A 56,600-nucleotide genomic window follows, 5' to 3' on the forward strand; every position below is an offset into this window, starting at 1 on the left:
CCCCCTCGCACCAAAGAGGGCAATATCACGATAAGATTTCTGTGCGAAGGTGGCGGAATTGGTAGACGCGCTAGCTTCAGGTGTTAGTGTCCTTAGGATGTGGGGGTTCGAGTCCCCCCCCTCGCACCAGCATTCTTATCTCCTCTCCCTGTATTCCTGCTATCCCATCAGCTTCAAATTCATCATCACCAGCATCATTCCACCGATCAAAGCAAACGCCGACGGCAGTAAAACAAAGTGCCTCAACTGACGATGCCAGATCATGATGCAGGAAAGCAGCAGACCTGAAGCAATCAGGCCTCGCCAGGTATCAGCCGACAGACCCGCAAAACCTAACCCGGCCAAAACAACGCCCGGAATCATTACGCCCCACCCACTGCCTAACGTTCGTTGCAACATGGTTTACGCTCTCAATTTGATAATGATAACCAATATCATATGATAATTTTTATCATTTGCAAGTTTGTGTCAGAAAACGCAGCCTCTCTTTACTTTCACGCTGATGACAGTGTTGCCGGAAGGTGATAAATTGTGCGAAAAATCCGAATAGATGAATGATCCTGATATATTCTCGCGATTCGTTCCCGCGTGAAATATGCCATTCCTGATGATTGTTTTTTCTCTGAGCACATAATAAATAACGATTTCCTGACATGACATCACAATCCTGGCGTGCCCTCCGCATAAAAAAATATCAATTCTCTTTGCGGCTGTTTTTATTTCTTAATTTAACTTCTTCACTGTTTTCCATGCTGAGCCCGGTGTATCACGTCGCCGCAATAACCTTACCGCTGGCATTGATAACCCTGACCAGCAGCGGATTACTGCTGGGCCATTGGGCCTGGACGGAGAAAAAAATCAATCTCCCCGTCATCTCCGTTCTGTTTGGTTGCTTGTGGGCCTGGCACGTTGCGATTAAATCGCCATTAATGCACCAGCCGCAATTTAACTATCTGGTTATCGCTTTATTAAGCGTACTCTTCGTGGGCGCAATTGCTTTTTCTAATAATATCATTGCCTTTACTTTTCATTCGTTGCCGGTGCTTATCACCTGCCTGGTGCTCGGTGACGGTGACCAGTGGCTGCGAATGGTTTACTGTTTCGCCCTGCCGGTGATCGGCATCGCCATCCAGAGCGTCATTCAGAAACGTAACGATAACTTCGCCCAGGGGTTGATGTATAAGCTGCTCGAGGAACGCCAGACGCTGACCGATCTCAGCATGCTCGATCCCCTCACGGGCCTCTATAACCGCCGTGGTTTGCAAAATCGGCTGGAGACATTGATGACGCTAGATACCAGCGATCATTATGTGCTGCTGCTCGATATCGATCACTTCAAGGCCTACAACGACCATTATGGCCATATGATGGGCGATCAGGCGCTGATTCAGGTCTCAGCGGCCATTCGAAATGCCGTTCGTTCGAGAGATATTGTGACCCGCTTCGGCGGTGAAGAATTTATGGTGCTGCTGACCTCGGCAACTGCCGAAGGCGCAATACAAACCGCTGAGCGCATTCGTCAGCGGGTTTACGACCTGAAAATTCCTCATATGTTTAACCACAGCGTAGCGACTAATGTCACCGTTAGCATCGGGCTTGCCCCGCTGGTCGACGAAGATATTGAAACCGCACTGTCACTCGCCGACAAGGCGCTCTATGAAGCTAAGCATCTGGGGCGCAATAACATTCTGACCAGCGCCGCGTTAGAGGATGCGTAACGCCAGGTTTTGAGCGGTAAAAAGCATGAAATGTGTTGCGATTGCTTCCGCCTGTGGCTAGGATTGGCAATCATTATCATTTAGATTTGTATCCCGTTCACATCCATGGCTTATCGTTCCGCACCGATTACTGAAGATCTTATCTGGCGAGCCCCGCTCTTCAGTGGCCAGCCTGTACTGGCGGAATCGCTGCGCAACAGCCTTGCGGAGCATCGCCCGCACCTGCTGGATTTCATTCATCTGGACGAGCCTCGCCCACATCACGCCATGACGCTGGCAGAGTGGTCCCGCAGCAGCGAACTGACGTCTCTGCTGGCACGCTATTCCAATCATATCTATCGTAATAAGCCTGAACAGCCTCGTGAGAATAAGCCGCTGCTCTCCCTTTGGGCACAGTGGTATATCGGTTTACAGGTGCCGCCGCTGATGCTGGCGCTGCTCACTGAAACGCGCGCGCTGAGTTTGTCACCTGAACATTTCCATGTGGAGTTTCATGAAACGGGCCGCGCCGCCAGTTTCTGGGTCGACGTCCTTCAGGATCACACCCTGACGCAGCACTCTTCCTTGCTAAGAATGGAAACCCTGGTCACGCAGCTGCTGATGCCTGTCATCGATGCGCTGGAAGCCACGGGTGAGATCAACGGCAAACTTATCTGGAGCAACACGGGCTACCTCATTAACTGGTATCTCGGTGAGATGAAGCCGCTGTTGGGGGACGAGCAAGTCAACGATTTGCGTCAGCACCTTTTCTTTGCCAGACAGTTCTCTGACGGGCGTGACAACCCTCTGTGGCGCACCGTTGTGCTCCGTGACGGCCTGCTGGTACGCCGCACCTGCTGCCAGCGCTATCGCCTGCCCGACGTACAGCAGTGCGGTGACTGCACGCTGAAATAACCGTCTGCCATAAGCAAAAAGCCCCGGTAACTTCACGCTACCGGGGCTTTTTCGTTTCAGAGCAAATTACGCTGCCTGTTCAGCCTCTTCGGCTGCACGCTGCGCTTCTTCCTGCTCCTGCGCCAACAGCTGCTTCTCATAGACTTTGAAGAACGGGAAGTAAATGACGGCAGAGACGCAGGCCAGCACCACCACCAGAATCACCGCGCGGAAATCCCAGCCCAGCGCCCAGGCTGCACCCACAGGCGCAGGCGCCGTCCACGGCACAACGGAAATAACGCGGCCAATCAGATCAAGCTTCATTGCCGCCCAGGCCAGGGTGGCATTGACCATCGGTGCCAGCAGGAACGGAATGAAGAAGACCGGGTTCATTACGATCGGCGTACCGAAAATAACAGGTTCGTTGATGTTGAAGATGCTCGGTACCACGCCCAGACGGCCGATGGAGCGCAGGTGCGCGGACTTACTGCGCAGGTAACAGAACACCAGGCCCATCGTCGCACCGGAACCGCCGATAACGATAAAGAAGGTCCAAAACGCTTCCATAAAGATGTGCGGCAGCGGAGCACCCTGCGCCAGCGCGGTCTGGTTCAGACCAAGGTTGGTCAGCCAGAACATCTGCAGCATACCGGAGACGATAGCCGCCCCGTGGATGCCTGCGAACCACAGCAGGTGACCAATCAGCACTGCCAGCAGAATGGCCGGCAGGGAGTCTGCGGCGGACACCAGCGGTTTAAAGATGGACATGATTGCCTGAGGGATAAGCATGTCGAACTGGCTCTGAATAAACAGGCTCAGCGGATAGAGCGTCAGCACCACGACCAGCACCGGGATCAGCAGGTCGAAGGAGTTTTTGATCATCGGTGGCACCTGATCCGGCAGGCGAATACCGATATTGCGCACTTTCAGGAAGCGCATCATTTCGACGCAGTACACGGCAACCAGAATGGCGGTGAAAATACCGGTTCCGCCGAGGCTGTGAACCGGCAGCGTGCCATCAGTCTTCGGCGCCGCAACCAGCAGGAACGCCATGATCGACAGCATAGAAGCCATAAACGGATCGAGCTGAGCGCTCTTTTCGTAATGCTTGCCGAGGTTATAGGCAATGGCGGCACAGATATAGATGGACATAATGCCCATGGTCATGTCGAACGGCGTCAGTATGCGGCCTTCAAACTGTTTCGCCATGTCCAGCCACGCGCGGGCGAAGCCCCAAGTGGTATCCGGCGAGAACGGCGGATAGGCAAAGACCAGCAGGAAGGAGCCGACAATCATAAATGGCATCGCGGAGATAAAGCCATCGCGGATTGCCATCACGTGGCGCTGGGACGAGATTCGCCCGGCAACAGGACTGACGTAGTTTTCTACAAAGCGGAATATCAGATTAAACGCAGCATGGTTAGCAGACATAACAGCTCTCCTGACGGGCTATAGACGTAAGCACAGCGACGGTTAGTGTGCCGTGATGTGCAATCCTGAACTGTGAGTTCACTACCACGCCGGGGGGTTGGCCCGATTTACAGCAGATAACATTACATTTCATACACGGCTCTTATTTTTTTTGGTGATACAGAGGAAGTTACGCTTGCAGTATGAATCGGCTTCAGTCGATCCTGCAACCGGTTACTGTAACCGGTTGCAGTGAATGTGAGGAGGATCGTGAAATCTATGAAATGAAGGGATTACGCATACTCTTATTTACAGCGTAATTCGCCTGTGCCAGATTGATTTGGTTTATGTCAGGAGAGAACAATGAGTCTGCAAAGCGTGCGGGAATTTTTCGCTGACCGTGCCCCCGATATTGAGATTATAGAGCTAAATCAGAGTACTGCGACCGTGGCACTGGCCGCAGCCGCCCATAACGTTGCCCCTGGGCAAATTGCCAAAACGCTCTCATTAAAGGTCAAAGAGGAAGTCATTCTGGTGGTCGCCAGAGGTGACGCCCGTCTGGACAATAAAAAGCTGAAGTCAGTGTTTGGCGCAAAAGCGCGGATGCTGAGCTGCGATGAAGTCGTCACCTGGACGGGTCATCCGGTCGGCGGCGTCTGCCCTTTCGGTCTTGAAAACCCACTCACAGTATACTGCGACGTCTCGCTACGGGGCTTTGATGAAGTCCTCCCCGCTGCGGGCGCTATTCACAGCGCGGTTCGCCTCTCCCCCAGCAGGCTTGCCGAACTGACTGACGCCACCTGGATTGACGTTTGCCTTTAGCCTCACTCCGCCGCCGGTAACGGCAGATAGCCCAATATATCTGCCGCATCAATCAGCCAGGCGTCACTTTTCACATCCAACTTTTTCATAAGATTAAATTTGTGCGCGCGAATGGTTTTGATATTGCGCGCCATTTTGGCCGCGATTTCAGGCGTGGAAAATCCCCTGCCAATATACTGAAGGATCTTGCGCTCGGTGGGACTCAGGCCATACCCGCTCCCAGGTTGTGCCAGAATCGGCTGGCGCTCCCAATTCATCAAAGCATGAATCTGTTCGCTAAGCTGTTCAATTGGCGTGGATTTACAGATGACGGCGTGCAGCGCCACAGGCAAAAGATGCCGGATGAAACGGGCTTGCCTCTCGTCATCCGCCAGCAGCACCCTTTTTGCATCAGGCAGTGTCCCTGCCAGACGGGACAGAAAATAAGCGCTTTGTTGGCGTGAATAACGGCTCCCTGCAATAGAATAGATGACAATATCGTATTGGGGATGCTCGCATTTCGAAAACCATGCCTTGTCGTTCGTGAAACATTTAAGCGTACAGGCCGCCTCCCCGGAGAGAGAAAGCAGGTGCTGTAAACCCAGCGTCGTCATGACACAACTCTCAACCACGGCAACACGCCTGTTATTGGCGTAGCTCTTCATATATCAGCCTCTCTCCATGGCGCAAGGTGACTCAGCGACTTCCCTCTGAACGCTGCCGCAGATACCGTTTCGTCGATCTTTTTTGGCAATATAGCGGACTTATAAAGATTGATTTAAACATTCCCGGAATATTTTCTGGAATGATTAAACACCTTGAAGAACATATTTTGAATTTTATTCAAAAAGCACTTAAAAATATAAAACCGAATAAAGCAGATAAATAACGGGAAAACCAGAAACAGATTAGCACAGCAAAAATATATATTTCAACAACCTGATATTCATTGCCACCGACGGGTCATCATTAAATAAAGATCATTGTTATATATTTCCTTTATTCATTTTTTCTCTGAATGTTTTTGGCGATACTTCGGCATAGCGACGGAAAAACCGCGAAAAGTAAGTGGCGTCGCTAAAGCCTAAATAATCAGAGAGTTGTGTTATCGACATGCTGGTATATTGCAAACTACGTCTTGCTTCAAGCATTAATCGGTGATGTAACACGCCCAACGCATTGCAGTTGTGAAATTCGCGACATAAATAATTTAACTGCGTCACGGAAATACCGACCTCGCGCGCATATTCAGACACGGAAAGATGTTCACGGTAATGCCCCTCAATGTGCCGGGCAAAGTGCTGCATCACCTTCCGCCTGCGCTCTGCGCGATCTTCCGTCAGAGAGGCGTCCTGACGCTGGCGATTCAGCCACACCAGTAATGCGCCAAGCATGGCATGAAGCATTAACTCACGGGCATCGTTGTCCTGCTGATACTCCTCAAGCAATGTGGCAAACAGCGTACGGATATGCGGCCGGGAATGCCTGACGCTGATGCAGCAAGGCTTGCTGAGCACGACAAGCTGACGGCCAAACTGGCTTTCAAACTGGCTCAGCAGCGGCAGGGCCAATGACAGCACGTAACCCTGAGTACCTGGAGAAAAACGAAATCCGTGAACGCACAGGGAAGGCACGACCTGAATACTCGCCTCCTTGATCACCTGCCGCTCGCCTTCAATCTCAATCTCCGCCTGCCCTTTGTGCAGATAGAGCAGCTGTACTAACTCCGCATGCTGATGTACGCGGATATGCCACTCGTAGAGGCTGCTGCGCTGATGGATGGATTCACAATGCAGCAGCTCCGGCGTCGGCCAGCCGCGCTGCTCGCCGTAAAGTTTGAAGACCGGGACCGGGCTGGGCTGCATCATGGTTTCTCCTGTTAAATGTCGGTCAGCGGACGGCCTCATACGGCAGGCCGACGTAGTTCTCAGCAATTGTCGTCAGGCCAGCCCGCGACCCCAGATAGTAGCGGCGATCGGCCTCCTGCATTTTTCGATCAAACGGACTCTTGTCGTGAAAATCATGCAGCAGATGCGTCATAAACCAGCTGAAGCGTTCGCCTTTCCACACCCGATTCAGCGCAAACGCGGAATAGCTGGCGAGTAAATCCTCTCGGCCGTGATGGTAGAACTGGCAAAGAATGCGCCATAAGTAGTTCACGTCAGACGCGGCAAGGTTGAGCCCTTTTGCCCCCGTTGGCGGCACGATATGCGCGGCATCACCCACCAGAAAAAGCCTGCCGTACTGCATTGGCTCGACCACGTAGCTGCGCAGCGGCGCAATGCTTTTCTCAAGTGAGTGACCAGTCACTAACTTACTTGCCAGCTCCGCAGGCAGGCGGCATTTCAACTCCTGCCAGAAGCGCTCATCCGTCCACGCGTCCACGCTCTCACTCAGCGGCACCTGCAGATAGTAGCGGCTTCGGGTTAGTGAGCGCTGACTACAAAGCACAAACCCGCGTTCGTGATGCGCATAAATCAACTCAGGATTCACAGGCGGCGTGTCGGATAACAACCCCAGCCAGCCAAACGGCCAGACGCTCTCATATTCACGAAGCACCGATTTCGGAATGCTTTGCCGCGAGACGCCATGAAACCCGTCGCACCCGGCAATGAAATCACACTCCAGCCGACAGCTTTCGCCGTCTTTAACAAACGTCACGGTGGGCTTATCCGTTTTCATGTCGTGCAGCTGAACGTCGCTGACGCCATAAATGATCGGTGCCCCGCTGCTGGCGCGGGCCTCCATCAAATCCCGCGTCACTTCCGTCTGGCCATAAACCATCACGCTTTTGCCTTCGGTCAGCTCACTCAGCGGCACCGGGATGCGCACGCCGTCAAACAGAAATTCCACGCCATGATGAACCAGGCCCTCAGCATCCATGCGCCGCGAAACGCCCGCCTGGCGCAGTAGATCGACGGTTCCGCTCTCCAGAATGCCCGCCCTGATGCGGCCCAGCACGTAGTCTGGCGTCTGGCGCTCAAGAATGACCGTCGCGATCCCGGCGTTATGCAGCAGCTGGCCCAACAGCAGGCCCGATGGCCCCGCCCCAATAATCGCAACCTGTGTTTTCATGGCATCGCTCCGCGTGGTTAATTATTTGTTTATTTTTTGTATCAATAAAGTGTCTTATTGCATTTTTGATAAGCCAGCAGGGAAAAAGAAGGGCATAAATCGCGCAAAACCTGCACTTTTCAACAAACTTGCAAAAGTGTGGCGCAGTTCAAAAAACGCTCACAGACGGCCGGAGGTTTGCAGATTGTTTGATCTCGCCGGGCCATAGCCCACGTGGGCTTCAGGTAAAACCAGAGATCAGGCCTGACGTTGAGTGAACAAGACCCGCAGTTATGGAAGCCGATCGCACCGAGCAAAGAAAAGTCACAAGGTTATGCATTCAGTGCGCGCTGCTGCTGTTACAGCACGGCGCAGAAAGCGCACTGGTAGAAGAGCTCTCCACGCGCCTGGGGCTGGCGCTGGGTATGGACAGCGTGGAAAGCGCCATCTCCTCCAACGCCATCGTGTTGACCACGCTTGTAAACGGCGAATGCCTCACGTCGACCCGTAAAAACAACGACCGTGGTATCAACATGCACGTGGTGACTGAGGTGCAGCACATCGTCATCATGGTGGAGCATAAGCTGCTCGACGCCCGGGACGTTGAAAAACGCTTCTCGCAAATCAAACCGCTGCGCTACCCGCGCTGGCTGGTGGTGACCATGGTCGGCCTCTCCTGCGCCTGCTTCTGCAAGCTCAATAAGGGCGGCTGGGACGGGGCATTTATCACTTTCTGCGCCAGCACGCTCGCCATGTACATTCGCCAGGTGCTGACCCACCGCTCCATGCATCCACAAATCAACTTCTGCATCACCGCTTTTGTGGCGACGACCGTTTCCGGGCTGATGCTGCGCCTGCCGCTTTTCCAGCAAACTTCCACGGTGGCGATGGCCGCCAGCGTGCTGCTGCTGGTGCCAGGTTTTCCGCTGATCAACGCCGTCGCCGACATGTTTAAAGGGCACATCAATACCGGGCTTGCCCGCTGGGCCATCGCCAGCCTGCTGACGCTCGCCACCTGTATCGGCGTGGTGATGGCAATGACGCTGTGGGGGCTGCGCGGATGGGTATAGTCGATTTTGTGCTGGCGCTGATGCAGGACATGCTGCTGTCCGCCATTCCCGCCGTGGGGTTTGCGATGGTCTTTAACGTGCCGCACAGAGCGCTTGCCTGGTGTGCGCTGCTGGGCGCTATTGGCCACGGTTCCAGAATGATCTTTATGCAAACGGGCATGAACATTGAGTGGGCGACGTTTATTGCCTCAATGCTGGTCGGCTGCATCGGTATTCAGTGGTCGCGCTGGTATCTGGCGCATCCCAAAATTTTTACCGTCGCAGCGGTGATACCTATGTTCCCCGGCATTTCAGCCTATACAGCGATGATCTCCGCCGTAAAAATCAGCCACTTTGGCTACAGCACTGAGCTGATGGTCATGCTGCTGGAGAACTTCCTCAAAGCCACGTCGATTGTCGGCGCGCTCTCTGTGGGGTTGTCTATTCCGGGGCTGTGGCTGTATCGAAAACGCCCTCGCGTGTAAGCAGGCGACCCTGGACTCTCCTCGCAGGCACGGGTCTGTGCTACTATCAGCCCATAGTGTGCCTGTCGTTGTCCTGTTTGAGTAATAACCATGTCTTCCAGAATTCTGACCTCCAGCGTTATCGGGATTGATGCCTTTCTGCACGATCCTGACGGCGTGTTAAACAATGCCGAAAGCGGTGCCGTCGCGGTGTTTGCCAATAACGCCCCGGCGTTTTATGCCATCTCGCCCGCACGCCTGGAGCAGCTGCTGGCGCTGGAAGCTCGCCTGTCTCGTCCGGGCAGCGACGTCACCCTCGACGGTCAGTTTTTTGATGAGCCCGTCAATGCGCCGGTGGCGGTGCCGATGGGCAAATTCGCCATGTATGCCGACTGGCAGCCGGATGCCGATTTCCAGCGCATGGCCGCGCTGTGGGGCATCGCCCTCACGCAGCCCGTCACGCCGGAGGAGCTCGCTTCCTTTACCGCCTACTGGCAGGCAGAAGGCAAAGTGTTCCACCACGTACAGTGGCAGCAGAAGCTGGCGCGCAGCCTGCAAATTGGTCGGGCGGGCAACGGCGGACAGCCAAGGCGCAATCTCAACACGCTCTCTGAGCCAGACAACCAAATTCCTCCGGGCTTTCGAGGTTAACGATGAAAAATGTTGGCGATTTAATGCAGCGCCTGCAAAAAATGATGCCGAAACACATCGAACCGGCATTCAAAACGGGCGAAGAGCTGCTGGCCTGGCAAAAAGAGCAAGGGAAGTTGCGCTCTGAGGCGCTGGAGCGTGAAAACCGGGCGATGAAGATGCAGCGCACTTTCAACCGCTCCGGCATTCGCCCGCTGCATCAGAACTGCTCTTTTGATAACTATCGCGTCGAGAGCGACGGGCAGATGAATGCCCTGTCGAAGGCCCGTCAGTATGTCGATGAATTCGATGGCAATATCGCCAGCTTCATCTTCTCCGGCAAGCCCGGCACCGGGAAGAATCACCTTGCTGCCGCCATCTGTAACGAGCTGCTGCTGCGTGGCAAATCGGTGCTGATCATCACCGTCGCCGACATCATGTCCGCCATGAAGGACACCTTCAATAACCGGGAAACCACCGAAGAGCAGCTGCTGAACGATCTGAGTAACGTCGATCTGCTGGTGATCGATGAGATTGGCGTGCAGACCGAATCCCGCTACGAAAAAGTGATCATCAACCAGATTGTCGACAGGCGTTCGTCTTCCAAACGCCCGACCGGCATGCTCACCAACAGCAACATGGATGACATGAACAAGCTGCTGGGCGAACGCGTGATGGACAGAATGCGCCTTGGCAACAGCCTGTGGGTGATTTTCAACTGGGACAGCTACCGCAGCCGCGTCACCGGCAAAGAGTATTAAGAATCATCTGAGCCCGGGCGGGGGTATACTGGCCGGGTTTCCGTTCAACCAGGTCAATCTTATGAAACTTGCCAAACGTCTGCTTTGCACTGCCGCGCTCTCCAGCGCTCTGCTCTCCGCCAGCACCTTTGCCATCTCCCTGAGCGACACGCTTTCCAGCGCCGCCAGCGAGTTGAGCGGTTCAGGCTCCTCGTCTTCCACGTCAGGCAGCATGTCTATGTCTTCGCTGACCAGCCTGCTTAACGGCGGCAGCAAAGGGCTGAGCGCCGACAACATGAACAACGCCGCGGGTATTCTCAGCTACTGCGCCAAACAGAAGCTCACCTCGGTGACCAACGCCGACAACGTGAAGAATCAGGTTCTCGATAAGCTCGGCCTGAACACCGCGACGGAGCAAAAAGCAGACACCAACTACATGGACGGCATCCAGGGCCTGCTCAACGCCCAGAATGGCCAGCAGCTGAACCTGAGTGCATTAGGCGACACCTCTTTAGGAAAACAAGTCAAAACCAAGGCTTGCGATTTGGTGCTCAAGCAAGGCGTTAATTTCCTCTCCTGACAGCCGACAAACACCCGCGCACCCTGGCCGTGAGCGGGTCAAAAATCATCCACTTCTGATACAAATCTGAAACACAGCACACTTTAATGACGCTACAATTGCAGCAATATTGCACTGCAATTACAGTGTACGGTCGAAATTTAAGTATCTGGTCATCGGATGACCAGGCTGACTGAGGATGTGCTGTGTCTGAGCTTGTCTCTATTGCTCTGTTTCTCGCTTCTGTCGTAATTTACGCATGGAAAGCGGGGCGAAATACCTGGTGGTTTGCCTCCACCCTGACGGTGCTTGGCCTTTTTGTGGTCCTGAACCTGACCCTCTACGCAAGTGATTACTTCACCGGTGACGGCATCAACGACGCCGTGCTCTATACGCTCACCAACAGCCTGACCGGCGCGGGCATCGGCAAATACATCCTGCCCGGCGTTGGCCTGGTGTTAGCGCTGGTGCTGGTATTCGGCGGGCTCGGCTGGGTACTGCGCCGCCGCCGTCAACACCCTTATCACCTCGGCTACAGCGTGCTGGCCCTCGGGCTTGCGCTGGCCTCCGTGGATGCTAGCCCGGCGTTTCGCCAGATTACCGAGCTGGTGAAATCCCAGTCCCGCGACGGCGATCCGGATTTTGCGGCTTATTACAAAGAGCCGTCGAAAACCATTCCGAATCCTAAACTGAACCTGGTTTATATCTACGGTGAAAGCCTGGAGCGCACCTATTTCGACAACGATGCCTTCCCGGACCTGGCGCCTGAACTAAGCAGGCAGAAAAACGACAGCATCGATTTCAGCCATACAATGCAGCTGCCGGGCACCGACTACACCATCGCGGGCATGGTTGCCTCGCAGTGCGGCATTCCGCTGTTTGCGCCGTTTGAAGGCAACGCCTCCGCCTCGGTATCAAGCTTCTTCCCGCAGAATATCTGCCTCGGCGATATCCTGAAAAACTCCGGCTATCAGAACTACTTTGTGCAGGGCGCCAACCTGCGCTTCGCCGGGAAGGACGTCTTCCTGCAATCTCACGGGTTCGATCATCTCTATGGTGCCGAAGAGCTGAAAACCACGGTCGCCGACCCGAGCTACCGCAATGACTGGGGCTTCTACGACGACACCGTGCTCGATGAAGTGTGGAAAAAGTACCAGCAGCTGTCGGAATCAGGCCAGCGCTTCTCGCTGTTTACCCTGACCGTCGACACCCATCACCCGGACGGCTTTATTTCCCGCACCTGCGATCGGAAAAAGTATGAGATTGGCGGCAAAACCAATCAGTCATTCAGCGCGGTCAGCTGTTCTCAGGAGCACATCGCGGCGCTGATTGAGAAGATCAAAGCCTCGCCATACTTTAAAAACACAGTGATCGTGGTCTCGTCCGATCACCTGGCGATGAAAAACACCGCCTGGGATTACCTCAACAAGCAGGATCGCAACAACCTGTTCTTCGTCATCCGCGGCGATAAGCCACAGCAGGAAGTGATGGCCGTGAAGCGCAGCACCATGGATAACGGCGCGACCGTGCTCGATATTCTCGGCGGCGATAACTACATTGGCCTGGGCCGCAGCAGCCTCTCCGGCCAGTCGCTGGCGGAAGTGTTCCTCAACATGAAGGAGAAAGTGCTGGCCTGGAAGCCGGACATTATTCGCCTGTGGAACTTCCCGAAAGCCATCAAGGATTACACCATCGACGAGCAGAAAGGGATGATTGCCTTCTCCGGCTCGCACTTCCGCCTGCCGCTGCTGCTGCGGGTGTCCGACAACCGCGTGGAGCCACTGCCGGAAAGCGAATACTCCGCCCCGCTGCGCTATCAGCTGGCCGACTTCGCCCCGCGCGACAACTTCATGTGGATTGACCGCTGCTACAAGATGGGCCAGCTGTGGGCACCGGCGTTCGCGCTCTCTACCGACTGGTGCGTTTCCCAGGGCCAGCTTGGCGGCGAGCAAACCGTGCAGCACGTCGATAAAGCCCAGTGGAAAGGCAAGGCCGCGTTCAAGGACACGGTAATCGATATGGAGCGTTACAAAGGCAACGTGGACACGCTGAAAATTGTCGATAACGAAATTCGCTACAAAGCGGACAGCTTTGTCTTTAACGTGGCGGGCGCGCCGGAAGAGGTTAAAACGTTCAGCGGTATTTCACGCCCGGAAAATTGGGGCCGCTGGTCGAACGCGCAGCTTGGCAACGAGGTGAAGATTGAATACAAAGAGCCGCTGCCGCCGAAGTTCGATCTTGTGATTACGGCCAAAGCTTTTGGTCCGAACGCCAACAAGCCTATCCCGGTTCGCGTTGGTGACAGCGAGCAGACGCTGACGCTCGGTAATGACGTCACCACCACCACGCTGCATTTCAACAACCCAACGGGCAGCAACCTGCTGACCATTGCACCGCCGGATCCGCAAACCACCAACGAGGGCAACATTCTCGGCCACTCGCCGCGCCAGTTGGGGATTGGGATGGTGGAAATCAGAGTGGTGAAATCGGAAGGGTAATCCCAGGGGAGCACAGGCTCCCCTTTCTTTTGGCAGAACACATGAAACCGATCATTATTCGCCCCACACAAACTGCCGACGTGCCTTTGCTGCCTGCGATTGAACGCGCTGCGGCGCAGGCTTTTCTCGTTCTTCCCGAGCAGGCCTGGCTGGCTGAGGGTGACGTTATCAGTGAGGAAGAACACCGTCAGTTCCTGAGCACAGGAAAGAGTGTCATTGCGCTGGAGGGTACGGTTCCCGTTGGCTTTTTACTGGCGGAACGGCTGGATAACGCACTCTATATCGCAGAGCTCTCTGTCGCTCAGCATGCGCAAAATCAGGGTATTGGCCGCCAGCTCATCCATTTTCTGGCAGAGCGAGCGCGTGATGAAGGTTACCCGGCACTGACGCTGACCACCTTCAAAAGGGTGCCGTGGAATGCGCCTTTTTATGCCCGTCTGGGATTTGAGAACATTGAGGAAACTCAGCTCACACCAGGTTTACGGCAGAAGCTGGAAAATGAAGCAGCGCATGGGCTGCAGCGAGAAACTCGCTGCGCCATGCGCAAGATTTTATAACGTCTTTGCCAGGCGGCACTTCGTTTGCGCGGGCCTACAAAACCTGTAGGCCCGGTAAGCGCCAGCGCCAACGGGCATTTCTCTGTCAGAACGTTTCCCAGTTATCACCGCTTTCGGTGGCCACTGCTTTACGTAGCGTCGGTGCCGGAGTGTTGGTCTTCCCCGCAGCGGCTTCACGCTTTGCCGCCAGCTGAGACTGCTGAATGCGGAACACCGCCACCGCCTGAGTCAGACGGCTCGCCTGCTCTTCCAGCGCCGCCGCCGCTGAAGCGGATTCTTCCACCAGCGAGGCGTTCTGCTGCGTCACGCGATCCATTTCCGCCACCGCCAGGCCCACCTGGTCGATGCCACGGCTCTGCTCGTCAGACGCGGAGGCGATTTCGCCCATGATATCGGTCACGCGGGTGACCGCATTCACGATCTCTTCCATGGTTTCACCGGCGCTTTCAACCAGCGTGGAGCCCAGTTCAACACGGCTCACCGAGTCTTCAATCAGGCTTTTGATCTCACGGGCGGCCTGGGCGCTACGCTGGGCAAGGTTGCGAACTTCTCCTGCCACCACTGCAAAACCACGGCCCTGCTCACCGGCACGCGCCGCTTCCACCGCGGCGTTCAGCGCCAGGATGTTAGTCTGGAAGGCAATGCCGTCGATCACGCTGATAATATCGGCAATCTTCTGCGAACTACCCGCGATGTCGCGCATGGTCTGCACCACGTTATCCACCACTTTACCGCCCTTCTGCGCGGTTTCAGAGGCGCTCAGCGCCAAATGGCTCGCCTGACGAGCGTTTTCGGCGTTCTGTTTCACCGTCGCCGTCAGCTCTTCCATACTCGCCGCCGTCTCTTCCAGGGAAGCGGCCTGCTGTTCGGTGCGTGAGGAAAGGTCGTTGTTGCCCATCGCGATTTCGCTGGCGCCGCTGTAGATAGCATCCGCGCCGTTGCGTACTTCGCCCACGGTGCGGACCAGTTCACCCTGCATATGACGCAGAGAGTCTGCCAGCTGCCCTATCTCATTGCTGCCATCAACGTCGATCGGTTTCAGCAGATCGCCCCCGGCAATATGACGAATGCTGTCGATCACCCGCGTCAGCGGCTGGATCAGCGTTTTGTGGATCCCCACCCAGACGCCGACGATCACCACCAGCACCGCAATCAGCACAGAGATCAGCACCCAGATAGCCTGGTTATAGGAGCTGCTATTGTCTTCCACGGCAATCTCATACAGATGATCGTTTTGCTGGAAGTAGCTGACGTAGGCTTTCTCAAACCCGTCCTGATAGCCCTGGGTTGGCTGATCGAAGAAGTCGTTGATTTTGCCTGCGCCGAGCAGCTGAATCAGCTCCGCCAGCGCGCCATGATAGATGTCGTAGTTGCGTTTGATCTCAAGCGCTGCGGCCTCGCTCTGGCGCGGATCGCGTGGCAGGGCTTCATACTCGGCCCAGCGCTTTTCCGCATCGTTCAGGGAGGTGGTGGCGATCTGCATCAGATCCTTCACCGTGGCACCGCTGCCGATATTGTTCTGATCCATCATGTAGCGGATCCCGGCGCGGTTTAAAGTGTTGCGGGTCTGAAGCAGCGAAACCCAGCTGCCGTTGAGGGTGGACTGCTGCTGGCGGATGGTTTGCAGGACGGTGAAGTTCTCTTTGTCGTGCTTCAGCGCGTTAAAGAACAGGCCGCCGGATGTCAGTTGTAAAAGGCCAAAAAGGACCAAAACCAGCACGAGGCTGGTGACAATTTTAATACGGTTTAGCATTTTTTCTCTTTCCTGAGCGAAGGTCTTTGGTTGATCGGCCTGGAAAGAAAAAACTTTAAAGAAAATCCTGTTGCATAAGGCGAAGTGGCACTTAGAATCCTCTGCTTAATGCAGACTCACTCCGTACTCCTCAGTGTGATATCCGTCACATTTATTTATTATTCAGTCGGTTACCCAAACCGCTTACCCACGCAGATGACCGCTTAACCCCCGATACAACCGCTCACTGATTTTCCGCCCGCGACGCGCGCATAGCTCTGGCAACATAGCCCCCAGCATCAATACCTCCAGCCGTTCCAATACTTTACTCATTCTTATAAACGCCAGGTTTTTAACTATGGATATGAAGAAACTTCTCAAGCATGTGCCGTGGGCCATTATCGGGATCATCGGGGCATTCTGCCTGTCGGTGGTCGCCCTGCGCCGCGGTGAACACGTCAGCGCCCTTTGGATCGTGGTCGCCTCCGTCTCGGTCTATCTGGTGGCTTACCGCTACTACAGTCTCTACATCGCCCAGAAGGTGATGAAGCTCGATGAAACCCGCGCCACGCCAGCGGTGATCAACAACGATGGCCTGAACTACGTGCCAACCAACCGCTACGTGCTGTTCGGCCACCACTTCGCCGCTATCGCAGGCGCTGGCCCGTTGGTTGGCCCTGTGCTTGCCGCACAAATGGGTTACCTGCCAGGCACCCTGTGGCTGCTGGCGGGCGTGGTACTCGCTGGTGCGGTGCAGGACTTTATGGTGCTGTTTATCTCCTCGCGCCGTAACGGTTCGTCGCTTGGCGAAATGGTGAAAGAGGAAATGGGCCGCGTGCCGGGCTCCATCGCCCTGTTCGGCTGCTTCCTGATTATGATCATCATCCTCGCGGTACTGGCGCTGATCGTGGTGAAAGCCCTGGCCGAAAGCCCGTGGGGCGTGTTCACCGTCTGCTCCACCGTGCCGATTGCGCTGTTCATGGGCATCTACATGCGCTTTATCCGCCCGGGCCGCGTGGGTGAAGTGTCGGTGATTGGCATCGTGCTGTTGGTGGCCTCCATTTACTTTGGCGGCGTGATTGCCCACGACCCGTACTGGGGCCCGGCGCTGACCTTTAAAGACACCACCATCACCTTCGCGCTGATTGGCTACGCGTTTGTTTCCGCGCTGCTGCCGGTGTGGCTGATTCTGGCCCCGCGTGACTACCTCGCAACCTTCCTGAAAATCGGCGTGATCGTCGGCCTGGCGCTGGGGATCGTTATCCTCAACCCTGAGCTGAAAATGCCTGCGGTTACGCAGTACATCGACGGCACCGGCCCGCTGTGGAAGGGCGCGATGTTCCCGTTCCTGTTTATCACCATCGCCTGTGGTGCGGTCTCTGGTTTCCATGCGCTGATCTCCTCCGGCACCACGCCGAAGCTGCTGGCGAATGAGAAAGACGCCCGCCTGATTGGTTACGGCGCGATGCTGATGGAGTCCTTCGTGGCGATCATGGCGCTGGTGGCCGCGTCCATTATCGAGCCAGGCCTCTACTTCGCGATGAACACCCCGCCTGCGGGCCTCGGCATCACCATGCCAAACCTGCATGAGATGGGCGGTGAGAATGCCGCGCTGATCATGGCGCAGCTGAAAGACGCAAGCATTCACGCGGCGGCAACCGTCAGCTCCTGGGGCTTCGTGATTTCGCCTGAGCAAATCATGCAGACCGCCAAAGACATCGGCGAACCGTCCGTGCTGAACCGCGCCGGTGGCGCACCAACGCTTGCGGTAGGTATCGCGCACGTGTTCCATAAAGTGCTGCCGTGGGCGGACATGGGCTTCTGGTACCACTTCGGTATTCTGTTCGAAGCGCTGTTTATTCTCACCGCGCTGGATGCAGGTACCCGTGCGGGCCGCTTTATGCTCCAGGATCTGCTCGGTAACTTTGTACCGTTCCTGAAAAAAACCGACTCTCTGGTGGCGGGCATTCTGGGCACCGCGGGCTGCGTAGGTCTGTGGGGTTACCTGCTGTATCAGGGCGTGGTTGATCCGCTCGGCGGCGTGAAGAGCCTGTGGCCACTGTTCGGTATCTCTAACCAGATGCTGGCCGCCGTGGCGCTGGTGCTCGGCACCGTTGTACTGATTAAAATGAAGCGCACCAAATACATCTGGGTGACCGTCGTTCCTGCCCTGTGGCTGCTGCTCTGCACCACCTGGGCGCTGGGCCTCAAGCTGTTCAGCACCAATCCGCAGCTGGAAGGCTTCTTCTTTATGGCGAACCAGTACAAAGAGAAGATTGCCAACGGCAGCGCAGACCTGACCGCGCAGCAGATTGCCAACATGAACCATATCGTGGTGAACAACTACACCAACGCGGGTCTGAGCATCCTGTTCCTGGTGGTGGTGTACAGCATCATCTTCTACGGCATTAAAACCTGGATGAAAGTGCGTAACGCCGAAGGCCGTACCGACAAAGAGACGCCGTATGTGCCGGTACCTGAAGGTGGCGTGAAGACTTCTTCACATCATTAATCGTCAATCCCCTCTCCCCGTCCCTCTCCCTTTGGGAGAGGGCTAGGGAGAGGGTCATCGCCCGACCTGTATCACAACGTCGGGCTTCATTATTTCTGGACGGTACAATGTTTGGTAACTTAGGGCAGGCCAAAAAATACCTCGGTCAGGCGGCGAAAATGCTGATTGGCATCCCGGACTATGACAACTACGTTGAGCATATGAAAACCAACCATCCGGATAAGCCGTACATGACCTACAACGAATTTTTCCGCGAGCGCCAGGAAGCGCGCTACGGCGGAAGTGGAGAAGGCGGCGTGCGCTGCTGTTAGGAGAAAAGATGACCCCGATTGCCGTCACCCTGCTCACCGGTTTTCTCGGCGCAGGCAAAACCACCCTGCTGCGCCATATCCTCAACGAACAGCACGGCTTCAAAATCGCCGTCATTGAAAACGAATTCGGCGAAGTCTCGATCGACACCCAGCTGGTCGGCGATCGCGCCACGCAGATCAAAACCCTCACCAACGGCTGCATCTGCTGTAGCAAATCTAACGAACTGGAAGACGCGCTGCTGGATCTGCTCGACGCCCGCGATCGTGGCGATATCGAATTTGACCGGTTGATCATCGAATGCACCGGCATGGCCGATCCTGGCCCGATTATTCAGACCTTCTTCTCCCATGAGATCCTTTGCGAACGCTATCTGCTCGACGGCGTGATCGCCTTAGTTGATGCCGTACACGCCGACAAACAGATGAACCAGTTCACGCTGGCGCAGTCGCAGATCGGCTATGCGGATCGTATTCTGCTGACGAAAACAGACGTGGCAGGCGAGAGCGAAAAACTGCGTGAACGCCTGACGCGTATCAACGCCCGCGCGCCGATCTACACCGTGACTCACGGCGATATCGACCTCGCGCAGCTGTTCAACACCAACGGCTTTATGCTGGAAGAAAACGTCACTACAAAACCACGTTTTCACTTTATGGCCGATAAGCAAAACGACGTGTCGTCCATTGTGGTGGAGCTGGATTACCCGGTGGATATCAGCGACGTTTCACGTGTGATGGAAAACCTGCTGCTGTCGTTTGCCGACAAACTGTTGCGTTACAAAGGCATGCTGTGGATTGACGGCGAGCCGAACCGCCTGCTGTTCCAGGGCGTCCAGCGCCTTTACAGCGCCGACTGGGACCGCCCGTGGGGCGAAGAACCACCGCACAGCACGATGGTGTTTATCGGCGTGCAACTGCCGGAAGAGGAGATTCGGGCAGCTTTTGCGGCGTTGAAGCGCTGACAGAGGGCGTAGTTTATTCCCTCTCCCAAAGGGAGAGGGAATCAGGCCGCACAGCCCTTACATCAACGGCTCAGGCAGCGTCACCACCCAAAGTTCGCTGTCCGACTCCGGTTTTTCCAGTGGCTTAATGCCGATGGTCGTCGCCACCACTTTGTCATCAACGGTCAGCTTGCCCTGATCGTTAACCCGATAATCCTTCATCTTTTTGCCTTCAACTGGATCTTTCAGGACGGTCTTCACGCCGAAGTCGTTATCGTTCGCCAGGGCGATCGTTTTGCTGTCGATGAGCGCCAGGCCTTCGGCTTTTTCCTGCTGCCAGCCGAGCTTACGCAGATCGACGGCTAAGGTTTTGGTCGCCAGTACGACGCCGCGCTTCGCCAGCTTATCGGCATCATCAAACTCCGGATACTCTCCCGGCTTATCGAACGCTGCCAGGTCGCTGGCCTTGCTCAGATCAACCTTGTAGACGTTATTACGCATCACGTCGTTTTTATCACCACCCTGCTCAATCAGCAGGATGTGGTCGTTATCCAGCGCCACGATATCGCCGATTTTGGCGTCGCTGTTCTTGTCGTACACGTCGTCAATTGGGTAGCCGTACATCGCCGTTTTGCCGGTCGCCGGGTCGAAGCTCACCAGACGCGTGAACAGCGCCTTTTTCTTGCTCTTGCCGTCGATATCCAGCGTGCTCTGCACTGCCGCGATAATGCGACCGTCCGGCATACGGGTCACGCCTTCAAAACCGCGGTTTGGCTGACGCCATTTGATTATATTCGGCAACCCGCCCGCGACCGATTTCTCGCCTTCCGCCGCCTGCGGGCCGTGAACGGCAATGATTTTACCGTTGCTGTCAATGTTGATCAGGAACGGGCCGTACTCATCGCACAGCCAGTAGCCGCCCTTGCCGTCGGGCGTGATGCCTTCGGTATCCAGCCCGCGATTGTCGCCGATCAGGGTTTTCAGCTGATCGCTGAACGCCACTTCATTCGTCGAGCCAATCACCCCACTCTGCAACGGCAGCCCGTTGATATTGCCTTTGTCGTCATGTAACGGACGCGCGTTTGTCGCCTGCGCCTTGCCATTTTCTACGCGGATATTCATCAGCATCGGCGCAAACTCCGGCGCGACAAAAATTTTGCCCTCCTGCTTACCGACTTTCGGCGAATCCGCATTCGGGCCGCGATCCGTCACCGTCGCAAACGTCAGCGCATCGCCCTGCTTGCCGGTAAACAGCAGGCCAGAGCCAATGCCGACTGGCAGCCCGTTCGGGAATGCAGAAGCAAATGCTCCGCTGTATTTCACGTGCGAGCCTTCCGGGAAGCTCACCACGTAGCGTTCGGCAGTCGGTTCAGCGGCCAGGGCGTTCAGAGAAAATGCGGACAACAAAGCCAGAGGAATCAGTTTGAGTTTCATGTCGTTAGCACCTTTTTTTGAGTGTGAACAACGTAAGAAGGTTGAATGACAGGGAGATGACGGGGGTGTGACGGTTTGGGGATTCTAACCTGCAAGCGTTTTACGCCTGCCTGGCGCGATATTTGCCATCCCTAGGTACTGAAGATAACCGCCCCCGGCACTGCTGGCGAACATTCGGGGCTATAGTCTAACCAGACCCCTTTAACCGACAGGACGTTAGCATGGACCAGACGGCACTCACGGCGGAACAGTCCTCGACGCCTAAGCCTACCAACTCTTTATGGCTCGCAGGCAGCGCGCTCGGCGTGGTGTTCGGCGATATCGGCACCAGCCCGCTGTATACCCTGAAAACGGTCATCCTGCTTTCCGGCCACAGCCCGACGCCCGCCACCATTCTCGGCCTGCTGTCGCTGATTATCTGGACGCTGATCCTCGTCACCTCCATCAAATACGCCATTGTTGCGATGCGCTTCGACAACCGCGGCGAAGGCGGGATCATGGCGCTGATGTCGCTGTTGCAGCACAACGGTAAAGGGCGTGGGCTTATCATTTTTGCGGGGCTGCTGGGTGCGGCACTGATCTACGGTGACGGGGCGATTACCCCGGCTATTTCGGTGCTCTCGGCGCTGGAAGGGCTGAAAATCGTCTTTCCTGAAGGGCAGCATCTGATCCTGCCGGGCACAGTGGCCATTTTGGTGGCATTGTTTGCCATTCAGCCGTTTGGTACTGCCAAAATTGGCATCGTTTTTGGCCCCATCATGACGCTATGGTTTGTGGTGATTGCCGGGCTTGGCATCTGGGGCATCGCTCAGCATCCGGCGGTGCTGATGGCGATAAACCCTTATTACGGCGTGCATTTTTTACTGTCGAACGGGTTGGTGAGCTTCCTGGTGCTCGGCGGCGTGTTTTTATGCGTAACCGGAGCCGAGGCGCTGTACGCCGACATGGGGCATTTCGGTAAGAAACCGGTCTGGATGGCGTGGTTCGGCCTGGTGTTCCCGAGCCTGCTGCTGAACTACGCCGGGCAGTCGGCGCTGCTGCTTTCCGGGGCGGATATCACCCACAATATTTTCTTTCGCCTCTGCCCGCCTGCGCTGCAAATTCCGCTGGTCATCCTGGCCACCCTCGCCACCATTATTGCCAGCCAGGCGATTATTACCGGCGCATTTTCCATGACCCGCCAGACCATCCAACTGGGCTGGTTGCCTCGCCTGCTGGTGAGGCAAACGGCGGAGGACAACTACGGGCAGATTTACATCGGCATCGTCAACTGGCTGCTGATGATAGCCACGGTATTTCTCGCCGTGTTTTTCAAATCCTCCGACAACCTCGCCGCCGCATATGGCATCGCCGTGTCGCTGACCATGCTGATGACCTCCGGCCTGCTGTACGTGGCGATGCGCCGCATCTGGCACTGGAACCGCACCGCCAGCGGGCTGGTCGCGCTGCTGTTCCTGACGATCGATGCCTGTTTCCTCATAGCCAACCTCATCAAAGTGCTGGAAGGCGGCTACATCCCATTGCTGCTGGCGGCGGTGATTTGTACGGTGATGATAATCTGGCATCGCGGGCATGCCGCTACCCTGCGATCGCTCAACGACATCGGCATGGACGTTGAGACCTTTTTCGACAAGCTGGAAGCGAACAAAATCCCTCGCGGCCCTGGCTCGGCGGTGTTTTTAACCCGCTCGCAGGGCGGTATTCCACCAGTGATGCGCTGGCACGTGATGCGCAATCGGGCGCTTCAGGAGAATATCCTGGCGCTGACAGTCACCATTCTGAACGTGCCGCATATCGCCAACGTAAACCGGCTGGTGATTCGCCGCGCCGCGCCCAACTACTGGCGGGCGGTGGCCTATTACGGCTTTATGGAGCGCCCGAATATTCCGGCGTTGCAGCAGGAAATCACTAAACGAAACTGCCCTTTTGAGCTTACCGATGCCACTTACTATCTCGGCCACGAAACCATTGTCGGGCGCGAAGATGGTGAAGGCATCGCCAAATGGCAGCGCCGCTGCTTTGCATTTATGGCGCGCAACTGCACGCACGCGACGCACTATTACCATTTGCCGGGCGATCAGGTCGTGGAGATCAGCCGCCGCGTGGCTATCTGACGCAGAGGCTTTGCACTCTTCTGCCGTCCCGCTCTATGCTTAGGGTATGGAAAAATTAGCTGAACTCAAACGCGCCAAGCTGCTGGCGCTCTCGCTGCTGCTGATTGCGGCCGCCATTTTTATCACCACGCTATTTCTGCCGCCAGCGCCGTGGGTCAGCGCCCTGAAGGCGATTTCGGAAGCGGCGATGGTGGGTGCCCTGGCAGACTGGTTCGCGGTAGTGGCGCTTTTTCGCCGCGTGCCACTGCCGTTCATTTCACGCCATACGGCGATTATTCCGCGCAATAAGGACCGAATCGGCGACAATCTCGGCCACTTTGTGCAGGAAAAATTTCTCGATACCCAGTCGCTGGTCAACCTGATCCACAAACACGAACCCGCGCTGATGATAGGCAACTGGTTCAGCGAGCCCGAAAACGCCCGGCGGGTGGGGCAGCACTTAATTCAGGTGATGAGCGGCATCCTGGAGCTAACCGACGATTCGCGCATTCAGAACTTACTCAAACGCGCCGTGCACAAAGCGATCGATAAAGTGGATTTAACCGGCACCAGCGCCCTGATGCTGGAAAGCATGACCCGAAATAATCGCCATCAGAAGCTGCTGGATGCGCTGATTGCGCAGCTGATTGCCCTGCTTCAGCGCGAGAGCAGCCGCGAATTCATTGCCCGGCAAATCATTCACTGGCTGGAAAAAGAGCACCCGCTGAAGGCCAAAGTGCTGCCAACCGAGTGGCTCGGTGAGCACAGCGCGGAGATGGTTACGGAGGCGGTGAACACGCTGCTCGATGACGTCAGCCAGGACAGCGCGCATCAGGTGCGCCATGCCTTTGACCGCGCAGTAAACAAGCTGGTTGAAAATCTCAAAACCGATCCGGAAATGGCGGAGAAAGCGGACAACATCAAGCGCTATCTCAAAAATGATGAAGCCTTTAACCGCTATCTCAGTGAAATGTGGGGCGATCTGCGCCAGTGGCTGAAAGACGATATGGCCGCCGATAATTCGCGCGTACAACAGCGAATTTCGGAAGCCGGACTGTGGTTCGGCGAAACGCTGGTTGCGGATAACGCCCTGAGGGCCTCTCTAAACGGCCATCTCGAGCAGGCCGCCCGTCGCGTAGCGCCCGATTTCGCCACCTTCCTGACCCGCCATATCAGCGATACGGTCAAAAGCTGGGATGCACGCGATATGTCGCGGCAAATTGAGCTGAACATCGGCAAGGACCTGCAGTTTATCCGCATCAACGGAACGCTGGTCGGCGGCACCATCGGCCTGATTTTATGGCTGCTTTCACAGCTGCCTGCGGTTGTTATGCCGTTAGTTCATTGAACTAACAAGGTGACGGGGTGAAGCACCCCGTCGGTTACTTTACTGCTGAGCCCGTAGTAACACGCCTTTCAGCTGCAGCTCAAGATGCTGAGCCTCGAAGCGATCAATCCTGAGATTTTTTGCCTCAAAACTCACGCGTCCAAACAGAAGAAATGCGGTTACAACGACGATAATGAGCACATCACGGGGTGATAATTTCATTATCCTGCCTCCTTGCGGAGCCATGCCCTACCACAGCTCATCCGGGCCTTCACCGTGGGCGCAATCAAGTTGTGGAGTTTGATTGCCAGAACAGGCGCGGTTGACAGGCTTTCATACCCGGCGGGAGCTACCCCGCTGAAAGGCCATGGGCAAGTATGCTCTCACCCGCCATGCGCATTCAGGGAACGCATGGCGGGTAAAAAGCACACGTACTCACCGGCTGTTCTGGTTCTCATTCCACATTGCTATTGTGCACTGCAACCCTGCAAAAAGAAGGTCTATTTCAGGAAGGAGCTTCACATTTGAAGATGAAAGTCAGTTGCAACGAACGTTCAAAGCGTTAAACTCTTTTGCGTGGAGTTTGATTGCCAGAACACATGCACATCCAGACTTAAACCGGGATGTACAGGCCGCTAACCTGTTAGCATGACAAAAAAGCCGCTCGTTGAAGCGGCTTTTTTGTACCTGTCATCTGGATGATTCACGCATTCGGGTTGTTGACCACAAACCGCGTCGCCTCGAAGCAATTAAGGATCTTGTGCATCAGGAACACCATCGTCAGCGTGGCCAGCAGCGCGACCGTCACGGAAACGACGCGATAGAGATCGCTGAACACCAGATCCTGTTCCGGGTGCAGGTTCTGCCCGAACATGATGCCGATGGTCGTGATGCTCGCAAACCCGACGCCCGCCCCCACTTTTTCCATCACGTGCAAACGCGCACTGAATGCCAGCCCCAGGCCAATTAACGGCATCATCAACAGCATATGGCTGCTGTGATCGTAGAGGATCATCTGCACCACAAGAATATACAGACAGGCCAGAACGACCCCCACCACGCGCCAGAGAGAACTGAGCACCGCGCCGCGGTAATGCATCGGGAAAAGGATCAGGATCCCCGCCATCAGCGCCGACAGTGAATCGCTCAGATCGCAGACCTGAAAGATCACAAAGATGGCCGTTGCTACGGTGCCGGAAAGCAAAGATTCATGCCGCACGCGGGCAGTATTTTTCTCGATACGCGGCGGCGGCAAACGAGGCTCCACGTCAGGCAACAGAAAATGCATCAGCGCACTTAGCGCCACGGCCATCACGCTCGCCTCGATATTCGAGAACATCAGCGTGTGCCAATTGCTGGTTGGGTAGCTCATAAAATTGAGCATCACGCTCTGGCACACTACGCCCATCGAACCGAACAGGAACAGCGGCCCCTGGCTCATAAAGCGAAAACGCATCACGTAGAGGGCAAACACCACCAGCGTCATGATAACCGGCCACTGCGACAGATAGCCGATAATCAGCACCATTTCGATGCAGTTCAGCACTGCGCTGAACACAAACTGCTTTGCAACATGACGGTTAAACACCGGCACCAGCGACAGCAGCATGACCGGGTAGACCACAAAGAACACGCCGTACTGCACGTTGTAGAAGGTCGAAATACTGAGCGCCAGCATCCCGGCAAAGACGATTCGCAGCGTCTGACGAAAGTCATTGGCGCTGTAGACGATGTTATCGTGCGGCGTAAAAACCCGCGCCAGGGTGTTAATAGACATAATGCAGCCAGCTGACGAGGCGAATTTGCAGCCCGGAGAAGAATCGCGCCAGAGGGCCTTCGCTGTTATAGAGCTGAACGGTGGCTCGGGCGCCCGTCGGCAGCGCTTTATCGAGCGGCTCTTTCAGCATGACGTGAATACGCATCCGCTGCGCGTCACGCACCCAACGATTGGATTCTTCCGGCTGCGAAAGCTGGCCGTTGACCGCCAGCTGCCCGGCGAGGATCCCGGCATCGCTGCTGGTCACGCTGGCGCGGAAAACCTTGCCCGGCAGCGCATCAAACACCACGGCGGCATCGGTGCCCACCTTCGTGTGACGCAGGCTTTTTTCGCGGAAGTCTGCCACGATGTCGGTGTTGTCGTTCACCAGAGCCAGCAGCGCCGTGCCTGCACTGGTGTACAGCCCGGGGCTTAATTGCAGGTTGCTCACCGTGCCATCTGCTTCGGCGCGGATCTTCGTCCAGCCAAGCTCCAGCTGCGCTTCCTCCAGGGCATTGCGGTATTTTTGCAGCGTCACGTTGCGAGCGTCGTTGTGCTCGCCACGCTGAATCCGCAGATTGTCTATGCTCGCATTGAGCGAACTCACCGACTGCTCACTGTTCTGCCAGGCAGTGCGTACGTTGTCCAGATCCTGCTGCGACACGTTCTGCATTGTTGCCAGCCGCTGGTAGCGGCCAAAGGTCGCCTGATTATTGCGGGCGGTGATTTGCGCGGTCTTGAGGTTGGCAAGCTGAGCGCTTATCTGCGCATCCAGCTGCTGGTTGCTGAGCTTCGCTTGTTCAAGCGCTATCTGCGCCGCTTCCAGTTTGTTGATAAACGGCGTGGCATCCAGCTCGTAGAGCAAATCGCCTTTTTTCACCTGGCTGTTGTTATGGACGTAGACGTGCGAAACGTATCCGGAAACGCGCGCAGAAATGGGCGTGACAACGCGCATCACCGTGGAGTCCGGCGTCAGTGGGATCCAGATATCGGCGACGATAAAGTAGACAAACATCAGCAGGAAAGAGGCAATACTCACCCTTACCCAGCGGGCAAATTTTTGTTCGGGGCTCATCATTTTTCAGGTCTTATTGATTTCGTCGCGGATGGTCCGCATGTTGCAGGCGAGTTGGTTCAGCGTGTTACTGAAGGTTTCCATGACTTCGGCGGGAATCGTTTCGGTGACGCGTTGCTGGCAGGTTTCAATGACGTTCGTCAGCCGCTCAAGGACTTCACGGCCTTTCGGGGTCAGCGTCAGCAGGCGGCAGCGCTTGTCGTACGGCGACACCGCACGCAGCAGGTACCCCTGCTCTTCAAGCTGTACCAGAGTGCGCATCAGCGGCGGCAGTTCGATGCCCTGCACCTCCGCCAGTTCACTCACGGACACGTTGTCGCCGAGTTCTTTAAGCTGCATCAGCGTAGTCCAGCTGGACTGCGTCAGGCCGGTGTCGGTAATCGCGTGGTCGATAATCGCGCGCCACTGGCGCACCACCATCGCCATACGCATCCCCATTGGGCGGCGGGCAAACAATTCATCTTCAGTCATTACGATCCCCTCAGTAACCGAAGATCAGATTAATACTTACCCTGATAAGTATCAAGAAACGTAAAGATGAAAGAGCATGGAATGTGAAAAGGAAATGCCCGGTGGCGCTGCGCTTACCGGGCCTACAAACCCACGCCGAATGGGCAGGTAAGGCGCCGCCGCCACGAGGCCAGCAAGACCTTTGCTTACGTAGGCCTGGTAAGGCACAGCTGCCACCGGGCAATCACCACTGGGTATAAAAGGTTAGCAATAGTCATCACGTCGTAACCCGACATCTTTAAGTTGCTCATCGCTGAGTCTGTCGAGCACCTGCCGCGTCCGCCATGCACGCCAGGTTTGCCGCATCCAACGCCCAACCAATACAAAAATATGGAAAGGGGCTTTCGCCCGGTTTTCATAAAATTCCATCCTGCACCTCCTCACGCTGTCGATGACCTATCATCGCCGGGTGCAGGCTTTACAATACAGATTCAAATTCTACTTTTATTTAACATACAGATTCGCTAAAACGGAATCTGCATGGTGATTACTGCGTCCATCTGTATGGGTTCAGGCATCTGTATGGTGAAAAAGGGGGATACAGAAGTGACTCGCTACCAACATCTGGCGAATCTGCTCGCCGAAAGAATTGAGCAAGGTCTCTATCGGCAGGGGGAAAAGCTGCCTTCGGTGCGCGCACTGAGCCAGGAGCACGGCGTCAGCATCAGCACCGTGCAGCAGGCCTATCAGACGCTGGAGACACAGCAGCTTATCACCCCACAGCCCCGTTCCGGCTACTTTATCGCCCCGCGCAAAGCTCAGCCTCCGGTGCCCGCCATGACGCGCCCGGTTCAGCGTCCGGTGGATATCACCCAGTGGGATCAGGTGCTGGATTTAATGAGCGCCCGCGGCGATAAATCCATTACCGCCTTCGGCGGCGGCTCGCCGGACGTCACTCAGCCAAGCCTGAAGCCGCTGTGGCGCGAAATGACCCGCGCCGTGCAGCACAGCAGCACCGATATTTTTAGCTATGACACATTGCCGGGCCGCCGCGAGCTGCGTGAACAGATAGCGCGCCTGATGCTCGACGCCCAGACGGTGGTCACTTCTGAAGATATCGTCATCACCAACGGCTGCCACGCGGCGCTGTCGATCGCGCTGCTGGCGGTATGCGTGCCGGGGGATATCGTCGCGGTGGAATCGCCCTGCTATTACGGCACCATGCAGCTGCTGCGCGGGTTTGGGATCAAAACGATTGAGATCCCAACCGATCCGCAAACCGGGATCAGCATCGAAGCGCTGGAGCTGGCCCTTGAGCAGTGGCCGATCAAGGGCGTGATCCTCGTGCCCAACTGCAATAACCCGCTCGGCTTTATCATGCCCGATGCCCGCAAACGGCAAGTTCTGGCCCTCGCGCAGCGTTACGACATTGCGATTTTTGAGGATGATATTTACGGCGAGCTGGCGAACGACTATCCACGCCCTCGCACGATCCAGTCCTGGGACATTGATGGCCGCGTATTACTCTGTAGTTCCTTCACCAAAACGGTCGCACCCGGGTTGCGCGTCGGCTGGATTGTGCCGGGCCGCTATTACGACAGAGTCCTGCATATGAAATACGCCACCAGCGCGACCAACGTCCCGGTCACTCAGCTGGCCGTCGCGGCGTTTATTCGTGAAGGGCACTATCATCGCCACGTTCGAAGGATGCGGCAGATTTATCACAGCAACATGGAAACTTATACCTGCTGGATCCGCCAATATTTCCCCTGCGATATTTGCGTCACGCGCCCACAAGGCGGCTACATGCTGTGGGTCGAGCTGCCGGAGATCGTCGATATGGTCTGCGTCGCGAAGCAGCTTTGTGAACTGAAGATACAGGTCGCGCCGGGTTCGCTGTTCTCCGCCTCAGGCAAGTACCGAAACTGCCTGCGCATCAACTGCGCGCTGCCGACAACTGAAACGCACCGCTGCGTGATGGAGAAGCTCGGCGCCGCCATTTATAAAGCGATGGAGTGAGCGGCTCCGTTAGTCAAAAAATACCATTCCGGCATACGGCTTTTCACGGCACGCTGTCAGGCGCTGTGCAAGGCCGCCGACGTGCAGTTCCAGCCTGTGCCCGTCCGGGTCGAGAAAATAAAACGACTCCCCTTCGCTCTTGTTCTCTTTCCACACCACCGCGCCCAGCGTTTCCAGCTGCTTCACGACTTTCGGGAAGTCCTCAGCGGTGAGAGAAAAAGCATAATGGGTGTAGTCCCGCTTTTCCGTCACCTCATCGTCCAGCGACAGGCATAACCACAATTCACCACAGCTGAGGTAGGCACCTTTATCCCAGCGTGCTCGTAGCCGCATGCCGGGAAGCTGTTGATAAAAAGCGAGACTTCGGGCGATATCCGCTACCGCGAGCGTCAGATGATTCAATCCAGTCAGCATAGTGTTTATCCCTCAGCACGATTCAGAGGGTCAGAATAGCAGACCCGCAACGGGCCTGCCGGAGACAAACTGACGCGAAATTCCTTACCCGGCGAGGGCTTCTGCCATTTCATCCATCAGCGCCAGCTCTTCCTGGCTCAGCAATCTTTCGATATTCACCAGCACGATCATCCGGCTATCCAGCACGCCAAGGCCCAGCAGATAGTGGCTGGATAACACCGACGCAACGTCAGGCGTCGGTTTGATCTGCCCGGCATCCATCGACAGCACGTCCGCTACACCGTCAACCACAATGCCCACCACGCGGTCGTTAAGGTTCAGGACGATCACTACCGTGCTGTCGTCATCTTCCGTAACCGGTAGCTGGAAGCGCACGCGCAGATCGACGATCGGGACGATCACCCCACGCAGGTTAGTGACGCCGGAGATAAAATCAGGCGAGTTAGGGATCCTAGTCACGCGATCGCAGCCGCGAATCTCCTGGACTTTCAGGATTTCAATGCCGTACTCCTCCGCGCCAAGGCGGAAAACCAGATACTCCTGGGCAAGGGTATCGGAAGCCGGGGATTTGTTCAGGGCTGGCATCATGCTCTTTTTCCTTCCACGCCGGACATCAACCGGTCGCTGTTGCTATGTCGATGAGTGAGCGTCATCATCTCCACCACGTCGAGGATCAGCGCCACGCTGCCGTCCCCGAGGATTGTGGCGGCGGAAACGCCCGGTACTTTTCGGTAATTTTGCTCAAGATTCTTTACCACCACCTGCTGCTGGCCGATCAGCTGGTCGACCCACAGCGCATAGCGGCAGCCTGCGCTTTGCACAATCACCACAATGCCTTCTTCTGCGGTGCTCTCTGCGGCAATGGAGAAACGCTCACGAAGGTTAATCAGCGGCAAATACTCGCCACGCACCTGCAGCAGACGCTGTTCACCAACGAAACGGCAGAGCATTTCTTCTTTCGGTCGCAGTGATTCCATCACCGCACTCAGCGGCAGGACGTAAATCTCCTCTCCAGTCTTCACCAGCATGCCGTCAAGGATAGCCAGCGTCAGCGGCAGAATAATGCGCACGGTCGTGCCTTCATCAGGCTTAGAAAGCACATCTACATGCCCGCCCATTGCCAGAATGTTGCGTCGGACAACGTCCATGCCGACCCCGCGCCCGGAAACATCCGTCACGCTTTCCGCCGTCGAGAATCCGGCGGCAAAGATCAGCATCCAGACTTCGTCATCGCTGAGCGTATCGCTGACGCTCATGCCCTGCGAGCGAGCTTTGGCGAGGATCTTCTCCCGGTTAAGCCCTGCGCCATCGTCGCTCACTTCGATGACGATGTTGCCGCCGTGATGTTCAGCGGAGAGCGTCAAATTGCCGACCGGCGATTTCCCCTTCGCCACGCGGGCGTCTTTCGCTTCAATCCCGTGATCGAGGCTGTTACGCACCAGATGAGTCAGGGGATCGATAATTTGCTCAATCAGGCTCTTGTCGAGCTCCGCCGACCCGCCGTTCAGCGTCAATTCGATCTCTTTATTCAGCCTGCTGCCCAGATCGTGAACCAGTCGCGGGAAGCGACTGAACACGTAATCCATTGGCATCATGCGGATGGACATCACCGACTCCTGAAGCTCGCGTGTGTTGCGCTCCATCTGGGCCACGCAGTTGAGCAGCAGGTCATGGTCTGCGGGCTCCAGCGTCTGCGTCAGCTGGGAAAGCATCGCCTGGGTGATGATGAGCTCGCCCACCTGATTAATAATTTGATCGACCTTGCTGACCGCAACGCGGATGCTGCCGGACTCCTGAGCGGCCGCTTTTACCGGTGCAGCAGGTTTAGCTTCTGCCGCAGGTTTGACTTCCATACCCGGTAAGGTTTTTGCCGGAGTGGCAGCAGGTGCAGGAGCAGATTCAACGGGGGCAATCACAATCTGCGAGGCATCGAGCACAAAACAGAGCACGGCCACGATGTCATCCATCATGGCCGTCGTCAGAAGATCCACCGTCAGGCTGCTGTCCGTAGCCTGCTCGTGGACGACAGTGCCCATGTGAACCAGCTCGTCCAGCAGCATCTTCTGTTCACCGGCATCGACGTCACTGAGCATGACCCGCAGCGTGAGTTCAGCCTCGCTCGCCACCTCAGTGGCTGGCTGTACGACGACCTCTGGCAGAGGCGCTGTCGCCCCGGCGGATTTCGTTTGCAGGGCAATATCTCGCAGAGCTTCACAGATATAGCGGAAGCTCGCCTCGTCAGGATCCTGCGAAGCCTGATAGGCTTCCAGTTGCGCTTGCATAATATCTTTGCTTTCCAGAAAAAGGTTAATCATCGCCCGATCCAGCTTCAGCTCACCGCCGCGTGCGTCATCCAGCAGGTTTTCAAGCAGATGAGTGGTTTCCTGTAACGCGCTGAAGCCGAACGTGCCCGCGCCGCCCTTCAGAGAGTGAGCCGCGCGGAAAATGGCGTTCAGCTGTTCGCTGTCCGGTACGGTGAGATCGAGCTGCAGCAGCTGCTGCTCCATCTCCTGCAACAGTTCTGCCGCTTCGATAAAGAAGATTTGAGAGAAATCATTGAGATCCATCGGTATACCCCGAGACAGACACTGCGGAAGTCTGCCCCTGCTGAGAGAGCGTGTTCTCTTCCAGAATTTCCTGCTCTTTGGCATTGCTGAGCACGAGGATACTGATCCGACGGTTGCGCGGGCTGTCCGCAGGGGTATCGGCCAGCGTCATTCGGCTGCCGGTGCCAATCACGCGCAGGAAACGTTCGTCGTCCAAACCCGCACGCACCAGCACTCGTCGAGCGGCATTTGCACGCCCGCTTGACAGCTCCCAGTTACTGTAGCCCCCTTCTCCGCCCGCAAAAGGTAGCGAATCCGTGTGGCCCGTCAGGCTCAGCTTGTTAGGCAGCTCCTGAAGCAGCGGCACCAGCGCCTGGAGGATCCCGTTCATATAAGATTCCGGCAGTTCGCTGCCGACTTTAAACATCGGCCGATCCTGGGTATCGGTAATCTGGATAAGCAGGCCATCGTTGGTGAGAGTCAGGAGCAGGTTAGATTTAAAGTTGTTGAGACGAGGATCGGTCTCAATCATCGTCTGTAGTTTCTCTTTTGCCTGCTTCAGGCTCTGTATCAGACGCTGGCGATTGCTGCTGTCGGCCTGACCGCGCTTCACTTCGCCTTTCTGCATGATCAGATCTTCCCCGCCACCGGGGATCACGCTGTCGCTCAGGCTGGTCTTATTGCCGTTGGCCATCGCGGGTTTCAGCGGCATGCGGAAATAGTCGGCAATCAGCTCACGCTCCATATCCGTGGACTGCGACAGCAGCCACATCACCAGAAAGAAGGCCATCATCGCCGTCATAAAGTCGGCGTAGGCGATCTTCCAGGTGCCACCATGGTGCGCGTGTTTTTTCTTTTTGCGCTTGCGCGCAATGATCACTGGCGATCCGTTTTTCATGCTGCATCCGCGTTTCGGGTTTTCATGCTGGCGGAGGATTTCACTTCACGGACGTGATCTTCCAGCTCCTCAAACGAAGGGCGCTCGCTGGTAAAGATGGTTTTACGACCAAACTCTACCGCGACCTGCGGCGCATAGCCGTTCAGGCTGGAAAGCAGGGTGACTTTGATGCACTGCAGAATTTTGACCTGATCGGTACTCTTCTGGCGCAGCAGGGTCGCCAGCGGCAGTACAAACCCGTAGGCAATCAGGATGCCGAGGAAGGTGCCAACCATGGCGTGAGCAATAAGCATCCCGAGCTCCGCCGCCGGGCGGTCAGCTGCGGCCAGCGCGTTCACCACGCCCATTACCGCTGCCACAATCCCAAAGGCAGGAAAGGCATCGCCAACGGTATTGAGGCTGTGAGCAGGCACTTCCAGCTCCTCTTCACAGGTCTCAATCTCTTCATCCATCAGCGCTTCAATCTCGTGGGAATTCATGCTGCCGCCAATCATCAGGCGGAAGTAGTCGAGCACGAAGTTGCTCAACATCGGATCGTTCATCAAACGCGGGTATGCGCTGAAAATGTCGCTTTCCAGCGGGGCTTCAATGTCTTTTTCCAGCGACATCAGGCCCTGAACGCGGCTTTTCGAGAGCAGTAAAAACAGCAGCGCCATCAGATCCATATACACGGCCTTGTTGTAACGCTTGCCGGCGAAGAGCTTGACCAACGCCCTCCCGGTTGCCTTCAGCGACTTGGCGTTGTTGCCGACAATAAAGGCGCCTACCCCGGCCCCACCGATGATCAACAGTTCAATTGGCTGAAACAGCGCAGCGAGCTGCCCGCCTGCCAACACAAAGCCGCCAAAAACAGTTGCTATAACAACAAGATAGCCAATGATAACTAACACAAACTCTCCTTTTATATAATACCGATGCCGCTTTCGCGGCACCGTTTACACTATCTTGTTCACCGCAACACGCTTTCGATCAGGCCAACGCCGCCGCTGCAACAGGTGCCGCAAACGGGTTGCGGAATCCGCTGGTCCGCACCTGAGATTTCTTAAAGGCGCGCGACGGTGGGCTGCAAAGGCTGCAGGTAAACGGGTTCTTGATGAATTCCGTCGTGACCACAAAACCGCCTTTACACACGTTGCAGGCCTTGCGGGAAATAATGCCGCAGTCAATAAAGCGTAATAATGTCCAGGCGCGGGTCAGTCCCAGCACCGGTTTTTCATCGGTTCGCAGACAGCACTGTTCGAGATATAAGCGGTACGTTTTCATCAGCATTTCGATGGAACGTCCCTGCTCGGTTTTCTGTAAATAGAGATAGATGTTGTAAAACATCGACGAGTGAATATTCTGCTCCCAGGACATAAACCAGTCCTCGGAAAAAGGCAGCATGCCTTTTGGCGGCGGACAGCCGCGGAGCTCTTTATACAGGCGCAATAAACGGCGACGACTGAGCGACGTTTCTGATTCCAGCACCTGCATTCTCGCGCCAAGGGAAATTAAGCCCATGGCAATATTCACTTCTTCAATTTCCTGCAGCAGGCTTTTCTCCTCACACATTCCAGGCACCTCGCTCAACTTCTACGACTTCTTCGCTCAGCGAGTTGAGTAAATTTGTCGATAAAATAATCCCGGTGTGGATCTGCTGCAAAGCTTCAATACGTGAATCTTTGGTCAAATTTTCAATCACCACTTCGTCGTCAACGCGCAAGCGACAAATAAGCTGATTGGTTGCGGCCAGCTTCATTAACTGCGGCAGCGATAATTCTTTTATATTGTCAATGGTGCCTTCGGGTAATCCCAGGCGGAAGCCCGCAGCAAACTTGTCCTGACGAATGAGCTGTTGAGCCAACAGCAGGTACGACAGATTGATATCATGGATATGTTGTAAATATTCATCGAAATTTGACACAGTGAAACACCTCAATATTCATCAGCCGTTAGTAGGCTAAGTCGTTATTACCGGACTGATGCAGAGGATCTTTTGGCATTGATATTCTTCGTTCCTTATCCGTGGAACACCGAACAAGCTACCGTGACTGTCAATGCCAAAGGAAGGCCGCATCGTGAAACTGAGAAAATGATATTCACTAAGAAAATTCTGCACAATCCATAGGAAACGTCCCACGGAGGCGAAAACAACATAACCAATTGATTACGAACAAATTGCTCAACTATTAAACGTTCTTAATTCAGCGTTGTTAACCACATTAAACATTGTTAAAGGATGCGTTGTTAGTATTGTGTTAATCAGTTACTTCAAAATCAATTCGACTTCGTAATCGTTTTATTGCCAGACTATGCAGCTGGCTGACTCGTGTTTCGGTGATACCCAATACCAGACCAATCTCTTTCATGTTCAAATCCTGCTGATAATAGAGCTGGAGAATGCGCTGCTCTCGTTCAGGAATCATCCCAATATGCCCGGAGATCATCTTTATCAAATTCTGCTGGATGGTCTCGTTCAACGGATTTAATGAAGCATTCTCTTCACCATTACTTTCCCAGCCATCAGAATAGGCCTCCTGTAGCTCATCCATGGAATACATCTGACTGCTGTTACTGTCCGACAGAATTTGATGAAGCTCGCCAAGAGAAACCCCCATCCGTTCGGCAATATCTTCCTCGGTGGCTTCCGCACCTTTTTCCTGCTCCAGCTTCTGAATGACTACAGCCATTTCCCGGGCGTGCGTTCTTACCCGGCGAGGCACCCAATCACGTTCACGTAATTCATCTAATAAAGACCAGCGTACGCGCTGAGTAATCCAGATACTGAGGGTCACGCCTTTCTTTGGGTCAAAGGTTTCAATTGCCCCTAAAAAACCCATTGCCCCGGCCTGAATTAAATCGTCCAGCTCCACGCTTGCCGGTAATCTTTTTTGCAAGCGCAATGCTTCCTGGCGGACAAGATAATGATATCGGGCCCACAATGCCGTTTTGTCTTCCAGCCCTTCAGCTGTATATATGCCGTCCACGTTCTCTTTCCACCTGGTATTCTCAGGGAGAATTATCCGGTGAAAACCGCCATTCAAAAAGTGCAATAAGCTTTTATAAAATTGCCCAATCTGCCTGTTCGTAAATGCGTCGTGGACGGCTGATAAATAACGTCAAACGTTGCCGCTAATTCCGTTAATTAAAACGTCTCCCACTGCGCGGTATCATTATTTAACGCGTTTTCTTTACGTGCCTGCGTTTCAACTTTCGGCGGCGTTGACCCCAGAATTTGCGGCTGCTCATGGCTCAACACAAACTGTGCCACCAGTTTTTCCAGCGAATCCGACTGAGCTTCAAGCTCGCCTGCCGCCAGAGCGGCTTCTTCCACCATGGCTGCGTTCTGCTGGGTCACCAGATCCATCTCATTCACCGCCTGGGAAATCTGGTTGATACCCGCGCTCTGTTCATCGGACGCAGAGGTGATTTCGCCCATAATCTCGCGCACCCGGGAGACGGAAGTGACAATATCCTTCATCACCGAGCTTGCCTGGGTGACCTGGCGGGAACCCACATCCATGTTATTGACGCAGGTGGTGATCAGCTGATTAATCTCTTTCGCCGCATCGGCGCTGCGCTTCGCGAGGTTACGCACTTCTTCTGCTACGACCGCAAAGCCCCGGCCCTGCTCTCCGGCTCGCGCTGCTTCGACCGCGGCGTTCAGCGCCAGAATGTTAGTCTGGTTGGCAATGCTGTCGATAACCCCGTTGATGTCCGCAATCTGGCGTGAGCTGTCGGCTATCTGCCCCATGATCTGCTCCAGGCTCTGCATCGCTTCCCCGCCGTGCTCTGCATTATTGCTGGCACTGTCCGCCAGCTCCCGCGCGGCGTGGGCGTTATCGGCATTCTGCCGCACGGTGGTTTTAATCTGCTCCATGCTGGCCGCCGTTTCCTGCAAAGCAGCAGCCTGCTCTTCGGTCCGGGAAGAGAGATCGTTATTGCCGTGAGCAATCTCCTGGGCATTAGTATGAATGCGCAGCACGCTGTCGCGGATCCCGCTGATGGTGCCGGTCAGTGAGGTACGCATCTGCTCCAGCTCTTTCAGCATATTGCCAATTTCATTTTCATTACCCGGATGAATCGCCTTGCTTAAATCACCCGCAGCAATTTTTTTCAGCACGTCGACGGTGGTATCCAGGCGACGAACCAGGGTATGACGCAGCCAGTAGCGTACCGCCACCAGCATCAGCAGCACTAACACAATCACCACGCTGCCCAACATCAGCATGTACTGGTAGTCCTTTTCTGACTCGGCAATCCAGGCTTCACTATTTTTTGACGAGGTGTCAGCATACTGCTCCACTTTATGACGGAGCTGAGTACGCAGTTCCATATCGCTCTCAAGCGATCCGGTGTACTCCAGCGGACGCTGAACGTAATTGATCTTGTTTTCCGCCGCTTTATAGACGGACTCAAACACCTTATTCACCTCCCTTGCGGCATTTTCTTCTTCAGGGGAGTTAAACGGAGTGGCCAGGAACTCCGCCATGCTTTTTTGAGAAGAACGCAGCACCTGCTGGGTGTGGTCCACCAGCGTCATCGACACCGCTTCACCTTTGGCCGCCTGCACCATCAGTCCGTTAATGTTGGCCATTACTCCGCTGATGTTATAAACCGCATCTCGCATCTGGTCGTTATTGTCTGACGCCACAAGAACACGTTTAAAGTTGCCGTTATTGCCAATGGCGTTGATCACCGAATAGCTCGTCGTTCCTAACAGCAGGAGCGCAAACGAGCCAATAACCAGGCTAATGGCGCTATAAATTTTCAGTTTACTAAACATAGGGTCACAGGATCCCGCAGCCAGCTATCGCTGGCTGCATAGCATTCATTAAGGAAAAAAAAGACGTTGGGCTATTTATTGAAGAGATTCATCTTCTGCATCGACTGGAAAACCAGCATCGAGGCATTCAGCGAAAACTCAGACATTTTGGTGTCCATAATCATTGAGGTCATGGCGCTGTAGTCCGAACCGGTGGCGGTCTGAATTTTGACTTTCATATCGATAATCAAGTTATCCGCCGTCAAATCGAAGGCGTCCAGCTGCTGCAAATTGGTCCCAAGTTCCGTCTGAGCCTTGCCCAGCCTGCCGATACCTACGGTGACGGCTTCACTGGCGGCGCTGAGTGCAGCATTCAGGTCATCCCTGTCGATAGTGTCGCGGCTCAGTTCAGTTATCGCAGCCTCCAGCTTCGTGAAGAGATCATCGGCAAAGACCTCGTTACCTGGATGGCTTACCTTCATCACTGTGCCGTCAGCAACAGTGACGGTACGGGCATTGTTATCGCCCTGATAAATACCGTTTTCATCAAACGCGGGTTTATCGGTTTTGAAGCCTGAGAAAATGTAGCGGCCGTTGCCATCACGGCTGTTCGCCAGATCAAGCATGTTCGCGCGGATCCCCTGCAGCTCTTTTCCGAGCGCCGCAAGGTCATCCTTAGAGTAGGTCTCACTTTTGGCGGCGATGATCTTCTCCGTCAGGCCGCCGGTCATCAGCGAACTCACGGAGCTCAGGATGTGGTCTTCGTGCTGTAAGGTGTTGCGAGCCGCGGAACGAGTGTTGCTGTACATCTCAAGCTTCGCCAGCGCTTCCGTGTATTTCACTGCATCGGTTGCGGCATTCGGATCGTCAGAAGCACGTAGCAGGGTTTTCCCGGAAGCAAGACGCGTCATGATGTCGTTGTTTTCGCTCACGCGCTTCGACATGTTTTCGGCGCTCTTTTTAAACATGTAAAGGGTACTGATTCGCATGATTATCTCCTTTATCTCAGCGACAGCAGCGCGTCAAACATCGCATTGGCCGTCTGCACTATCTGCGTGTTCGCCATATAATATTGCTGGAACATCGTCAGCTTGATGGACTCTTCGTTCATATCCACACCCGCAATCTGCTGCTTGGTGTCGTACTTGGTGTTGAGGTCGATTTCCGCAGAACCGATTCCGGTTTTGACCTCGCTGGCCCTGGAACCGATGTTGCCCACCAGCGTGGAATAAGCATCGCTAAGGGTGCTTTTGCCGATAAGCTTTTCATCCTGAATATCCAGTAACTTCTTAATGTTGAGACTATTGGATACGCCACCAGCCGGGTCATCAGACGCCGCAAGCTCCGTCGAATCTGTAATATTCTTCTCAAGACCTTCCGCCATACCGGCCACCGGATTGAGGGTAAAGCTGTCGCCAGCAATGGCTCCTGTCGGAATATCCAGTTCGAGGCCATCAAACTTAAGCTTTGTCGGATCGGTGGTATCCACGGTAACGGTACGACCGCCCTCACCGGTGACCTTCCAGGCCCCACCCTCGAACGTGATGGTGTAGTTCTCTGCTGTGACCTTACTGAAATCAGAGACGCTCACATTATCCAACGCCCCCGTACCGGTGTTGCCGCTATTGGCAATCCCCTTGATAGCCGGCAGTTTGAACAGGTCCTTCCCAGGATCCCCGTTCTGATCGAAGCCTTCCTTATGCTGCTCATTCATCCGGCTCGCCATCTGGAAAGCAATCTGATTCAGATCGTTACGCGCCATCACCAGGTCTTCGTTACGGAACTTAAACAGCCCGCCCAGACGCCCTTTGGTGATGCTCTCTTCGTTCAGCGGGGAAGCTTTACCGTCGCTGCCTACATAGGAAACGATCGTTTTCTTTGGATCGGCGGCGGAAGGCGAGGTTTTCAGCTTGTAAGCGGTATTGCCGGATACCAGAGGACGCCCATCGGCAAGGGTAATGTCCACCCGCCCGGTGACCTGATTCTCCTGCACGTCAATGCCGATGTGCTGACTCAGCTCTTCCATCAGCTGGTCGCGCTTGTCGAGCAGATCCGCCGGCGCGGTGCCCGTCTGGCCCTGAAGGCGCTCCAGCTGAGTATTGATTTCAGCCAGCTGCTTAGTCGCGTTGTTGATGGCGTTGGTGCTTTGCTCAATCTGGGTGTTAGTGCTGGCTTCCAGGCCGCTCAGGCGTTTGCCGCTGTCCTTGAAGCGCTGGGTCAACGATCCCAGTGCACTTAAAACGGCCGAGCGGTTAGAGCCCTCATCCGGGTTTTCATGCAGGTTTGAGAACGCCTTAAACAGATTGCCGAGCGAGACCGAAACGTTGTCCGCCTCATCGCCGAGCATGTTGTCGATATCGGCCAGCTGCTCATAACGTCCGGTAAAACCGTTGTACTGGGAGATAGAGCCGCGCAGTTGGTTGTTGGCAAACGCATCATAGGCACGCTCCACGCCAACCATATTGGCGCCATAGCCAAAAAAGCCGCGAGCGGTAGAAAGGCCACCAGACTCGCCGATGATCACATCACGGCGACTGTAGCCTGCTGACATACCGTTAACCAGGTTGTTGCCAACAACGCTTAGCGCATACCCCGCCGTCGAGAGACCGGTTTTGGCCATGTTGTATAAGTTATTCATAAGAGTCCAACAGCTTCCGTTGTTGAAGACCGGGCGCTGCGCCCGGTCCTGAAAAGTCATTCACCTGTTAATTTCATCGGTGATTCAAAAATTTTCTAAAACGACTTTGCTAAAAAAGTTTGGAGAGGTCGTGCTTATAGGCGTCTGCGCCCTGACGGATATCGCCTTTGACCTTCTGAATGATGGTGATGAGCTTGCGGGCATAGGCCGGATCGGTGGCATAACCGCCTGCCTGAAGCGCTTTAGCCCCCTGTTCCGCGGAGTCAGCGCTCGCCACCTGTCTGTAGCGTGGGTTGCGGGTCAGCAGCCTGGCGTAGTCGGTCAGGGCATGCTCCAGCGAGTCATACACGCGGAATGCCGCTTTCACTTTGCGCTTCACGCCGTTGAAATATTCGGTGGTGGTGATTTCGGTGGTTTTCCCCTGCCAGTCGCCGGTGGCCTTAATGCCAAACAGGTTATGGCTCGGTTTTCCTTCGTCGGTAAGGATTTCCCGCTTGCCCCAGCCGGATTCCAGCGCGGCCTGCGCCATGATCAGGTGCGGATGCAGGCCGCTCTGACGGGCAGCCTGCTGTGCGGGTTGAAGTAAGCGAGCGATAAACGGATGCGCCCCTTCCGAAGGCTTCGCGAAATCAACCGGGGCAGGCAGGCGCAGCGGCCCGGTCGCCGGGCGTTCGTTGCCGGCAAAATGGCCCACCGCAGGAGCCAGATCGCGCCCTGGCATGGCGACTTCTTGTTTTTCGCTGTCACCGCCCAGCTGGCGGACGATAAGATCGGCAAAGCCGAGCTGACCACTCCCGGCAATATTTTGTGCCACCTGCTGATCGTGCATCGCGGTGAACATCTCTGAAGACTGGCTGCTCAGCAGATCGTTTTTGAACGAGGCATCGCGCATGCTCTTCATCATCATCTGCACGAAGATCCCTTCCATCTGCTGCGCCGCCGCCCGCAGTGCGCCGGGTGTCTGCCGCCCCGCTTCGCGCTTCAGGCTATCGAGCGCCCGGGCGTCAAACGCCGGGCGGTCAAATTTATCCAGTTCGTTCATCAATCCACCTCCAGCTTCGCCCGCAGACAACCTGCGTTCTTCATCGCCTGGAGAATCGACATCAGCTCGTTGGGGGTTGCACCAAGGTTATTGAGCGCACGCACCACGTTGTTGAGATCGGTACTGCTGCGCACGTTTTGCAGCGAACCGCCGCGATCGCGTACCGAAATATCGGTTTGCGGCACCACCACGGTTTCCCCTCCGCCGAATGGCGTATCGGGCTGGCTGACCATCGCATTCTGAGAGACTTCCACCGTCAGGGAACCGTGTGCCACCGCGCAGGCATCCAGCGAAACGTGGCGGTTCATCACCACCGAGCCGGTACGCGAGTTCACAATCACTTTGGCGTCCTGCACGTTCACACGCAGCGGAATGTCCTGAATATTGGCGAGAAAGCGCACGCGGGAGGGGCCATCGGCCGGGGCGAACAGGCGTACAGTGCGCGCATCCTCCGGGATCGCCGCGCCGCCGCTGTAGCGGCTGTTGATTGCATCGCTGATTTGCTGGGCCAGCGAGAAGTCCGACTCGTTCAGCTGCAGGCGCACTACGCTCTGATTCGCGAAATCGTTCGGCACTTCCCGCTCGACGGTTGCCCCGTCGCTAATTCGCCCACCGTTGAGCTGATTCACCTGCACGCGGCTGCCGCCCGCCTGCGCGCCTGCGCCTGAAATCAGCACGTTGCCCTGCGCCATGGCGTAGATCTGGTTGTCCGCCGCTTTCAACGGCGTCATCAGCAGCGTGCCGCCGCGCAGGCTTTTGGCGTTACCCAGGGAAGAGACGACGATATCAATCTTGTCGCCTGAGCGAGCGAACGGCGGCAGCTCCGCGGTCACCATCACTGCGGCGATATTTTTGAGCTGCATATTGGTGCCGGGCGGGACGGTGATCCCCAGCTGCGACAGCATGTTGCTCAGGCTCTGGCCGGTAAACGGCGCCTGCATTGTCTGGTCACCGGTTCCGTCCAGCCCCACCACCAGACCGTAGCCCATCAGCGAGTTGGCCCGCACGCCCTGCACTGAAGTCAGGTCACGGATCCGTTCCGCGTTAGCCAGTTTCGGCACGCTCAGCATCATGCCGTAAAGCAAAATGCTGAGGAAAAACAGGATAGAGTGTTTTTTCATCTTGGGTATCAGAAAGGAGAAAGGTTGAGGAACAGACGCTGGAGCCAGCCCATGTTCTGCGCTTCGTTGATGTAGCCATTGCCCACGTACTCAATACGCGCATCGGCCACCTGGGTAGAAGGCACGGTGTTCGCCCCGCTGATGGTTCGCGGGTTTACCACGCCGGAAAAGCGAATAAATTCGGTGCCCTGGTTGATGGCAATCTGCTTCTCTCCCACCACGCTCAGGTTACCGTTGGGCAGCAGCTGGTTGACGGTGACGGTAATGGTGCCAGTGAAGGTGTTGCGCGCCGCCGCGCCGCCCTTCCCGGCGAAATCGTTTTTGCCTTCGGCGTCAAAATCGGCTTTGCCGTCGCCGAGCCAGCTATTCAGTTTGGTCGGTACGGCAATGAGCCCCATTCCCGCCGAACCGTTGCGGTTCGCGCTGGCGGAAGAGCTTTTGCTGGCGCTGACGTTTTCCTGCAGCAGGATGGTGAGCGTATCGCCGACGTTACGCGGCCGACGGTCTTCAAACATCGGCTGGTAGCCGTAGTTCATGCCCTGCCCGGCCATAAACAGCGAGCCGCCGGTGGCAACAGGATTGACCGGCAGAGGTGCCGCCGTTGTGGGTCCCTCCACCAGCGGCTTTTGCAGGATGTGCGCGCAGCCGCCGAGCAGCCACACGCTCGCTAACAGCACGATTCGCGGCATGACTGCCGACGTAGAGGTCATTAATGTTTTCATTTCAGTGTCGATAAGCTGGCTGGCCCGGCGGAGAGACACCGACAGGCCAGAGAGGAAATTACAGCTGGGAAAGGCGCTGCAGCATCTGGTCAGAAGCAGAAACGGCTTTACTGTTGATCTCATAGGCGCGCTGCACCTGAATCATACTCACCAGCTCTTCCGCCACGTTGACGTTGGAGGTTTCTACACGTCCGCTGACCAGCGTTCCGGCATCTTCCATGCCCGGATTGAGCTCGTTTGGTGCACCTGAGGACTGTGTCTCGCGATACAGGTTGCCACCAATGCTCTCAAGCCCCGACTCATTCACGAAGGTGGCGAGTGTCAGCTGTCCAATTTGCTGAGGCTGTGCCTGGTTCGGCAGCGTAGCGCTAACGATACCGTCGGCACTGATCTCCACTTTTTTCGCATCCTGCGGAACGGTAATCCCAGGCTGAACCGGATGCCCCTCAGCATTCACCAACTGACCATTCTCATTTTTGGTAAAATGGCCGTCGCGCGTATAAGCTGTGCCACCGTCAGGAAGCTGGATCTGGAAGAAGCCCTTGCCCTGAATCATCACGTCGGTGTCGCTACCGGTTTCGTTAACGCCGCCCTGGGTGTGCACCCGCTGGGTAGAGACCGAGCGTACGCCGGTGCCAAGCTGCAAGCCGCTCGGCAACGTTGTCTGTTCGGAAGCCTGAGCCCCCGGCTGGCGCATGGTCTGATAGAGCAGATCCTGGAACACCGCACGCTGGCGTTTGAAGCCGTTGGTATTGACGTTCGCCAGGTTGTTGGAGATGACGTCCATATTGAGCTGCTGTGCTTCCAGCCCGGTTTTTGCAATCCATAAAGAACGGATCATAGGTAAAACTCCTTGCTGAGCATTAGCTCACGCTTAATAGCTGATTCGCCTTTTGGGCGTTCTCGTCGGCGGTGCGAATCACCTTCATGTTCATGTCGAATCCGCGCGAGGTGGCAATCATCTCGGTCATCGCCTTCACCGGGCTGACGTTGCTGCCTTCAAGCGCTTCAGGGCTCAGGCGTAACGACTCATCCTGAGCCAACGGACCGCCCACACCGGGACGGAAAAAGCCGTCATCACCGTGCAACAGGCTCGTCATCTCTGCATTGACAAGCTTAAGACGCCCAACCGGTACGACGGCCGTCGGGTCATCGCCCGCGCCTAATGCAGAAATAGTGCCGTCGGAGGCAATGGTGATTTCCGACTGCGGTGGCACCGTCAGCGGGGCACCGTCGCCCATCAGCGGGCGGCCGTTGACGCTGAGCGCCCCTTCGCTGTCGACCTGAATCATGCCGTTGCGGGTATAGCCCTCGCTGCCGTCGGCCATCTGCGCCGCCAGCCAGCCGTTCTGCGGCAGCGCCACGTCAAGACTGCGTCCGGTATGCGTTACCGGGCCCATGCTGGCGTCGTGAAACGGAGAGGATTCAGCCACCAGTGCACGGGTGCGCAGGGTTTCCCCTTCAATGGGCACCGCACGGTGGGCTGCCAGCTGCGCGCGAAAGCCCGCCGTCGAAGTGTTCGCAAGATTATTTGAGGTGACCGCCTGTCGGTTGAGTGCCGCGTTGGCGGCACTCATGGCGGTATAAATGGCACGATCCATCGTCAGCTATCCTTAACGCAGGTTAACCAGCGTCTGGAGGAGCTCAGACTGGGTTTTGATGGTTTGGGAGTTGGACTGGTAGTTGCGCTGATAAACAATCATGTTGACCATCTCCTGCCCCAACTCAACGTTGGAGGACTCCAGCATGCCGCCCTTAATCGAGCCAAAGCTGCCGGAACCGGAGGTGCCAAGGAACGGCTGGCCCGACTGCGCCGTCTCTTCCCAGACGTTGCCGCCCTTCGAGGCGAGCCCGCCTTCGTTGGCGAAGTCCGCCATCACCACCTGTGCCAGAACCTGAGTCTGGCCGTTGCTGTACTTAACGGTAATTTCACCGCCGTCGCTGACGGAATACCCCTGGAAAGTGCCCGGCGCATAGCCATCGCTGGATTCCAGCTGAACCTTGAAGTCCGTTGAGTGTTTGGTCATACCGGACATATCGAGGTCGAACTTGAGTGGCTCTGCCCCGTTAAAGGAAACCCCTTCAATCACCAGGTTGGTGGTGCCGGTCATATTGCCGCTGGAGTCGAAAGTCAGACCAAGCTCAGAAAATACAGGCTCAGGCGGTGTACCACCCAGCTTCGGCGCCGTGGAGTCATTGGCATATGCCTTCCAGTCACCGTTCGCATCCTTCGCATAGTAGATTTTCACGGAATGCTTATTACCGAGGCTGTCGTAGGCTTCGACCTGGCTCTGATAGTTAAAGGACTTTTCGTTTTCCGGATTAAACGGCGTTTCGGCTACTTTATCGTCGTCCGCTTTCAGGTTGCCGATAAGCGAACCTTTGCTCGACGCCTGCGGCGTCATGCCATTCTGCGGAATACGAATCGGGCCGACGCCCGCACCAGGCTCAATCGTCGGTGGAGTCCCCGTCGCCTGATAACCCGTCAGGAAAAGTCCATTGGTTTTGTTGACGATGAAACCTTCTTCATCTGTGTCGAACTGGCCGTTACGACCGTAGAACACGCCACCGTCGCTGTTCACCATGCGGAAAAAGCCACGACCGTTGTTAATGCCCATATCGAGAATGCCGCCCGTCGTGTCCAGGCTACCCTGACCAAAATTCTGGCTGACGCCGGCCACCTGTACACCCAGTCCGTCGACCCCGGCGAAGACGTCCGCAAACGCAATCGATCCGGCTTTAAAGCCATAGGTCTGGGAGTTGGCGATGTTGTTGCCGACCACATCCAGCGCTTTGGCGGCAGCATTGAGGCCACTAAGGCCTTGAGAGAAACCCATATTGATATTCCAGTAAGAGGTAATGAATTATTTTTGGATGACGACGACGTCGCCCATTTCAATCGGATCGTGATCCTTCAGATGCAGCATCGCGCCGCCGGGCATCATCGTGACGCCCTGGACCTGCTCCTGGATGAGGCCCGTCGCCGTCGGACTTTCACCTTCGGCATTTTTGGCTTCGAAGGTCAGGGTGTATTCCCTGTCTTTCGGCGGACCAGGTTCAGGTTTGAAGTTCTCGAGGTCGTCCAGGCTGTACTCCTGCACGCCAGATTTGACGTTTTTCAGCTCCGCGGTGTAAGCGTTGCCTTCGCTATCGGTCAGGGTGACGGTAACGGTGTCCGCATCACCATTGAGCGCGAAGCTGAACTTGTCTGACTCCGTCGGCTCCACGCCTTCCTGCGTAATGCCAATGCCGCCGCTGCCGAAGGAAGCCTTCGGGTCCCCGGCAATCAGCACGCCACGCCCGACCCAGGAGGCCGCACTCATGCTGCCAAGCTGCCCCACCAGGCCATACATCGCCCCCATAGAGGTGTTCAGCTTTTCCACCCCTGACGCCATATTGAACTGCGCCAGCTGGGAGGTGAGCTGGTTGTTATCCATCGGGTTGGTGGGATCCTGGTTTTGCATCTGCGCCACCAGCAGGGTCATAAAACTCTTCGAGAGGTCGGCGGCGCTGTTGCCCGTGCCGTTTTGTTCGGATCCGGATCCGCTGGTGTTATTAATGGATGAAACTGCCATCAGGCTTCCTTACTGGCCGAGGGTTAAGGTTTTCAGCATCAGGGTCTTGGCGGAGTTCATCACTTCCACATTGGCCTGATAGCTGCGTGAGGCAGAAATGGTGTTCACCATCTCGTTCACCACGTTGACGTTAGGCATGCGCACATAGCCCTGCTCGTCCGCCAGCGGGTTGCCGGGCTCATAGACCATGCGGTCCGGCGCGGAGCTCTCCACCACATCGCTGACGCTTACACCGCCAATATCGTTTCCGGCGGACGCATCCATCTCAAACACCACCTGACGTGCGCGGTACGGCTGACCGTCCGGCCCCGCCACGCTGTCGGCGTTGGCCATATTGCTGGCGCTGACGTTCAGACGGCGCGACTGTGCCGCCATCGCTGAACCTGAAATATCAAATACACTGAATAGCGACATCGATAATTACCCCTGGCTTAACACCGTCATCATTTTCTTAATATCCGCACCGAGGAAGGTCAGCCCGGACTGATACTTCATCGAGTTATCGGCGAAATTCACCCTCTCGCGGTCCATGTCTACGGTATTACCGTCGGCGCTCGGCTGATCGGGTACCCGATAAAGTAATTGACCGTCATCAAGCGGCCTTGCTTTACCCTCAATATGTTTATTTGAGGTTAATGATAGAGAAACGGATTGTTTCGCCATTGATGAATTATCCGTAGCGTTTTTTAACTGCTGAGAGAAATCAATATCACGCGCCAGATAGCCTGGCGTATCCGCATTGGCAATATTTGACGCCAGCACGTCCTGACGTCGCGTGAGCAGGCTCAGCGCCTGCTGCTGAAAGCTAAACGCATCATCAAGTTTATTAATCATAAAAATGGGCTCCTGCCACGCTTATTTAAACTGCGATAGTGTAGTCAGCGCTGGTGAAATATCACACTGCAAAGACCTGACAAAAATAAGCCTATTTAGGAGGATCAGAAAATATATAAAACAGAATGGAGGTTAATAACTTTAATTAATGACAAAAGTGTCGGCATTTTGCGGAATAAAACTCAGGGCGCTGCGTATATAATTTAATCACACCAAACGAAGAACGACTTTACGCTTTAATTAACCAGGCAACAAGATGATCACTTTTTTTTTCAGAACAACGGCAATTCTGCTTACCTGTTCTGCCCCGCTGTTTGCCAGCGTGCCTGCTGCCCCGTCGGCAGAGCAGCGGCTGCAGGTAAAACTGGATGCGCTGTTTGACCAGCCCACTTTCCGGGGTAGCGATGTGGTCCGCACCCCCGAACTGCTGGCCACGCCGAAACAGGTTTCAGCCGTGTGCGACAACCCGACGCTCACCGTCGCGGGCAACGACAGCAGGCTGACGGGTAAGCGCACGGTCATCGCCCGCTGCGGTAACCGCAAACATTTTCTACCGGTGCTGATTCACGCCACGGGCACCTGGTGGGTCGCCAGCCAGAGCCTGCCGGGCGGCGCTATTGTGCAGCGCAGCGATATCGAACCGCAAAGCGGTAGCCTGGATAACCTGCCTGCCGGGGTGATCTTTAACCCTGATGAGATTATCGGCCAGCGCCTGACGCGTGCCATCAGCGCGGGTAAGCCGCTGCTGCAAAACCAGCTGCGCCAGCAGTGGCGGCTACACGCCGGACAACAGGTGGATTTGATTACGGTGGGCAATGGCTTCCGTATTCGCGGCCAGGGCAAAGCGCTGAATAACGCCGCGGTGAACGACATGCTGAAAGTTCAGACCGCCAACGGGCAAACCCTCAGCGGAAAAGTCGCCCATGACGGCCAGGTGGAGATTTTTTTCCAACAATAATTTTAGTTATTTCGCAAAGCTCCGATGAGAACAGTATACGCAGTTGCGTGACCTGATAACTGGCGAGGATACAGATGAGTATTGACAGCACCAAACCGACCACACCGGTAACCGCCCTGGCCTCTAACCAGGAGATGCGTACCCGCACGGCCCCGCAGGAGAACACCAACCCTGCCGTGAACGAGCCACAGAATAAAACTGAGGTGACCCTGAGTGCCCTCACAAAACGCATTCAGAGCGATGACAGCCGCGATGTGGACTTCGCCCGCGTGGCTGAGATCCGCGCCGCGCTCGAAGCCGGCGAGCTGCCCCTCGATCCGGAAAAAATCGCCGGTGCGCTGGTGCAGGATATGTTTCAGTTCCACTAACTGCAGGACATTTTCCCCTTATGGATAAGCTGTACCCGATACTGGCGCAAATGAAAACGTCGCTGGACGAACTGGAGGCCATCATGATTGAGGAAGTCAATCAGCTGAGCCGCCCGCAGATCAATCCGGTGTCGCTCCAGGTGCTGACGGACAACAAAAGCCAGCTGCTGTCGACCATCCAGTATTACGACGAGATGCGCCGCCAGGAAGAGCAGGCTGAAAAGGCCGCCGCGCCCTACACACAGCAGAGCAAGCTTTTTGCCTGCTGGCAGCAGGTGAGCGAAAAGGTGCGCAGCACCCGGGAGCTCAATCTGAAGGTGGAGACGCTGCTCAATCAGCATATGCAGCGCAACCAGCAGATCCAGAAGGTCGTCAACCAGGTCGGCCATCATGGTGCCCTGTACGGGCCAGCAGGGGAATCGAGTACCGCGCCGTCCGGGCGCAAGTACAACATCAGTATCTAAATAGAGTCAGTTGCCTCATGTTCTTTTGCCCACCTTTACGGTGGGCTTTTTTTTTGCCTTCGGCCGGATGGATTCTGAAGAGAGTGAAAACAGAAGTGAGGGGATTTTTAACTGGGCTGGGGTGAAGGGGAACTGGCGAAACCGAAAATCACAGAGCGGACACCTTCCAGCCTTTTCCCGGAAGGTCAGGTGAAAAGCGTGGTTTTTTAGCCCCCTCTCCCTGAGGGAGAGGGTTGGGGTGAGGGGGAACTGGCGAAACCGAAAATCACAGAGCGAACACCTTCCAGCCTTTACCCGGAAGGTCAGGTGCAGAAGCGTGGTTTTATAGCCCCCTCTCCCTTGAGGGAGAGGGTTGGGGTGAGGGGGAACTGGCGAAACCGAAAATCACAGAGTGAACATCTTCCAGCCTTTTCCCGGAAGGTCAGGTGCAAAAGCGTTTTTTTTTTAGCCCCCTCTCCCTGAGGGAGAGGGTTGGGGTGAGGGGGAACTGGCGAAACCGAAAATCACATAGAGAAAACCGTCACACCGTCCGGTAAGCCTGCGCGGAGACGTTGGACTTACGCATACCGGCCATCTCTTTGCTCAGCTCGGCCTGGCGCGCGCGGATGCGCTGCATGATAATCCCATCGTTCAGCATCAACGTTTCGATCTTCTTCGCCACCTGCAGGCGAATACTTCCCTCAAGCCCGGAAATATTCATGTCGATAAGACTTTGCATGGCTAACAGATAGTTCTCTATTCCGTCGTTGAAATTTTCCCACGCTTCCTCATCCGCCAGCTTCAGCAGATTGTTGCTACTTAATAACAGGCTATCCATGACAGCGATAAGCTGATTATCCATGACTCACCTGCTTATTTTGTGGATCGATGGCTTTCCATGTCTCGCTGAGATCGACCATCAGCGAGATCAAATGCGGCAGATCGGCGCCAGACTTATTAAGATTCGCTTCCAGCAGCTTGCGCGACACGTATTCGTACAAACGTTCCAGATCTTCGGTAATCTTGCCGCCAATTTCATGATTAAGCCCGGTACGCAGGCCATTGTCGATAATGTTAATCGCGCGCGAGATCATCTCGCCACGGCGCGCAATATTACCCTGCTGGAAATAGATTTCCGCCCGGCGCATGGCGTTAATCGCGCCGTCAAACAGCATCACAATCAGCTGATGCGGCGTGGCCCCGGCAACCTGACTCTCAAGGCTACCGGCGGTGTAGGCATTACTGCCCGTTCTGGTGTACATCTTTTCTGTCCTGCCGGGCAGCGCGGCTGCCCGGAATGTGTTAGACCAATCCGGCCAGCGCCGACTGCAGCTGCTGGCTCATGCTGTTCATCTGATTCATCGCTGCATCAAGACGCTGATACTCTTTTTCCCTGACCTTCAATGTCTCTTCAATCCGCCGCTCAACAGCCGATATCTGTTTAGCGTTACGAGAGTCTTTCTCGCGCAGAGAGGCAAGCGCAGTTTCAATTGCCCCCTCTTTCTTCGGTAAAGCATCTTTATCACCAAGGTAGGTATCGAAGAGCCCTTCCATCCGGCCTTTCAGCCCTTCCTGACCATCCCTGCCAAGGAACAGCGCCTCCACTTCCTTTGGATTGCTTTTCAACGCTTCATCGAGCTTTTTATTATCGATAGAGAGCGTACCTAGCGCGCCAGTTCTTTGCTCTCCCTCTTTCACCTCTTCAAACTTAACGGTAATTCCAAGCTTCCCAAGGGTCTGGAATACATCGTTAGTCGATGTGTAGTCGCCGGTCACAGTCGATTTCAGCTGACTGGTAAGACGGCGCAGCGTACCGTCGCTTAATAGCGCGCCATTGTCCGCAGCTGCCGTTGGAACTTCTCCCTCACCCAGCGAGTTGCGATCCGGTGCCGTATATTTTGTCGCTTTCGTCGCCGTGCTGAGGTAGCTGTTGTAGTTTTTGACAAACTCTTCAATCAGCGACTTCACTTTAGATGTGTCCGCCGTCACGGCCAGGGTTTCGGGTTTAAATTTGGCCGGATCGTCCGGATCCTTTTCGGATATCTCACGCAGCTCAAGCGTCACACCGGTGATCAGATCGCTAATGGTGTTCGAACTGCGCTCAACGCGATCGCCATTCAAATGGACGATGGCATTCTGGGGAGCGGTTTTATCATGCAAACCCAGCGCGCTGTCGAGAGTGGGATCGGTCGTTGTCACCGCCATCTCCCCCGCTTCGCCGGTTTTTTTTGACGTCAGCATCAGCTTGAACTTGTCTTCGCCGAGCGACACAACCTCAGCAATCACGTCGCCGTTCTGGGCGTTAATTTTTTTAGCAATCTGATCGAGGGACGTTTCGTCTTTTTTCAACTCAACCGTCAGCGGTTTGCCGCTGTCACCGACATCAATAGTCAGGGTTCGGCTGTCGGCAGAGCTGCCTAACAGATTCGTCCGGGAATCCTGCTCCTTAGACTGTATCTGATGCGCCGATGCCAATTTTTCAACGGCTATCTGATAACTGTTTGGGATTGCCCCTGAACCCGCCGTGGCTTGAAACGCTTTATTGGTGCCGACGCTAACGCCGTTAAAACCTTCATCCTGCAATTTTTCCAGGTTAGTTTTCAGCGAACTTAATGAACTGGAAAGCGATCCCCACGCCGATATTTGCCCTTTATAACTGTTTTGCTTCTGTAAATAAGGGTTTAAACGCTGCGTCAGGCCCTGACGCTCTTTGGCCAGCAGTTCTTCAAGAGGCAGTCCCGAGCCAATATTCATAAATCCTGATATTGCCATTACATACTCCGTTATTAAATTTTCCTGATTCTCTCTTTTCATCGGGATATTAAGGAGAAAGTTTAATTTTTTATCCGAGGGACAACAATCAAAAACACTGAATAAAGCAGGCATTAGCGTTTATCAGGCTATTGCCAGGATCAATAAAAAGAATTACGCAAACAAATGTGCGCAATTCTGCGAGTTAAAAAAAACACAAAAAATCTTTTAGTCTTTTCACATAGCACCGATGAAAGAAGTATGCGCAACAACTAACGCATATATCTCACGTTTGTTTTCACACATTAAAAGGACATTGACATGGCCCAGGTCATTAATACCAACGCACTGAGTCTGATGGCTCAAAATAACCTGAACAAATCCCAGACTCAGCTGGGTACCGCTATCCAGCGCCTCTCTTCCGGCCTGCGAATTAACAGCGCCAAAGATGACGCTGCGGGTCTGGCCATCACCAACCGCTTCACCGCCTCCGTGCGCGGCATGACCCAGGCGGCGCGTAACGCTAACGACGGTATCTCTCTGGCGCAGACCAGCGAAGGCGCACTGGAAGAAGTCACCGAAAACATGCAGCGCATCCGCGAGCTGACCGTTCAGGCAAAAAACGGCACCAACTCTGAAGATGACCGTAAGTCCATCTCGAAAGAGATCAAAACCCGTCTGGACGAAATTGAGCGCGTCGCCAAAAACACCCAATTCAACGGCGTGGAAGTCTTCAACGGCACCAATGACAAAATCACCCTGCAGATTGGCGATAAAGAGGGAGATACCATTGAGATCAGCCTCAAAGAGCTGAGCCTGACAGAGCTGGGCCTGGACAAGTTTGACGATGAATTTGCCAAGATCACTGCGGCGATTGAAGATCCGACCGTTGAGAAAGGGACTGCCCTTGCGCTGGATGGTACTGGTACACTCGACATCGATCACGCCAGCGCCAAGTCCTGGAAAGCGACTGATGCTGAGCTTACTAAAATTGCTAAAGCGATTGATAGCTCCCAAACTGATAAGTCGAAGCTGGAAGTCTACACAACGGGTACCGGCGCAGACACCAAAATCTATGCGAAGCTGACTGATGGTACCGAAAAAGATAAAGTGTTTGAAATCGACCCCGGCGCTATTGATGATACCGCTGCCGAACTGACCTTTACCCCAGTTAAAGGCACTCAGCTTTCAGCCCTGGATGCGGATATTCTGGTTAATGGCCCGAGTACCTTCGCTCCTGCTGAAGTCAAAGCTGACGATCTTCTGAATGACAATACCGGCGCTGCTACCACTGCTAAACTTGCCGACAAACTGGATGCGATTTCCCAGGCCATCTTTACCCAGGACGCCGCAACCTCCGGAATCCAGGTCTTCACTGGTGGTGATGCCAACACCTACTATGCCGTAGACAACAATGGCACCGTGAAATCATTCCAGGTGGATAACACAGGTGATATCACCCCAGCTTCAATTGCCGATCCTGATGCTCGCGATGGTTACGCGTTCGCAAAAGCAGCAGCTGGCGGCGGCGGTGCGATTATCGATGGCCTGCTGGGCAAACTCGATGAGGCCATGGGCACCATCACCGACTTCCGTGCTGACTTCGGTGCAGCACAGAACCGCCTGAGTTCCATCATCGCCAACCTGAACACCAACATCATCAACACCACCGAAGCGCGCTCCCGTATCCAGGACGCCGACTTCTCCGTGGAAGTGTCTGCCATGAGCCGTGCTAACATTCTGCAGCAGGCAGGTGTGTCCGTACTGGGTCAGGCCAACCAGGTTCCACAGAACGTGCTGTCCCTGCTGCGTTAATCCCGCAGTTATTTATAACAATACGTTTTACCACCTCACTATCAGACCGCGTGTCAGGCGCGGTTCTTTGCCCTCCTCTGGAGGGCTTTTTTGTATCCGTAACATGATGGTCGACAGCCAGGCGGTAATCTCATGTAGGCCCGGTAAGCGCAGCGCCACCGGGCAGCTGTTGTCAGGCTGGAGATGTAAAAACGCCGCCTTCAAAGAAGGCGGCGTTGATGACATACCGGAAAGGCGAAAGAAAAGACCTGATAAAAAGGTCCTGCCTGCTCCGGGAGCCCTGCATTCAAAGGCGATAAAGCAAAGCCAAAACTTGTTGTTGATAACCGCTACAGAAGGGGATGTTCAGACAGGCATAAAAAAACGCACCGCCCGGTTCACCAATGAACCTGACGATGCGTGTCGTAGCAATTAACTCTGCTTAGGCGGAGACTCCCGCCTTTTGCAACAGCGCATTCGCCACCGTATACACTTCTTCAATCAACACGCTATCGTTCTGCGCGACCGACGGGGATTGGCTCTGCACCTGCATGACAGGATCGCTTATCAGGGCGCGCAGCTCCCGTGAAGAGCGGGCGCAGCGTTGAGCCATCTCACGTGAACTCACGGCAAAAACGCCCTCTTCATCGTGCAGCGAATAGCTGTAGGCGCGGCTCGCAAGCTGCACCAGTGCGCCCGCACTGTCGGCTGTTTGCTGGGCCGCCTGTTGCAACACCTGCATAGCCTGCGCCACGTTAATTACGCTTTCAGCAAGCATTGCGATGCGATTAGCGTTCTGTTCCGGGGCGCAGAGCAGCCGTTCATTTTTCTGCGCAACGTCTGTGGCAGCCCGAGCAATCACGGCAATATGCTCGCCCATTTCTTTGACCAACGACGGCAGCTGCGCGCCCTGCTCGCGCAGGCTCTCCACTTCACTTTTCAGCAGCGTGGGCAACTCTTCATTCATGCGGGTCAAATGCTGATTGAGACTGCGCAATAGCGTCAGGGTCGAAACCAGCAGCAGCGTCGCCACCGGCCACGGCTTGTGCAGGATCCCGCCGGAGCTTTCGGCCAGACGGCGTGATGGCATGTCGATAGCCACCAGCCAGCTACTTTCAGGAATGGGCTGCACAATCAGCGTATGCTCCCCGCTCGCGGAGCGAAACCGCGTCTGGCGCAATCCCTCACCGGCCTGGGCCAGCAGCCCGCGCAGCGGTACCGCCATCGGCAGTTCAAGCTCGCCGGGTGTGGCAATGCCGGATGCCTCACCCACCACGCCGCCGGTCCCATCGACCAGCCACACGCGGCCGCCGAGGCGTTCACCCATCTCCTTGACCAGCGCATTGAAAAAATGACGAGGGAGGCTGGTCTCTTCCGGAAATTCCCCCTGACCCGGAGCGACTCTCTCCAGTGCGTAACTTTTCAGCGTCACCACGCTTTCGGTCATTGAACGCTGCTGCGCCTCAACGCGGTCAAGCTGTTCACGCAGCTGGACGGCCAGCGCATCCACCTGAGAGCGAAGCCGCACGCCCTCCGATTTGATCACGCGCGGCATCACGCCATACTGGATGGCGATCAACAGCCCGATAAAAACAAAGACAAGGATAACTGTGAGGATCATTGAACAAATACCTGTGAATACACGGCAGCACGGTGCTGCCTCTACAGGGGTATTTTATTATGTCGGGAAGGAGAAACTGACGGGAAATGCGCGGCTTGAACCGCCAATAAGCGCGCACTTTTGCGACA

The 56,600-nt window shown here is 55.4% G+C and carries 56 protein-coding genes and 1 tRNA gene; 21 read left to right on the forward strand and 36 right to left on the reverse strand.

Annotated features, from left to right (window positions below):
• Positions 1–43: 43 nt before the first annotated feature.
• A tRNA-Leu gene (locus CRO87_RS08580) sits at positions 44–129 on the forward strand.
• Between the two features lie 30 nt (positions 130–159).
• On the opposite strand, the gene CRO87_RS08585 is transcribed toward CRO87_RS08580, so the two are convergent.
• Positions 160–399 (reverse strand): DUF1435 domain-containing protein, encoded by a 240-nt coding sequence (locus CRO87_RS08585; protein WP_097162519.1) that lies wholly within the window; start codon positions 397–399, stop codon positions 160–162.
• A gap of 254 nt (positions 400–653) precedes the next feature.
• On the opposite strand from CRO87_RS08585, the gene CRO87_RS08590 reads away from it, so the two are divergent.
• On the forward strand, positions 654–1,718 hold the full coding sequence (locus CRO87_RS08590) for a GGDEF domain-containing protein (protein ID WP_097162520.1): 1,065 nt from the start codon (positions 654–656) through the stop codon (positions 1,716–1,718).
• 105 nt (positions 1,719–1,823) lie between these two features.
• The gene (gene fhuF / locus CRO87_RS08595; RefSeq protein WP_097162521.1) at positions 1,824–2,612 is read left to right on the forward strand and encodes a siderophore-iron reductase FhuF; all 789 of its coding nucleotides are present in this window, start codon (positions 1,824–1,826) and stop codon (positions 2,610–2,612) included.
• 66 nt (positions 2,613–2,678) lie between these two features.
• Here fhuF and CRO87_RS08600 read toward each other — a convergent pair whose 3' ends face one another.
• Positions 2,679–4,022 (reverse strand): PTS sugar transporter subunit IIC, encoded by a 1,344-nt coding sequence (locus tag CRO87_RS08600; RefSeq protein WP_097162522.1) that lies wholly within the window; start codon positions 4,020–4,022, stop codon positions 2,679–2,681.
• A 342-nt stretch (positions 4,023–4,364) separates the two neighbouring features.
• On the opposite strand from CRO87_RS08600, the gene CRO87_RS08605 reads away from it, so the two are divergent.
• Positions 4,365–4,823 carry a YbaK/EbsC family protein gene (locus CRO87_RS08605; protein ID WP_097162523.1) on the forward strand — a complete coding sequence of 153 codons (459 nt, stop codon included), beginning with the start codon at positions 4,365–4,367 and terminating at the stop codon, positions 4,821–4,823.
• Positions 4,824–4,825: 2 nt separating this feature from the next.
• Here CRO87_RS08605 and CRO87_RS08610 read toward each other — a convergent pair whose 3' ends face one another.
• The 3 genes from CRO87_RS08610 to pobA all read right to left on the reverse strand — a co-directional run bounded on the left by CRO87_RS08610 (position 4,826) and on the right by pobA (position 7,877).
• A complete protein-coding gene (locus CRO87_RS08610) occupies positions 4,826–5,467 on the reverse strand; it encodes a LuxR C-terminal-related transcriptional regulator (protein ID WP_097162524.1) in 642 nt (213 codons plus the stop codon).
• A 321-nt stretch (positions 5,468–5,788) separates the two neighbouring features.
• Positions 5,789–6,670: a helix-turn-helix domain-containing protein gene (locus tag CRO87_RS08615; RefSeq protein ID WP_097162525.1), complete on the reverse strand. Its 882-nt coding sequence runs from the start codon at positions 6,668–6,670 to the stop codon at positions 5,789–5,791.
• 22 nt (positions 6,671–6,692) lie between these two features.
• Positions 6,693–7,877: a 4-hydroxybenzoate 3-monooxygenase gene (pobA, locus tag CRO87_RS08620; RefSeq protein WP_097162526.1), complete on the reverse strand. Its 1,185-nt coding sequence runs from the start codon at positions 7,875–7,877 to the stop codon at positions 6,693–6,695.
• A 272-nt stretch (positions 7,878–8,149) separates the two neighbouring features.
• On the opposite strand from pobA, the gene CRO87_RS08625 reads away from it, so the two are divergent.
• The 7 genes from CRO87_RS08625 (at position 8,150) to CRO87_RS08655 (ending at position 14,353) form a co-directional block, all read left to right on the forward strand.
• Complete coding sequence (locus tag CRO87_RS08625; protein ID WP_097162527.1) at positions 8,150–8,926, forward strand: threonine/serine exporter ThrE family protein; 777 nt, start codon at positions 8,150–8,152, stop codon at positions 8,924–8,926.
• A complete protein-coding gene (locus CRO87_RS08630) occupies positions 8,917–9,390 on the forward strand; it encodes a threonine/serine exporter (protein WP_097162528.1) in 474 nt (157 codons plus the stop codon). The genes CRO87_RS08625 and CRO87_RS08630 overlap by 10 nt, the downstream gene beginning before the upstream one ends.
• 90 nt (positions 9,391–9,480) lie before the next feature.
• Entirely contained in the window at positions 9,481–10,020 is a 540-nt protein-coding gene (dnaT, locus tag CRO87_RS08635; protein WP_097162529.1) for a primosomal protein DnaT, read from the forward strand.
• 2 nt (positions 10,021–10,022) lie between these two features.
• Complete coding sequence (gene dnaC / locus CRO87_RS08640) at positions 10,023–10,760, forward strand: DNA replication protein DnaC (RefSeq protein ID WP_097162530.1); 738 nt, start codon at positions 10,023–10,025, stop codon at positions 10,758–10,760.
• 61 nt (positions 10,761–10,821) lie between these two features.
• On the forward strand, positions 10,822–11,319 hold the full coding sequence (locus CRO87_RS08645; protein WP_097162531.1) for a DUF2501 domain-containing protein: 498 nt from the start codon (positions 10,822–10,824) through the stop codon (positions 11,317–11,319).
• A 185-nt stretch (positions 11,320–11,504) separates the two neighbouring features.
• Positions 11,505–13,796, forward strand: a complete 2,292-nt coding sequence (gene opgB / locus CRO87_RS08650; RefSeq protein ID WP_097162532.1) for a phosphatidylglycerol--membrane-oligosaccharide glycerophosphotransferase — start codon at positions 11,505–11,507, stop codon at positions 13,794–13,796.
• 41 nt (positions 13,797–13,837) lie between these two features.
• Complete coding sequence (locus CRO87_RS08655) at positions 13,838–14,353, forward strand: GNAT family N-acetyltransferase (protein WP_097162533.1); 516 nt, start codon at positions 13,838–13,840, stop codon at positions 14,351–14,353.
• A gap of 85 nt (positions 14,354–14,438) precedes the next feature.
• Here the strand turns inward: CRO87_RS08655 and tsr are convergent, their stop codons facing one another.
• Positions 14,439–16,106 carry a methyl-accepting chemotaxis protein gene (gene tsr / locus CRO87_RS08660; RefSeq protein ID WP_097162534.1) on the reverse strand — a complete coding sequence of 556 codons (1,668 nt, stop codon included), beginning with the start codon at positions 16,104–16,106 and terminating at the stop codon, positions 14,439–14,441.
• Between the two features lie 337 nt (positions 16,107–16,443).
• Between tsr and CRO87_RS08665 the strand changes: the two genes are divergently transcribed.
• The 3 genes from CRO87_RS08665 to yjiA all read left to right on the forward strand — a co-directional run bounded on the left by CRO87_RS08665 (position 16,444) and on the right by yjiA (position 19,870).
• Entirely contained in the window at positions 16,444–18,597 is a 2,154-nt protein-coding gene (locus tag CRO87_RS08665) for a carbon starvation CstA family protein (RefSeq protein ID WP_097162535.1), read from the forward strand.
• A gap of 107 nt (positions 18,598–18,704) precedes the next feature.
• Positions 18,705–18,908, forward strand: a complete 204-nt coding sequence (locus CRO87_RS08670) for a YbdD/YjiX family protein (protein WP_097162536.1) — start codon at positions 18,705–18,707, stop codon at positions 18,906–18,908.
• An 8-nt stretch (positions 18,909–18,916) separates the two neighbouring features.
• Complete coding sequence (gene yjiA, locus CRO87_RS08675) at positions 18,917–19,870, forward strand: GTPase (RefSeq protein WP_097162537.1); 954 nt, start codon at positions 18,917–18,919, stop codon at positions 19,868–19,870.
• Positions 19,871–19,927: 57 nt separating this feature from the next.
• On the opposite strand, the gene CRO87_RS08680 is transcribed toward yjiA, so the two are convergent.
• Entirely contained in the window at positions 19,928–21,283 is a 1,356-nt protein-coding gene (locus CRO87_RS08680; RefSeq protein ID WP_097162538.1) for an esterase-like activity of phytase family protein, read from the reverse strand.
• 221 nt (positions 21,284–21,504) lie between these two features.
• Between CRO87_RS08680 and CRO87_RS08685 the strand changes: the two genes are divergently transcribed.
• Both CRO87_RS08685 and CRO87_RS08690 read left to right on the forward strand, forming a co-directional pair.
• The gene (locus CRO87_RS08685; RefSeq protein ID WP_097162539.1) at positions 21,505–23,397 is read left to right on the forward strand and encodes a potassium transporter Kup; all 1,893 of its coding nucleotides are present in this window, start codon (positions 21,505–21,507) and stop codon (positions 23,395–23,397) included.
• 46 nt (positions 23,398–23,443) lie between these two features.
• Complete coding sequence (locus tag CRO87_RS08690) at positions 23,444–24,724, forward strand: DUF445 domain-containing protein (protein ID WP_097162540.1); 1,281 nt, start codon at positions 23,444–23,446, stop codon at positions 24,722–24,724.
• Positions 24,725–24,763: 39 nt separating this feature from the next.
• Here CRO87_RS08690 and CRO87_RS22705 read toward each other — a convergent pair whose 3' ends face one another.
• The 5 genes from CRO87_RS22705 to CRO87_RS08710 form a co-directional block, all read right to left on the reverse strand.
• Positions 24,764–24,925: a hypothetical protein gene (locus CRO87_RS22705; protein WP_176504284.1), complete on the reverse strand. Its 162-nt coding sequence runs from the start codon at positions 24,923–24,925 to the stop codon at positions 24,764–24,766.
• Between the two features lie 481 nt (positions 24,926–25,406).
• A complete protein-coding gene (locus CRO87_RS08695) occupies positions 25,407–26,480 on the reverse strand; it encodes a DUF2955 domain-containing protein (protein WP_097162541.1) in 1,074 nt (357 codons plus the stop codon).
• Entirely contained in the window at positions 26,470–27,537 is a 1,068-nt protein-coding gene (locus CRO87_RS08700) for an HlyD family secretion protein (RefSeq protein ID WP_097162542.1), read from the reverse strand. The genes CRO87_RS08695 and CRO87_RS08700 overlap by 11 nt, the downstream gene beginning before the upstream one ends.
• A gap of 3 nt (positions 27,538–27,540) precedes the next feature.
• On the reverse strand, positions 27,541–28,005 hold the full coding sequence (locus tag CRO87_RS08705) for a MarR family transcriptional regulator (protein WP_097162543.1): 465 nt from the start codon (positions 28,003–28,005) through the stop codon (positions 27,541–27,543).
• A gap of 243 nt (positions 28,006–28,248) precedes the next feature.
• On the reverse strand, positions 28,249–28,413 hold the full coding sequence (locus CRO87_RS08710; protein ID WP_097162544.1) for a DUF1127 domain-containing protein: 165 nt from the start codon (positions 28,411–28,413) through the stop codon (positions 28,249–28,251).
• A 177-nt stretch (positions 28,414–28,590) separates the two neighbouring features.
• Between CRO87_RS08710 and CRO87_RS08715 the strand changes: the two genes are divergently transcribed.
• The gene (locus CRO87_RS08715) at positions 28,591–30,003 is read left to right on the forward strand and encodes a PLP-dependent aminotransferase family protein (RefSeq protein WP_097162743.1); all 1,413 of its coding nucleotides are present in this window, start codon (positions 28,591–28,593) and stop codon (positions 30,001–30,003) included.
• 9 nt (positions 30,004–30,012) lie between these two features.
• Here the strand turns inward: CRO87_RS08715 and fos are convergent, their stop codons facing one another.
• The 20 genes from fos to flgB all read right to left on the reverse strand — a co-directional run bounded on the left by fos (position 30,013) and on the right by flgB (position 48,537).
• A complete protein-coding gene (gene fos / locus CRO87_RS08720) occupies positions 30,013–30,417 on the reverse strand; it encodes a fosfomycin resistance glutathione transferase (RefSeq protein WP_097162545.1) in 405 nt (134 codons plus the stop codon).
• An 84-nt stretch (positions 30,418–30,501) separates the two neighbouring features.
• Positions 30,502–31,005 carry a chemotaxis protein CheW gene (locus CRO87_RS08725; RefSeq protein WP_097162546.1) on the reverse strand — a complete coding sequence of 168 codons (504 nt, stop codon included), beginning with the start codon at positions 31,003–31,005 and terminating at the stop codon, positions 30,502–30,504.
• The gene (gene cheA, locus CRO87_RS08730; RefSeq protein WP_097162547.1) at positions 31,002–32,984 is read right to left on the reverse strand and encodes a chemotaxis protein CheA; all 1,983 of its coding nucleotides are present in this window, start codon (positions 32,982–32,984) and stop codon (positions 31,002–31,004) included. Before cheA ends, CRO87_RS08725 begins: the two co-directional genes overlap by 4 nt.
• On the reverse strand, positions 32,971–33,861 hold the full coding sequence (motB, locus tag CRO87_RS08735; protein ID WP_097162548.1) for a flagellar motor protein MotB: 891 nt from the start codon (positions 33,859–33,861) through the stop codon (positions 32,971–32,973). The genes cheA and motB overlap by 14 nt, the downstream gene beginning before the upstream one ends.
• Positions 33,858–34,751 carry a flagellar motor stator protein MotA gene (gene motA / locus CRO87_RS08740; protein ID WP_097162549.1) on the reverse strand — a complete coding sequence of 298 codons (894 nt, stop codon included), beginning with the start codon at positions 34,749–34,751 and terminating at the stop codon, positions 33,858–33,860. Before motA ends, motB begins: the two co-directional genes overlap by 4 nt.
• Before the next feature lie 79 nt (positions 34,752–34,830).
• Positions 34,831–35,412 carry a flagellar transcriptional regulator FlhC gene (gene flhC / locus CRO87_RS08745; RefSeq protein ID WP_097162550.1) on the reverse strand — a complete coding sequence of 194 codons (582 nt, stop codon included), beginning with the start codon at positions 35,410–35,412 and terminating at the stop codon, positions 34,831–34,833.
• Positions 35,405–35,764 (reverse strand): flagellar transcriptional regulator FlhD, encoded by a 360-nt coding sequence (gene flhD, locus CRO87_RS08750; protein ID WP_097162551.1) that lies wholly within the window; start codon positions 35,762–35,764, stop codon positions 35,405–35,407. The genes flhC and flhD overlap by 8 nt, the downstream gene beginning before the upstream one ends.
• A gap of 334 nt (positions 35,765–36,098) precedes the next feature.
• Entirely contained in the window at positions 36,099–36,827 is a 729-nt protein-coding gene (locus CRO87_RS08755) for an RNA polymerase sigma factor FliA (protein WP_097162744.1), read from the reverse strand.
• A 158-nt stretch (positions 36,828–36,985) separates the two neighbouring features.
• Positions 36,986–38,626, reverse strand: a complete 1,641-nt coding sequence (locus CRO87_RS08760; RefSeq protein ID WP_097162552.1) for a methyl-accepting chemotaxis protein — start codon at positions 38,624–38,626, stop codon at positions 36,986–36,988.
• A 71-nt stretch (positions 38,627–38,697) separates the two neighbouring features.
• Positions 38,698–39,594: a flagellar hook-associated protein FlgL gene (flgL, locus tag CRO87_RS08765; protein WP_097162553.1), complete on the reverse strand. Its 897-nt coding sequence runs from the start codon at positions 39,592–39,594 to the stop codon at positions 38,698–38,700.
• An 11-nt stretch (positions 39,595–39,605) separates the two neighbouring features.
• Positions 39,606–41,243, reverse strand: a complete 1,638-nt coding sequence (gene flgK, locus CRO87_RS08770; protein ID WP_097162554.1) for a flagellar hook-associated protein FlgK — start codon at positions 41,241–41,243, stop codon at positions 39,606–39,608.
• Between the two features lie 109 nt (positions 41,244–41,352).
• Positions 41,353–42,285 carry a flagellar assembly peptidoglycan hydrolase FlgJ gene (gene flgJ, locus CRO87_RS08775; protein WP_097162555.1) on the reverse strand — a complete coding sequence of 311 codons (933 nt, stop codon included), beginning with the start codon at positions 42,283–42,285 and terminating at the stop codon, positions 41,353–41,355.
• Positions 42,285–43,406 carry a flagellar basal body P-ring protein FlgI gene (locus tag CRO87_RS08780; protein ID WP_097162556.1) on the reverse strand — a complete coding sequence of 374 codons (1,122 nt, stop codon included), beginning with the start codon at positions 43,404–43,406 and terminating at the stop codon, positions 42,285–42,287. Before CRO87_RS08780 ends, flgJ begins: the two co-directional genes overlap by 1 nt.
• Before the next feature lie 8 nt (positions 43,407–43,414).
• Positions 43,415–44,095 (reverse strand): flagellar basal body L-ring protein FlgH, encoded by a 681-nt coding sequence (locus CRO87_RS08785; protein WP_255252505.1) that lies wholly within the window; start codon positions 44,093–44,095, stop codon positions 43,415–43,417.
• 91 nt (positions 44,096–44,186) lie between these two features.
• Positions 44,187–44,969, reverse strand: a complete 783-nt coding sequence (gene flgG / locus CRO87_RS08790) for a flagellar basal-body rod protein FlgG (protein WP_097162557.1) — start codon at positions 44,967–44,969, stop codon at positions 44,187–44,189.
• Positions 44,970–44,991: 22 nt separating this feature from the next.
• Entirely contained in the window at positions 44,992–45,729 is a 738-nt protein-coding gene (locus CRO87_RS08795; RefSeq protein ID WP_097162558.1) for a flagellar basal body rod protein FlgF, read from the reverse strand.
• A gap of 12 nt (positions 45,730–45,741) precedes the next feature.
• Positions 45,742–46,965: a flagellar hook protein FlgE gene (gene flgE / locus CRO87_RS08800; protein WP_097162559.1), complete on the reverse strand. Its 1,224-nt coding sequence runs from the start codon at positions 46,963–46,965 to the stop codon at positions 45,742–45,744.
• Positions 46,966–46,992: 27 nt separating this feature from the next.
• Complete coding sequence (locus tag CRO87_RS08805) at positions 46,993–47,703, reverse strand: flagellar hook assembly protein FlgD (protein ID WP_097162560.1); 711 nt, start codon at positions 47,701–47,703, stop codon at positions 46,993–46,995.
• 9 nt (positions 47,704–47,712) lie between these two features.
• Complete coding sequence (flgC, locus tag CRO87_RS08810; protein ID WP_097162561.1) at positions 47,713–48,117, reverse strand: flagellar basal body rod protein FlgC; 405 nt, start codon at positions 48,115–48,117, stop codon at positions 47,713–47,715.
• 6 nt (positions 48,118–48,123) lie between these two features.
• The gene (flgB, locus tag CRO87_RS08815; RefSeq protein WP_097162562.1) at positions 48,124–48,537 is read right to left on the reverse strand and encodes a flagellar basal body rod protein FlgB; all 414 of its coding nucleotides are present in this window, start codon (positions 48,535–48,537) and stop codon (positions 48,124–48,126) included.
• A 256-nt stretch (positions 48,538–48,793) separates the two neighbouring features.
• Between flgB and flgA the strand changes: the two genes are divergently transcribed.
• The 3 genes from flgA (at position 48,794) to CRO87_RS08830 (ending at position 50,327) form a co-directional block, all read left to right on the forward strand.
• Positions 48,794–49,495, forward strand: a complete 702-nt coding sequence (gene flgA / locus CRO87_RS08820; RefSeq protein ID WP_097162563.1) for a flagellar basal body P-ring formation chaperone FlgA — start codon at positions 48,794–48,796, stop codon at positions 49,493–49,495.
• A 74-nt stretch (positions 49,496–49,569) separates the two neighbouring features.
• A complete protein-coding gene (gene flgM / locus CRO87_RS08825; RefSeq protein ID WP_097162564.1) occupies positions 49,570–49,863 on the forward strand; it encodes a flagellar biosynthesis anti-sigma factor FlgM in 294 nt (97 codons plus the stop codon).
• Positions 49,864–49,883: 20 nt separating this feature from the next.
• Positions 49,884–50,327, forward strand: coding sequence for a flagella synthesis protein FlgN (locus CRO87_RS08830; protein WP_097162565.1), 444 nt, complete (start codon positions 49,884–49,886; stop codon positions 50,325–50,327).
• A 520-nt stretch (positions 50,328–50,847) separates the two neighbouring features.
• Here CRO87_RS08830 and CRO87_RS08835 read toward each other — a convergent pair.
• Genes CRO87_RS08835 through fliD form a run of 3 tightly spaced genes read right to left on the reverse strand, consistent with a single transcriptional unit; the run spans position 50,848 to position 53,192 of the window.
• Positions 50,848–51,168, reverse strand: a complete 321-nt coding sequence (locus CRO87_RS08835) for a flagellar protein FliT (protein WP_097162566.1) — start codon at positions 51,166–51,168, stop codon at positions 50,848–50,850.
• Positions 51,161–51,568 carry a flagellar export chaperone FliS gene (fliS, locus tag CRO87_RS08840; protein WP_097162567.1) on the reverse strand — a complete coding sequence of 136 codons (408 nt, stop codon included), beginning with the start codon at positions 51,566–51,568 and terminating at the stop codon, positions 51,161–51,163. The genes CRO87_RS08835 and fliS overlap by 8 nt, the downstream gene beginning before the upstream one ends.
• Positions 51,569–51,608: 40 nt before the next feature.
• Positions 51,609–53,192: a flagellar filament capping protein FliD gene (gene fliD, locus CRO87_RS08845; RefSeq protein WP_255252497.1), complete on the reverse strand. Its 1,584-nt coding sequence runs from the start codon at positions 53,190–53,192 to the stop codon at positions 51,609–51,611.
• 186 nt (positions 53,193–53,378) lie between these two features.
• Between fliD and CRO87_RS08850 the strand changes: the two genes are divergently transcribed.
• Positions 53,379–54,872: a flagellin gene (locus CRO87_RS08850; RefSeq protein ID WP_097162569.1), complete on the forward strand. Its 1,494-nt coding sequence runs from the start codon at positions 53,379–53,381 to the stop codon at positions 54,870–54,872.
• 421 nt (positions 54,873–55,293) lie between these two features.
• On the opposite strand, the gene CRO87_RS08860 is transcribed toward CRO87_RS08850, so the two are convergent.
• Positions 55,294–56,472 carry a chemotaxis protein gene (locus CRO87_RS08860; RefSeq protein WP_097162571.1) on the reverse strand — a complete coding sequence of 393 codons (1,179 nt, stop codon included), beginning with the start codon at positions 56,470–56,472 and terminating at the stop codon, positions 55,294–55,296.
• Between the last annotated feature and the right edge of the window lie 128 nt (positions 56,473–56,600).

The sequence above is a fragment of the Enterobacter sp. CC120223-11 genome (genome assembly GCF_900215375.1).
Lineage (GTDB): Bacteria > Pseudomonadota > Gammaproteobacteria > Enterobacterales > Enterobacteriaceae > Scandinavium.

What these genes read in the sequence shown, in the direction of transcription:
- CRO87_RS08585 (WP_097162519.1), bottom strand. Translation starts at nt 399, where the DNA reads ATGTTGCAACGAACGTTAGGCAGTGGGTGGGGCGTAATGATTCCGGGC.
- CRO87_RS08590 (WP_097162520.1), top strand. Translation starts at nt 654, where the DNA reads ATGACATCACAATCCTGGCGTGCCCTCCGCATAAAAAAATATCAATTC.
- fhuF (WP_097162521.1), top strand. Translation starts at nt 1,824, where the DNA reads ATGGCTTATCGTTCCGCACCGATTACTGAAGATCTTATCTGGCGAGCC.
- CRO87_RS08600 (WP_097162522.1), bottom strand. Translation starts at nt 4,022, where the DNA reads ATGTCTGCTAACCATGCTGCGTTTAATCTGATATTCCGCTTTGTAGAA.
- CRO87_RS08605 (WP_097162523.1), top strand. Translation starts at nt 4,365, where the DNA reads ATGAGTCTGCAAAGCGTGCGGGAATTTTTCGCTGACCGTGCCCCCGAT.
- CRO87_RS08610 (WP_097162524.1), bottom strand. Translation starts at nt 5,467, where the DNA reads ATGAAGAGCTACGCCAATAACAGGCGTGTTGCCGTGGTTGAGAGTTGT.
- CRO87_RS08615 (WP_097162525.1), bottom strand. Translation starts at nt 6,670, where the DNA reads ATGATGCAGCCCAGCCCGGTCCCGGTCTTCAAACTTTACGGCGAGCAG.
- pobA (WP_097162526.1), bottom strand. Translation starts at nt 7,877, where the DNA reads ATGAAAACACAGGTTGCGATTATTGGGGCGGGGCCATCGGGCCTGCTG.
- CRO87_RS08625 (WP_097162527.1), top strand. Translation starts at nt 8,150, where the DNA reads ATGGAAGCCGATCGCACCGAGCAAAGAAAAGTCACAAGGTTATGCATT.
- CRO87_RS08630 (WP_097162528.1), top strand. Translation starts at nt 8,917, where the DNA reads ATGGGTATAGTCGATTTTGTGCTGGCGCTGATGCAGGACATGCTGCTG.
- dnaT (WP_097162529.1), top strand. Translation starts at nt 9,481, where the DNA reads ATGTCTTCCAGAATTCTGACCTCCAGCGTTATCGGGATTGATGCCTTT.
- dnaC (WP_097162530.1), top strand. Translation starts at nt 10,023, where the DNA reads ATGAAAAATGTTGGCGATTTAATGCAGCGCCTGCAAAAAATGATGCCG.
- CRO87_RS08645 (WP_097162531.1), top strand. Translation starts at nt 10,822, where the DNA reads ATGAAACTTGCCAAACGTCTGCTTTGCACTGCCGCGCTCTCCAGCGCT.
- CRO87_RS08655 (WP_097162533.1), top strand. Translation starts at nt 13,838, where the DNA reads ATGAAACCGATCATTATTCGCCCCACACAAACTGCCGACGTGCCTTTG.
- tsr (WP_097162534.1), bottom strand. Translation starts at nt 16,106, where the DNA reads ATGCTAAACCGTATTAAAATTGTCACCAGCCTCGTGCTGGTTTTGGTC.
- CRO87_RS08665 (WP_097162535.1), top strand. Translation starts at nt 16,444, where the DNA reads ATGGATATGAAGAAACTTCTCAAGCATGTGCCGTGGGCCATTATCGGG.
- CRO87_RS08670 (WP_097162536.1), top strand. Translation starts at nt 18,705, where the DNA reads ATGTTTGGTAACTTAGGGCAGGCCAAAAAATACCTCGGTCAGGCGGCG.
- yjiA (WP_097162537.1), top strand. Translation starts at nt 18,917, where the DNA reads ATGACCCCGATTGCCGTCACCCTGCTCACCGGTTTTCTCGGCGCAGGC.
- CRO87_RS08680 (WP_097162538.1), bottom strand. Translation starts at nt 21,283, where the DNA reads ATGAAACTCAAACTGATTCCTCTGGCTTTGTTGTCCGCATTTTCTCTG.
- CRO87_RS08685 (WP_097162539.1), top strand. Translation starts at nt 21,505, where the DNA reads ATGGACCAGACGGCACTCACGGCGGAACAGTCCTCGACGCCTAAGCCT.
- CRO87_RS08690 (WP_097162540.1), top strand. Translation starts at nt 23,444, where the DNA reads ATGGAAAAATTAGCTGAACTCAAACGCGCCAAGCTGCTGGCGCTCTCG.
- CRO87_RS22705 (WP_176504284.1), bottom strand. Translation starts at nt 24,925, where the DNA reads ATGAAATTATCACCCCGTGATGTGCTCATTATCGTCGTTGTAACCGCA.
- CRO87_RS08695 (WP_097162541.1), bottom strand. Translation starts at nt 26,480, where the DNA reads ATGTCTATTAACACCCTGGCGCGGGTTTTTACGCCGCACGATAACATC.
- CRO87_RS08700 (WP_097162542.1), bottom strand. Translation starts at nt 27,537, where the DNA reads ATGATGAGCCCCGAACAAAAATTTGCCCGCTGGGTAAGGGTGAGTATT.
- CRO87_RS08705 (WP_097162543.1), bottom strand. Translation starts at nt 28,005, where the DNA reads ATGACTGAAGATGAATTGTTTGCCCGCCGCCCAATGGGGATGCGTATG.
- CRO87_RS08710 (WP_097162544.1), bottom strand. Translation starts at nt 28,413, where the DNA reads ATGGAATTTTATGAAAACCGGGCGAAAGCCCCTTTCCATATTTTTGTA.
- fos (WP_097162545.1), bottom strand. Translation starts at nt 30,417, where the DNA reads ATGCTGACTGGATTGAATCATCTGACGCTCGCGGTAGCGGATATCGCC.
- CRO87_RS08725 (WP_097162546.1), bottom strand. Translation starts at nt 31,005, where the DNA reads ATGATGCCAGCCCTGAACAAATCCCCGGCTTCCGATACCCTTGCCCAG.
- cheA (WP_097162547.1), bottom strand. Translation starts at nt 32,984, where the DNA reads ATGGATCTCAATGATTTCTCTCAAATCTTCTTTATCGAAGCGGCAGAA.
- motB (WP_097162548.1), bottom strand. Translation starts at nt 33,861, where the DNA reads ATGAAAAACGGATCGCCAGTGATCATTGCGCGCAAGCGCAAAAAGAAA.
- flhC (WP_097162550.1), bottom strand. Translation starts at nt 35,412, where the DNA reads ATGTGTGAGGAGAAAAGCCTGCTGCAGGAAATTGAAGAAGTGAATATT.
- CRO87_RS08760 (WP_097162552.1), bottom strand. Translation starts at nt 38,626, where the DNA reads ATGTTTAGTAAACTGAAAATTTATAGCGCCATTAGCCTGGTTATTGGC.
- flgL (WP_097162553.1), bottom strand. Translation starts at nt 39,594, where the DNA reads ATGCGAATCAGTACCCTTTACATGTTTAAAAAGAGCGCCGAAAACATG.
- flgK (WP_097162554.1), bottom strand. Translation starts at nt 41,243, where the DNA reads ATGAATAACTTATACAACATGGCCAAAACCGGTCTCTCGACGGCGGGG.
- flgJ (WP_097162555.1), bottom strand. Translation starts at nt 42,285, where the DNA reads ATGAACGAACTGGATAAATTTGACCGCCCGGCGTTTGACGCCCGGGCG.
- CRO87_RS08780 (WP_097162556.1), bottom strand. Translation starts at nt 43,406, where the DNA reads ATGAAAAAACACTCTATCCTGTTTTTCCTCAGCATTTTGCTTTACGGC.
- CRO87_RS08785 (WP_255252505.1), bottom strand. Translation starts at nt 44,095, where the DNA reads ATGCCGCGAATCGTGCTGTTAGCGAGCGTGTGGCTGCTCGGCGGCTGC.
- flgG (WP_097162557.1), bottom strand. Translation starts at nt 44,969, where the DNA reads ATGATCCGTTCTTTATGGATTGCAAAAACCGGGCTGGAAGCACAGCAG.
- CRO87_RS08795 (WP_097162558.1), bottom strand. Translation starts at nt 45,729, where the DNA reads ATGGATCGTGCCATTTATACCGCCATGAGTGCCGCCAACGCGGCACTC.
- flgE (WP_097162559.1), bottom strand. Translation starts at nt 46,965, where the DNA reads ATGGGTTTCTCTCAAGGCCTTAGTGGCCTCAATGCTGCCGCCAAAGCG.
- CRO87_RS08805 (WP_097162560.1), bottom strand. Translation starts at nt 47,703, where the DNA reads ATGGCAGTTTCATCCATTAATAACACCAGCGGATCCGGATCCGAACAA.
- flgC (WP_097162561.1), bottom strand. Translation starts at nt 48,117, where the DNA reads ATGTCGCTATTCAGTGTATTTGATATTTCAGGTTCAGCGATGGCGGCA.
- flgB (WP_097162562.1), bottom strand. Translation starts at nt 48,537, where the DNA reads ATGATTAATAAACTTGATGATGCGTTTAGCTTTCAGCAGCAGGCGCTG.
- flgA (WP_097162563.1), top strand. Translation starts at nt 48,794, where the DNA reads ATGATCACTTTTTTTTTCAGAACAACGGCAATTCTGCTTACCTGTTCT.
- flgM (WP_097162564.1), top strand. Translation starts at nt 49,570, where the DNA reads ATGAGTATTGACAGCACCAAACCGACCACACCGGTAACCGCCCTGGCC.
- CRO87_RS08830 (WP_097162565.1), top strand. Translation starts at nt 49,884, where the DNA reads ATGGATAAGCTGTACCCGATACTGGCGCAAATGAAAACGTCGCTGGAC.
- CRO87_RS08835 (WP_097162566.1), bottom strand. Translation starts at nt 51,168, where the DNA reads ATGGATAATCAGCTTATCGCTGTCATGGATAGCCTGTTATTAAGTAGC.
- fliS (WP_097162567.1), bottom strand. Translation starts at nt 51,568, where the DNA reads ATGTACACCAGAACGGGCAGTAATGCCTACACCGCCGGTAGCCTTGAG.
- fliD (WP_255252497.1), bottom strand. Translation starts at nt 53,192, where the DNA reads ATGCCTGCTTTATTCAGTGTTTTTGATTGTTGTCCCTCGGATAAAAAA.
- CRO87_RS08850 (WP_097162569.1), top strand. Translation starts at nt 53,379, where the DNA reads ATGGCCCAGGTCATTAATACCAACGCACTGAGTCTGATGGCTCAAAAT.
- CRO87_RS08860 (WP_097162571.1), bottom strand. Translation starts at nt 56,472, where the DNA reads ATGATCCTCACAGTTATCCTTGTCTTTGTTTTTATCGGGCTGTTGATC.